We start from the raw sequence: 57671 nt of genomic DNA, 5'->3' as shown, positions 1-57671 counted from the left end.
AGCTAATCTAAATATAAAACTTCCTCTTTCATATTTTTTCCGTCTTTTCACCCCATCTTCATCCTTAAATAAAACAAATTCATCTTCTTTGTATTGCTCAATATCTGATCCAGGTACAAAATAGGACTGACCAGTTTCATCTGTACTACTGACATTTGCTGGCTTCACTTCATATAAAGTTTCTTGTGCAAAAAAACCTGAGTACGAAAGTAACCCTTCATAAACTGCTCCTAATTGGTTAATTCCTAACTGAGCATAACTAATTCTTCCTCTTTGTTTATTTCCTTCCTTGGATAAAGAAAGCAATTGAATGACTTCCTGTAATACAAAGTTACGAAATTTCACCGAAGAAAGTAAGGGTGTTTCCTTTGTGTTAAATAACGGACTTTGTAATCCATCAATATTAAAACCAAAATCTACATAATTCCCACTTTCATAATCCATTTCAAACTGATCATCATATCCGAATCCATCATTGACTATCTTAAATAGTGTTGTTAGACTTTCATGCAAAAAATAGCCTTCCCTAGAAGCTTCTGTAGTTAGTGGTACTTGCTCCAACTCTCTCAATGTTTCTAAGCTATACCCCAAGCGATATTCTTCACTTTTCATTGGGACAACATTCAATTCCTCACTACGGGACTCTGCGTAAAAAAGAAATAGTAATCGGTAAAGATAAGATAAACTTTCTTTGGTTAGCTTATCCGCTAGTTCTTCATCACCATAAACCTTTTGTTTCGAGATCTTTGAACGATAATAGATAAATTCATTACCAATTAACTCCACTGCACGTCGAATACCATACTTAAGATCTTCTGAAACAGAAAAAGCATGTTTATGAGAATTTTCATCTAGTTCGTCATGCAGAACATTTCCTTCTTCAGGTGCTAATGCATCCTTGGAAAGAAGAGCAGCAGTAGCTTTGAGTGTCTCAGCTTGTTTCCGTCCAAACAGTTCGTCTAAATCAAATAATAGATACTTACCCTGTCCCCATTTATTGCGGTCAATTAAATAGGCCTTTTGTGCCGCTAATAAAACCAGCCATCTTGGAGGTTCGTCCAAACGAAATATATCTTGAATTGCCATATCAATTGAATCATCAAACCAAGAAACCTCATCTTCATTATTTTCCAAGACTAAAGGTAGTTCGAACACAGATGTATCATCTGACCAAAATATTGTTTCTAGTACCCATAAATACTCGTTTCCGTCTCGCTTCTCACTTGTTATTACAGGTATTGCTTGACCTCCTTCAGAATACTTAATCACTTGATTAACCTCGTATCCTAAGGCTTCGAGGAATTTAATATGAAGTTTGCGAGTTATTTCAACACGATCTTCAGGTTTCTTTTCATTAAATGCATCTGTTTTTGCTTTAAAATATTTATTTGCTATACCTGATAATTTTTCATAAGGTGAACGATCATCGGTTTCTTTCCACTTTCTATATAAGCCTTTTAAATCCCCTTCTAACAAAGAATCTAAATAATGATGACTGTAAAATTCATTAACATTTGAAATCCCAGTTAAATCTATTGCCATATTCTCACTCCTTATTTACCAACAAATACAGCTGCTATTCGTAGGAACGGTCTTTCGTCGGTTGCCATAGTTTTATTAATCCACTCTCTCCGATTTTTATATAACTCTTCAACCGTTTTCCGTTCATGCTCTAGTTTTGCAGCAATGTGTTTAGGGATTGTTCCACGAGCAGATTTCTCTCTTTCTTCCTTTTCTATGATCTCTACCTTTTTATCTCTCCACTTTTTAAGCTTTCTTAAATCATCTGTTATATCTTGCATAAGGGATTTTCCACGTTGTTCCCGTAATTTGCTTAAATACTCTTTAGCAGTGTTTATAGCATTTATTTTTTCATCATGAAGCAAGGAAACGTCATATTCAAATTCACCAGGATTATATATTTCCGAACTGATACCAAGCTTCTCCTCGAGTTCATCAAAAGTATGTACCTTACTTTCTTCTTGAGACACTCCATTAACTTCAATGCCAAACCATTGAGAAATGACAGGTTGTGCTCGTTTATTAAACAAAACTCCTTGAATAAAGTAAATAACCTGATTACGTTTGATTGTTGGCAACTGAATAATTGGAGCCTCATTTTTATCGTATTTAACAATAACTCTTTCAATTAGATAAGCGAACAAAGGGTGTTGTTCCCATAGAAGTTGTTTATCAGGCCATTTCCCCTGGTTTTTACGAGCTTCTGAAATTGCCTTTTGAATACTATCTCTATTTGTAGTAAAGTGGAACTCTTTATTTTTGGGAACAGCTTCATTCGGCATATGTGTGAGTACATGTTTAACATCATCCGGTGCGAACCACACAATTGATTCATTATCCTCAAGAAATTCGATTTGATCTCTCTGATTTATGCCTTCATCAAGTACTACTTGTAAGCTTTGCTTCATAAATGCATAGTCATCCATCCATTGATAAGGTGTACTCTTTTTATATTCTTCACTTTTAGGAGTTTCTGCTTTGTTTAACATCTGGTCCATTTCACTAAGCATTTTATCCATATCCAAATCGTCTAAAGAAGGTAGAATTTCATCTGGAGACTTACCTTCTGCAAGTTCTTTTTCAATGTGCTCTTCCTCTTTCTCAGGATCAAACAAATTCATAATTGTTGCAGAGTCTCCAAGGTTTTTATGAGCCTCATTTTCCTTTTCAATTAACTTATCTAAGATTCTAAAATCGCCCTTTATTTCATCATCATCAGACTTTGTTAATAAATAATATATATGAGGTGTCTTATGTTGACCATATCGATCAATACGACCGTTACGTTGTTCGAGAGTTATAAGTGACCACGGAATATCAAAATGCACTAGATGATTACAGTAGTAGTGTAAGTTAACACCCTCAGATGCAACATCGGTAGCTAACAATAATCGAACTGGAGCATTTTCCTTACCAAAGCTTTCCACAACTTCTTGTTGTTCCACATCTGATAACCCTGCGTGAAACACACGAACAACATCCTCATCAACGTTAAACTCTTCTCTTATTTTCTCTGAAAGAAACTCTAATGTTTGAATCCTTTCAGAAAAGAGTATGATTCTAGGGGAGTTTTTCTTCCCATTCCACTTCAACTCTTTTAACAATGACTTGAATTTATCAAACTTACTAAAAGTTTCATCCGTGATTCTCAGGACTAAATCTTCAGCATGTTGTAGTTTATTTAAATCTTCACCTAGTACTTCTTCCGTTTGTGGTTCTTCTTCCATTCTCTTTTCTAGTTTATTAATACGTTGTTGAACAGTATGTAAACAGGCAGCTGGACTAGACAAGAAAGCCTTGAACAATGTATTTTTAAATAAAGTATCCTTTGTTCCCCTAATTCCTGTTAATCCGGGGATTGATAATTGTTTTGACTTTTTACCATCTAAAGTATTAAAGCGTAAACTGTGGATATATTTTAATAACCGCTCTTCTTCTCTAGTTGCTTTCATTGATTCGACATGTAGTTGGCGGTCACTGAATTGATCTCCCACTTCATGCTCGATGTCTTTCTTAAAACGACGAGTAAACAATCCTTCAATCTCTTCATGTGTATAATCCTCTTCATCTGCGATTGCTGTTGGTTCAATCATATTGATTAGCTGAGCAAATGACTGAGGTTTACCATTATGAGGCGTTGCACTTGTTAATATTAGTGAGTCACAGGTTCTAGCCAATAAACTCGCTAAACGATTTCTTTGTGTATTCGCATTCGCAACGTTATGACATTCATCAATAACAATAGCATCCCAGTGGGACTGTTCTAAAAACGTTCGATATTGACTATCATTTTTAAGTGTATCAACGGAAATAATTGCTTTATTATAAAAGTTAAAAGGATTTTTGTTACTTGGTATTTTTGAACGCACTTTCTGAAGTCCTACAGAATCTAGCCTTACCAATGGAATTGTAAAACGGGCCCACATCTCTTGTTGAAATTGACTTAACATAGATTTCATTGTAACAACAAGGATACGATCTCCACGCCCCCGTTTGATAAGTTCTGATAATAGTATCCCCACTTCAATTGTTTTACCAAGCCCAACAGCATCTGCTATTAATACTCTTGGACGAAGGTTTTCTAATGCCATGGAAGCTGGTTTTAACTGGAACTCTGAAAGGTCAAATGCTCCCCTATAACCTGTATATAGCTTGTTATCAATCGGTGGAGTTTTTCTAAGAAGTGCTTCTATATATAATCTACTTTTTCTATATTTTTCTGTATCATCAAATACAAATTCAGTATCTTCGGGTCTAATTTCAATTACTTCATCCAGGGTATCTAGAAATATTGCTTCATGGTTTCTCACTAATTCAGATACACCTATTACCTTGTAGCTATGCCCACCTTGTATGGCATTTACTTTTTTTACAATCCATTCTTCCCCACGGACTTCAACTCTTGCTCCTGGCGCAATTAATTTTTTGGAATCAATCTTTGTAACCATCTACTCACCCTCATTAAATATCAATTATTAAGCTCTCTTTACCAATCAATTTTAAACATTCATTTAAAATTTCTACATCATCATCAAATCCAAGTGGTGAAAAAAGATCCTCTTCTTCATCCTCTGAAGTAATAAAGTAATTGACTGTCGCATTAATATATCTTTTTTCCTCTGTAGAAACTGTATCAAATTTCTCAATTAAAATTAAACAAACATCTTTAATCTTTTTTGCAAGGTTTATATTTATAAACTCATTTTGTTTAGTCGCTTCCTGAACTTTATTATAGTGCTTTTCAACATTCTGCTTTAGTATTTTTTGATTTGTATAAACTTCACCATGTTCTTTAATTACTTTTAAAAATTTAGATGAAGGTTGATTACCAAAAAGAGATTCTTGATTCATAGTTACTCCCACCCAACATTTTCGGTTATTATAGGTAAAATTATACAGTAGTAAAAGTAAGTATAAAAGTGGAAAAACCTACAATTGTCCTATATTAGATGGTTAAAGTAAAAATATTTTAACTTTTTAAAAAATTACCTCTAAATTATCTCATTATTCCCCAACCCCCTACCCTAATTTGGCTACTTTTCTCTAATCTATTAATCTTTATTTAAGGGAAATATTTATTCCAAATCATTTGAAAAAGAAGGTAAAGATATGAAGCGAAGATTCACGAGTAAACAAGAACGGCAAATTATATCAAAATATTTAAGTGGAAATTCCCAATGGTTATTGCAAAGGAATTAGAGACAAGTGCCGTAACTATAAGGAATATTCTATCCAGACACAATGCTCCCAAAAGAAAAACTAGAAAACTTAGTCTAGAACAAGAAAAAGAAATCATTAGTTTATACCAACAAGGTAAGACATCAGTAGAGTTAGAAAGGTTGTACCCTTTGACTCAAAGGCAATTAGAAACCTTTTACATGATCATGGTGTAAATGTAAGGAATACCAAAAAATAATAAATAATACTCTTAAAATTGTTGATTATAATTATTTATGGTAGTTTAATAATCAAAACGGTACCTGGTACTTGTCGCGGACAGTTGTCCATAAAAAGCACCTGGTACCGTTTTCAATTACATTATCAGTATGAAATTCCTCGTTTAGTCTTAAAACTAGTTTGGGACTGATACATTACATAAATCTGAAATTACCAATAACCAGCTTTCAACTTCTTTTTCTGTATCTATAGAACATAATTGATCATAAGTCATTGCTTGTACTACCTGATTATTTAACTTCCTCTTTACTTTACCTTCTTTCTCCTTCTTCTTTTCATCTTTAACATCTTCCCATGGCTTCGGAGAATTATGTGCATGTATCATTCTTGCAATTAGATTTGGAACATCACATTCACTAGTTATTGATATATCTATTCCTAGCACTTCCTTAATTGCCTGAGGACTAATGTAATTTTCTAGTTCCCTTTTAACTGTGCTAAATGCTTTAGAACCATCTTCTTTGGCATTCACTATATCACAGTATTTCTGGTACTTAGGCGGGTTCATATTGTCACTATCATATATGTGTACTTCTGGAAGACCCAATGTCTTAAGATATTGTTGTTCAACCCATCCCTTTAATGTACTTCCGCCAGAAGGAATTATTGCAACTCTATCATCTTCACAAAAGTTAATTATACCATTGTTATTTTCACTTACTATTCTACTAAAAGTTTTAATAGTTGAAACATCGTGAATACCTTCAACAAATACTAGAACCTTTACCGTGTCATTGATTGATGGAAGAACACCTAACGTTTCAGCCACTTCTTGTACTATGTCCTTATTTATTTTTGCATTTATAATTTGCTTAACATCCATATACTCTTTAATAAACCTAAGTGATTCAACTGGCAATAAACCAGCAAATCCAGGTACATGAGTGGTCATAATAACCTGGGAACTACCTGTTTCAGATAGTGCTTTAAAAGCATTAGCTAATAAGATTTGATTACTTGGATGCTGTGCAGTTTCTGGTTCTTCTATTGCATAAATAATTCCCCTAGTGTTGTTTTCAGTTTGTTTTCTTTCGGCTTCTGCCCTAAAGAAGTTTAATAATATTAATCTTCTTACCCCACTACCTCTTTTGTTTATGGGGATACTATCATCACCATCTAAGGATAGCTTAAATATTTTGTCCCATTTAGGTTCTTCAATAAATTGAGGAGTTAACTGATTAGCCAGTGATTCATCCATTTCTTTAAGCTTTTCTAAAGTTCCTGCTGCTACTTTCATTGCACTCTCTTCTACACTTTTTTTGATGGAATCTAATTCTTTTTGAACACTCTCTAATGATTCTTTAATCGCTAATTTCATCGGGTCTTGTACTTCTGAATCACCGTCTAAACTAGGTCTATCAGATTGGAAAAGTGAATAGATAGGAATTTCCATTTTCAATTTATCCCATACTGACTTTGCATCCCCTTTTGCTAAAGGTACCTCCTTAATTCTTAATTCTAAGTTGTCCATATTATTATATATTCCTTGCCTAATACTTACATTTGACCGCATATCATCTACTTGACCTTCATCGATACCCAAGTCTTTAAGTTTTTTTGTTAGTTGGGGTCTAGTTAATTGTAGTAAATCGGAACAAGATTCATTTTCTGGATGGTTAGCAACTATAAAAACATTAGGTGTTAAAGTTTTCTTACTACAGTCATAAACCTTATGTATTTCTAGTTGATCATCTTTATTTAGGAGGAACTCTTCTTGTAGGGTAGTCTTTGCTGTGGAGTCAATCACTATCTCATTAGGTAAATCTGTAAATACACAACCAATTCTTACTAATGGGGAATCACTATGAACACATAAATCAGCCTGTTCAATCTTCACTAAACTATTATTAAAATAAATTTCGAGTGCTTCTAGTATAGTTGATTTTCCTATATCATTCTTACCAATAAAGGCTGTTAAATCATCAAATTCAATTGATACCCTATCCTTGTATGATCTGAAATTCTCTAATATAACTTTTTTTAATTTCAATATATATACCTCCCAAATTAGCTTGTTTTTAATCTACCATAATTTTCTAATTGATACTACACAATATTCTAAAAATTTACTTATTTCGCCAAAAGCTTGCAATAATGTATGGTAAAAATGGTACCTGTTACCCCACGTGAACTTGTCTATATGAAGTGCCGGGTACCATTACATTTTTGTGCTAAATTAAACTTACTAAACCAAGCTACCTTGCTCAACTAACTCGTCTTCGTTTATATACTTAAACGTTTCAAGGGTTTCTTTAAATGTAGATTCTAAAATCTCCGTTTTTGTGTTTGGTTCATAATTGTAAACGTTACTATATACAACAGGGAATTTACTGATGATACGTGGAGTGTCATGTGCAGTTAGACTAATTAATTGAATGTTATTCTTCTTAGCTGTTTCAAGAATCGGATCAACTACATGATCGTTGGATGCCTTACCGAAAGGATTGTCCACAATTATAGTGAATGGCTCCCGATCTCTTCCCGCTTCAGCTCGTCTAACATGCATAATATATACCATGAACATCGTCATATAAACGGTATATTGTTCTCCACCACTCCACTTAACAGCTATTTCCCAAGGCGCATACTCGATTCTTTTATTCTTGTCTCTCATTACTTGTTCTTTTTTTGGTTTATATATTTCAATTTGACACTGATGGAAAGGCGCGTAGCATTTCATTAACTCCCTAGTGTCTAACTGTGACTGAATATAACGTTGAATTTCTTCTTGACCGGCTCCTTCATTCAACCTTCTATTTATATCTCCCACCACATCTTCAATATGACGGGACATATGATTTTTAGCATCTTCATCTAACAGTCTATCCCACTTTAACCTAATGGCCTGTAATTCTCTACCGTATAAACTTAACCTTGAACTTTTTGGCATTTCTATAATACGATCATAGATAGCTCCAACCCTGTTTAAAGCCATTTCTATTAGTTCTTTCCTGTCTTTTTCTACTTCAACTTTAGTCTGTTCTAGCTGCTCCTTGTAAAGGTTGCTTGCTTCCAAAACTCTTGTGAACTTATCAATTACATAGTTAGAATCAAATAACCTTTCCTCTGCCAACAACAAGTCAAATTGCTTGGCTAATTGTTTAATTTTGCTGTTGTCTGTACCTTCTAGGAGAGCCTTGAAATTAATGAATTTACTCTTAACTAAGTCCTCAGCGCTTTTTAAACCAGTAAACAATTTCTTGAATTCAGATATTTGTTGATTCGTAAAGGAAATCAACTGTTCAACTTCACAATCAAAGGTATCAAGCGGTGCAACTATACCTGGAACTATTTCAGGAAGGTTACTTTTCAATACTTCATAACACTTATCGTATGCGATTTCTTTTGACTCTAAATTATCAATATCTTCAATCAAAACTCCTCGCTTATCTTCTAACTCACCTTGCAAGAAAACAAACTTATGGTATTCTCTGTCATCTGTATATCTATAAGCTTCTTTATCATACTTATCTTTTATAGACTTCAAATTGTTACCGAGAGCACCTTCTAATTTATTTAATTCCCCGTTAACATCGTTTTTTCGTTGTTCTAATGGTTCGATTTTGTCTTTGTAACTTCTTTCTAATTCTCTTGCTTTTACGATTTCATTATATGTGACATTGCGCTTATTAGATTCTAACCATGAGTCTTCAATTTCATTTTCTTTTATATCATCCTCTTCTCGTTCAATACCCTTTTTGCAATCTTCCAGAGAATCTTGAATCCCTTTCAACTCTTTATACTCTCTATTTAAATCTTCCCTACTAGATTCATACAACCCTTTAGCAAGTTGATAATCGATTGAAGGTCCATAAATTTGCTTACCCTTCCAGCCAAACTTTTTCTGATCCTCATTATGCTGCTGCCTTTCCATTACCAAACGATTCTCATTTTTATTAAGTTCGGTTATCTTGTCAGATATCTTTTGCATACGAACTTTTATTTCGCCTTGTTCCTTTTCTATCGCACCATCTCTTACTGCAATCTCTTTTAATTGACGAGAATGCATTGGTTCATCAGCGGATTTATCGACAAACTCTTTCACTTTCCTTTGTTTGTCCTCAGCATCTTTTAATTCGGATTCAACAACCTCCAACTCTTCTTTCCATTGTTCAATGTTGTCACTTAAAGTAACAAGAGAAACCTTCAAACTTTCAATACCTTCTTTTAATGCAAAACGTTTCTCTTTTAATTGATTTAGTACATTGACTGCAGACGATTCATACTCAAAGGAATAACTAGAAAAGAAATCCTCAGTTACCTCAATTACTTTTCGGCAATTTGAATGTTTTCCTTTAACTTCTTTAACTACATTTTGAGCACGAATCAACAGCTCTTCGTTCCGTTCAATAAGCTCTTCAATTTTATCTTTGCCGACAAACAAGTTCACATCAATACTTTGATATACCCATGTGTTTTCATGGGATGTTACTAAATTTAGGTTTTCTATATAATTACCTGTTTCTTGCGCTCTCAGTAATTCTTCTTTATCAATAAAGATGATAGGAGATAAGCTTTTCCATTCTACTCTGTTCATCTCTTTGGGAATATCTTTTATTTGTGAGCTTTCAACTAGTACTGAATACGGAAGAAGTGGTAGCTTATTTAGTATTTCCGTTTTCTCAGATTCACTTAAATCTTGATCGGAAAGCCATTCACTTCCAAGAACCACAAAGATATTCCTTTTATCGAGGTAACGCTTAACACCCTCTATTTGATTATTTGGTACAAAGTAGGGAGTGTCCTTTAAGCGTACTAGCTCTTCTTCTATTACTCTAACTTCATTACTGTATTTTTCCAACTCACTTTCTTTATCTGCTAATTCATTCCGCAGACTCATTAACACTTCATCTAATTCATTTTGATTAGAGGGTACTCGCGAACCGAAAGACGATAACCATGATGATAATTTATCTTTATGAACATAATAATCGCCTAACTTATTTTCCGCAGCTTCAATACTATTTTTTGTATCAATTTTCTGTATTTTTCTATCATTAAGCTCGTCCTTTAAGTTTCCAATTTTTTCATGACCATTGTTTATGTCGTTGGAGTAACTCTTTTTTCTTTCCAATAAAGCTTCTAGTTCCTCCTGCGATTTCTCTAGGCACTCTTGGGGATTTAATAATTCCCATTCATCAAACCAAGAAAGTAAGAGCTCTTTAGATTTTTGTAATTCTTCTACCCGATATTCAATCTTTACTCTCTTTTCAGATAGCTTTTTGGCTTCGTCACTAAGCTCGTCCTTTTTAGATTCTTGATTTTTTAATTCATCTGAAATTGATAACACTTCATTGTTGACCTTTTCTATCTTATGTTTTAACTCTTCCTCATGAATGATCCATGAGTAGGATGCTTCTTCATGCCTTTGTTCTAATAACCCCTTTAATTCAACATCCTTTTTTTCTAAGTTTTCAATACTAGACAACAAACTTTTATGTTTTATCAACAGCTCTGATTGACGATTATAAGCACGCATTGCTTTCAATTCCCGCATTGTTCTATTCGCTTCGTCCTTTGAAGTTTTAAGGAGTTCCAACTCTTCCTTCAAATCCACCAAACCTTTTTTTACATTAATTATTTCTGCTTTTTGTTTAAACGACTCAAAGCTTTCTATCTTCCAGTCAAGATCAGCAGATTCTTTGTTAAGTTCACTCAACTCCCGCTGTTTTAGCAAAATTGCTTCCTTAGCCGCTTGAATTGAGTGATTAAATGTTTCGGATAACTTTAATAGATAATCCTTCTTTTCATTCTTTTCTTTTTTTGCTGACTCGTATTTTTCTACAGATTGAATTACTTCCTCAATATTATCCTCAACAACTGCAAAGTCCTTAATGTTTTTTTGGATATCCGGTATCTTTAATAAGTTCTCTTGGAATTTGTAAAACGCATCTGTTAAAGTAGTTCCATTTTTATCTTCTGAAAACATAGCTTTTTCTAACGAAGGAATAAATAAACGGTCCAGTAATTTGGGAACTGTATCCGTTTTTTCAAAAAATGCATCTGCTGCACCTTCTGACACATTTATTTTTTTGATATTCTCCCATTCCTCAGGGATGACACCTTGCTCTCTCAATACTGCTTGATATTCTTTAACCTTTTTTGAGTTGTAAACTGTTGTAGGAACCTTAGTTATGTTCTTTACTTTATCTCTGAATATTTCATAAGAAGTGACATATTTTCTACCATTTTCTTCTGCGTAAACAGGAAGGTCATTTATTGAAAATTTACCCCTCGGATATTCAATTGTATAGGTGTAAAATCTTAGAGATGACTTTCCTGAGCCAGCCTCTTTTCTGTTTTCAAAAGAAAATCCTGTAATTAACCGCTGGTCCCCTTTATCATCTAGTTTCCATTCCACTATAATGAACCCATTTTTACCTTGTTCCAATGTTTCGTCTAGACTTCTCTTTCCGCTCGATGTATTCGGCAAAACCACTTGCAATAGCAGATGAATAAACGTTGTCTTCCCTCCACCGTTCTCTAAGATAAACAACGATTGTAAACCTTTAAAGCTGAAAGTATTATAAGGGATTAGTTTATCCCCTCCATCAATGTTGATATTGCATAACTTTACCGCATTAATCGTTGCCATAATTATCGTCCCTCTTCATTGAAAATATTGAGCTGTTTAAAAATTTAAATAACTGTTCTCGCCTTGAATCGTTGAAGTAGTACCGAATAATTAACGCATCCATTTTGGGAGTTAGCTTAATTTCATCTCCTATTTGCAGTAATAAATCTTCTTTTTCTAAATTTCTCAGAATTCGATTAATCAAACCAATTTTTCCGCTTGGCGCTTTATCTGGGCTTTTTGCCGTTTCAACCACCAGAGCTCGGTTATTCCAAACATCCAAAATACTTTTCAGATCAAGTTCAAGCTCTTCTGAATACTGTTCTACCGCTTTGTCACCTAATTCATTTAATTTGCTCATATAATGATTAATAGATTTTGAAAATTCACCTAAAGACACGGATGTTCTATCTGATAATCTCTGTGTAGATGAATTATAAAACATACTCAAAAGTATTAGCATTGAAAATTGACCGGCATACAATTCAGCATTGTCCTTTAAGCTCCACAATTCTCTAAGTTCTTTATTATTATATTGATGATACTCATTATCAAAAGATGGGATGATATAGATCGTCTGACTAGGATCTAGTTGAACAAACTTCACCTTTGTTTGCACTTCAATAACATCCTCCAGTACCTCTCTTACTTCTCCATCCTTATAAAGATTGAATAAATGTCGTTCGCTTGGCTCAACCTTACCCTTAATTTTGATGGACTCATAGAACTCTAAAGCTTTTGCAAAGATTCTTTTGTTCTCATTACTAATCATCATAATTTCTCCTAACAATAAAATTAGAAATTTCTTTTCCAAGTGGTTTAAGCACTATAAACTCATCCGTCTTCAAATTTATCGAAGCGCTTGAACAAACTTTATTTATTTCACTTTCGTTTATAAATTCCAATAAAGCCTGTGTAAATTCGTCTAAGTGAGGTTGTAACTCTGGTTTAATAGTTTTAAAGCTGATATATCGTCGTTGGTGCATCTGTATCAACGCTATATAAAACTCGTCTTGACTCTTAACTTCTTCTGGTATGGACTGTATATATCCTTTCATCTCATAGGACTCATTATTTAATAATGGATTGAACAACCATTCAAACACAATCTTTGCTTTAGCGATTTTCAACTGGGTCCTTTTCCTATCCTCTGCCTCTTTCAATCTCTTTTGCTCAGGAGTAAGCTCTGGAATAGCTTCCTTTGTCTTTTCATATTCTTTTTTCATTTTTTGCGGTTCGAAGAATATACCAGGATGAAATAGCCGAGACGGTTTTATAGGATTTAAAGGTTTTAATATTTTTCTCATTCCCTCTAAATCAATAAGGTTATCTATTGCAAGTGACAATACTTCTTTTTCAAAATTAATATTAGTGTGAAAGGAATTAAACATTAAGTTCTCAATGTTATCAGTAAAAGTCTTTTGTAAATCCTGCTTCAAAGAGAAAAGTACTTCATGAGCTTGCATCGCTTCACTCCATCTACGCTGAACCCTCCTAATTGCCTGGATAGCCTTCGCTTCTCTTTCTGTCCACTCACCATCACCTTTATAGTATTTATCTAGTGTATATTCAACCAATTGTTTTAGTTTAGCAAATGCCTCTTTTTCACTTCTTAAGGTTTCGTCGTATCGTTGTAATGTTTTTTCGAATTCTTTTTCTCTTGCAACCTGTAAAACGTCTTTTGATATTGTCTTTATTAGATTTTTCATTTCATTATGACGGTTCCTTAGTACGAATATAAGTTCTTCTACCGTTCTGATAGCTCCATCAAACACACCTCTATCAATCTGCTGCCTGAAATACATTTGCATAATTGTAACTTGCATTTCTTGGAACATTTCTTTAGTTTTAAAAAGTCCTTCAATCGCTTCCGGTGTTAAGACGAATGATTCACTTTGTTTAGATGCAGTGGATACGTCATAATTCTCTTCAAAATCTATTAAATGAAAACTTTTTTGATTAAATCTATTTTTCTCAAAATCATAATAATCGTACACAAATTGTTGGCCGTTATTTCTTAAATATTCTCTGACTATTAAAATAGTTTTTTCTTGAGCCTCAGAAAAGCTCATTTCATAATCCACTTTTTCTTTAATTAATCTTTGTAGAAACTTCGCTATATCCTTGTAGGTATTGTTCTTTTTGTAGTGAAGCATATTATCAATCATAAACAAAAGAATGCTCAGACCGATTGATGAAAGAGGGATATTCGCAACCCGTTCTTTTCGATCTAGTTCCAACAGCGGTTTGTATATCAAGATAGACTCTAACCTTGTACCAAAATCTTTAAAAATATCATTGTTATACATGATTTACTTCCTTTCAGCCATAGACCTTAAAACACTCTTATTCAAACCCTCTTGTGGCAAATAATATTCTTGGATGATCTCAAAAAAATCATCTCTTAAAGAATCGGATAGGTAAGAACCGAATTCTTCCGCAATATCGACTTTATACTTTTGTTTCTTTTTTCTTTTAAGCCGTGTGGTTTTATATATTAATAGCAGCTTTTCATAAAAAGCAGCCATAGGTTCTAAAGAAATCTCATTTTTTCTCATTAACGATAGACATATCTCTATTCCAATGGGATCTATATCACCAAAATAGTACCCTTGTATATCCTTTGTATCAGTTCCGACTATATCCCAAATCGATTCAATACTTCTTATGATTTTTTCGCCTTCTCCGTAAATTAAAAAATCAAATTTTACTCCAGCAAATGTCGTAATTCCCTCTTTAAATAATTCTTTAAAAGAACCGTAAGTATCCTTATTCTCAACAATCAAAACATTGCTTTGAGTTAGCTCTTTCCAAGAAGGTATCGCGAAGTAAAAAAAGGGTTCAAATATTTGTGAGCACCTTAGATCAGATAATGATAATCCCACCTTCTTCAACAAGGACATACCGTTTCCGGATAACCATTTTTCATCCTGAACTAACTGAAATGACCTCTCATTAACCGTTAACCAATCTTGTGAATCTGAATTCAAGAACTGATTTATTTTAATTAAGAAATGACGGTCTTCAGCGTATTGTTTAGGTTGCTGAATATAAAACGAAACTTTCATTTTCACATGATACATTGTTAATATTTCTTTTTTATATTCTTCTGAGACTACTTCTTGCACTTTTACCTTACGATATCTTTTATAAAGCTTGAGCTCTGGCCGATGGTGGTGACTCTTTCCACTAGACACAACAGGCTCAATAATATCCTCTTCAACTAACCTTTTTATTGAATCTGAAAATTTTGAATAAACAAAATCACAATGAAATTGCAATGAACTTTGGATATCCCAAGTATCTATATAAACCTTCCGATGATTATTAACAAATTCAAGCACTTCCCTATACATAAATACCTCCGTTTTCTCTAGTTCTCAAGTCAGGACTTACGGGAACCACCCAATCCCCTTTAATTAGCTCATTCATTTCTATATCTTAAACAAATAACTCATTCTATTATAGATAGAAATCTTTTAATCTAAATAAGACTTTTGGCTCCTCACAAGGCATAGTAAAATGTCTTACATTCAATAAATGACTGACTTCATAATCAGCCCTGTTGTTTGGTTTTAAAAAAAGGGACTACAATAATTTAAAAACAATTCTTTAAAACGAAACTATTAAATATAGGGGTCAGATCCCCTCCTTGTGAACATTTGTCCTACGTACGGAGGGTCTGTGACCCTTCATCTCAAAATAATAGGTTCCGGTAATTCTTCATAACAATCAAAACCTAACTACTTATAGAAATTTATTAATTATTTTCTTTTATAAATTGTAACAAATAGGATGTACCAAAAACGGCACACCCTACTCATTATACGCTTCTATCATCTTTTTAGTTTCTGCTTTTATATCATTAACAAGTGATACTGGTGATAAAACTTTCACTTGGCTTCCCCATCCCATTATCCAAGCTATTAATCCTTTACTAAGTTTTGCTTTTGCCTTTAAAAGAAAAGTTTCATTTTCTCCTTTTCTAATATCTGCATAGATTCCAAATTTATCTATCACTCCGTTAAGAACATCTTGTTTTAAACTAAATCGAAGTGTTATCCACTCGTCTTGTCCTCCAAACATATGAATTGAATTTTGTACGTAATTACTAATGTCTATTTGATTTCTAATAAAACTTTTATCCGTAATTAAAACATTTCTCATGCGGTCTAATCGATAATTTCTTGGGTTTTTTTCATCACCGTATTTTATATCTTCACCAATTAAGTAATAAAAGTTTGACTCCCAAATTAGAGCATAAGGCTTGATATGATAAAGTTCACTATCATGTCTGTACTTAAACTTTTTACTAATATCCACATCACCATATTGGAAAGTTATCATTCTTCTTTCATAAATAGCATGATGGATTTCATCAATGTGATGTTTAATCCTCTGGTAATCGTGATTAATGGATTGTTCATAATTAATCGGATCAGGAAGCGTTTTAGCTGTTTTCTCACTTGTTAGTTTTTTTACATTGTTTATAATAGTCTTTTTCTCTTCTGTTGTGATAAACCTGGCTGATAAGATAGGATCTACTAATAACCTCAATTGATAAGTCTCAAACAGACGTACCTGGTGGCTATAATACTTTTTACCATATTTGTCTTCGTTTTCTATAATATCGAACCCTGATTCTCTTAGTGTATTTATATATCTTTTAAGAGCTTTTTTATCTGCTGTACATCCTGGTATTGCAATTGCCAACTTATCAACCAGTTCTTTTATAGAAAGCTCACTATTTTCACCAGTATCCCTAAGGAAGATATCTCTTAAAGCTAGTAATCGTAGTCCCGCTTTTACCTCACTCACTTTAACACAACCTTTACGCTCTCTTTTACCAAGTAAAGTCTGACATACTAAAAATTATAAGGGTACCTGTAATCTCTATTAGAACAGATACCACTCTTACTACTACTCTAGCACCGGTAGTTTTAGGTCTTCCTTCGCGAAGTGAATCATTGCACCAACGATTGGCATATGAATCCACACTTCATATACTGGTTTTCCCGTTGCTTTGTAAATAGCTTCTGCATAAGTTTGCAATTGTGGCAGATGGCTTGTCGCGCGGGTTAGCCAGTCTGATTCTTTACCTGGAAAGGATTTATGATCGATAATGACCCAACCTTTTGGTGTCTGTATCAGCATGTCGATCCAGCCAGATGCCTTTTGGAGGCCTTTTCGTAAGTGAATCGGCCATTCGTCATGACGTTCGATTATATCAGGGTATTCTTGAGCCACGAACGCTTCCAAACAGTTCGCCGCTTGGACCATCGATTGTTCAGAAATGGCGTACGTATCATACCTCTCCCGTATCGCTCTTGCCATTGCCAGTCTTTCTTCCAATCCTTTTGTTGGATCATCCGCTGCTAAAAAGTCATGAATAACTTCTCCAAGTAATGCCATGTCAGGACTGCCAGCTAACGGAAGGCGCGTTCCAATTCGGTGAATTCTTCCGTAAGCCTTCTCCGTTTCCAGGTTTTCTCCGTCGCCTAAAAGCTCTTCGGCATGCCCACTTGGGCGGAACCTTGCAGATTCGAATTGCACTTGCTCTCCTCTTTTTCCAACATATACGAAGGAAGCCTCTGATTCGATTGTCTCTTCTTCTTCCAATTCCTCTATGGACAGGTTTCTCACTTTACATGGATGTGCCTCTCCATTCACAAAAATCGTTCCACCTAAGTTTTCTGGATCATCTGCTTCGTCTTCAACACCTAAGTTCCCCAGCACTGGCTGACCGCTCTCATCGGATAATTCATCTAACCAGCCAATCTTTGAAAAATCTCGTGTTGCAAAAACAAGGTAATCCCTAGCTCTAGTCATTCCAACGTACATTAATCGCTGGTTTTCCTCTAAGTCAAGCTGTTTTTTTCGATGTAGCTCAGGGGCTTTTTCCACATAGCCATCTAGGCTAACATGCGCTGTTTGTTTTCCGTATGGCCACGGCCAATAAAATAACTGTCGTCCTTCTAGTGGTGCTTCTACTTGAAAGGCTGTTGTACTTACGGCAGTAACTTGGTCAAATACCGGCGGCTTGCTTCGGCCTGATGACTTTTCCAAGGAATTTAAAATAACAAAAGGCCACTCCAATCCCTTTGCCTTGTGGTAAGTTAACACTCGAACCGCATTCTCATCAGCCGATTCCGCAACAAGATTTAAGTTCTTGTCTTGCTCAGCCCTATCTAGGAAAAATAAGAAGCCACTTGTCGTTGCCACTGTGCCATTGGTTGATGATATCTCTTCAAATTGTGTTGCTAATTTACGAAGGGCATCTACATTGGCTAACCGCTGCTCGCCATCTCCCCATCTAAGTGTTACTTCGTCTACATTTGCCGCAACAAGTGCCATATCCAATACTTCTGACGGGCTCATTTGATTGATCTTTCCACGTGCCGTGTCCAAACGCTGAATCGGTTCTTCTTCCTTTAAGATATCCATCCGCTTTTCCTCGTCTAACCATTCCGATAACCAGCGTCCCTCGCCCCACTTTTCAGATGAAAAATGAATGATTTCAGCTAATGCTAACGTATCATTCGAATCAATTAAATATCGAAAAGCAGCTACAGCAAAAACTACTTCACGCGTTGCCATTAAGCCATTTTCCCCTACGGTAGCCGGAATCCCGATCTGAGACAAGGCTCCTGCCACTTTCCAGCAATCCTCGTTAGCCCTACATAAGATAGCGATATCACCAGGCTTTAAGGTACGGAGATCACGTGTCATCTTATCAACAACGAGATAGTCGTCTCGATTGCGGAGCACTTTCTTCACCCCGAAAGCTAAATGCTGTGCATCAGCAGTTTGATTTTTCGAATCGGAATAAGACCACGTTTCAATTGCTAAAGCTTGCTCAGGTTTATCGTCACGCTTAGGATCTAAAGCAACCTTCTCTTTTGTCATTCCTTTTGTCTTAAAAATAGGTACAAATAAATCATTCACAAAAGTAACAAGGGATTTCCTAGATCGATAGGACTTATCCAATACCTCGATATCCAAATCAGGAATACTTTCCATTGCCGTATTCATCAATTCTGGATCCGTCCCTCGGAAGCCATAAATCGCTTGTTTTACGTCCCCAACCCATGTCGCTTTATCAGCAATTTCTCGCAACTGCATATTCAAAGCAATTTGTAACGGACTGGAATCCTGAAATTCATCAACGAAAACTTCTGTAATTCTATCCTTTAATCTTTCTTGGTACGTCTCATCCTGCAATAACTTTAATGCTAATGCTTCTTGATCTGTAAAATCAATTAAACCACGCTTCCCTTTTTCTTCTGCATATGTATCCATCGCCTCAGCTGCACAATGGAACAAAGCAAACATAGCGTGTTTCAAATCTTCATGAAGCCTAGGGTGCCGGTCCTGAATCGAGGCAGCAGCATGTATTGGCGATACTACCTCCCTGCTTTTCGCTCCCGGCTTTAGTTTCATCAATTTTGCCCAAAGCTGCCAAGACAACGTACCATACCGTTCCCACATGTGGAGGGCTGCTTTGATGTCATTCATGGCATTTGTGGTCGCTTTCGTATTATCCTCGATTGGGAACTGTCCAATCGCCACAGTCAATGCGTCGCGAAGTGCTTGATCCAATTCCTTTGCATTGTCCAAAGGATCCGGAAGCCATACATTCATGCGTGTCCAAGAATAGTCAGCACATCTCTTTACATCCGTTGAATCCATCCCATTTTCCCTAGCAAGCCTTAATATGTTGAGCACCGTTTTCGGAAAATCCTCTAAGCCAAGACGGAAAAAAACGAGGCGGTAGTCTCTATCAAATTTATCAATACTATCTGTTGCAACACTCTCAAACAAAGTATTAGCTTCTGAGTCTTCCAATACTTTTTGAACAGGAGATAACCCCATCTCTAAGGCAAACTCCTTTAATAGGCGACCAAACACGCTATTCATCGTGCCCATGTAACCATCTAGAATTCGAGCAGCAGCGGTTGCATCCCCTTCTGCTAGCAGCTTGATACGTACACGTTCCATCAGCTCATCTGCGGCCTTTTTTGTAAAGGTTGTTGCTACAATGTTCTCTGGCGGCACATCGTGTTGTATCGATTGCAAAATTTCACTTGTTAACCGCGTTGTCTTCCCCGCTCCTGCACCAGCACTCAGCATTTTTAATTTACCTGTCATTTTTTAACGCTCCTTACACCACAGAGATTTTTGTAATCACAAAAAATACATGGGGGATCAATGATGGATGTAAATATTTTGTCATCATCATCCGGATTTTCCGCAGCAACCCCTGTCGCAATCGCTGTCCCCTCCGCCAAATGTGTCCACACTTCCTGAACGGATTCTTTTACAGTTTGATAGGATTCTATAAGAGACGGACTTTCGACGTGGTGCTCCTGTGGTACTTCTTCATGTGATCGTGCAAAAAACTCACCAGTACTTAACATAAAATAAGCGACAGGCAACTCATCAGAAGAATTGTCGGATAACAGCCAGTGATACAACGCCAATTGAACAGAAAGGTTTTCGATACGCTTCTTATAGTTCTGTGTTCTTTTGGACCATTTTGCATCAATTAACATCTTGTTCCCGGACGGGGTTTCCCCAACGAGATCCAATATTCCTTTAAATTCAACATTGTGATTCCAAGGCTTTTGCAGCTCATGTTCCGTATAATGAATGTTTATTCCCGCCTCATTCAGCACAAGGAAAAATTTCTTCAATGACTCTTGGAGGTGGAATCTCGTTTGGTTTAGTAACCTGGTCTTTTCAGGCTTTAATAGGGGTGCAGCTAACTTCGGAACCCACTCATCAAACAATTCTCCTCCCCGAAATCTTACCTCGTCCGTGTCCCAATTCGTTTTCTCTTCTATTAATATCTCTAAAATTTTATGACCGAGGTTTCCAAGCATAATCGACTCATTCGGTAGAGACAAGATACTACCCTGCCTAATTTTCGCGCCATACTGGAACGTCCACCGAACGGGACACCCAACTAAACTTTCCATACTTGTTGCCGATTCGACCTTTTGCGGTTGTACAACATCTCTCGGCAGACGCCAAGATCTTATTGGCTGTGGAAGCGCACGGGATTCTAATGGCACACGCTCAACCGCTTTTTCTTCTAAGGTACAGTTCAACTCTTTTCGCAATGCTCCGGCATCCACGGTCAGTTTATCTACGGTTGTATCTTCTCTTGCTACGGCATAACGAATCTCATCCCAAAACGGATGCATCGTCCGTTCTTCCCCTTTTACTTTTGTCGGAGCAATCAAGATCAACCGCCTGTTCGCTAATTGGGCAGCACGTTGCCATGAAGCTGCTTCTCTACGACGTTTTACATCCTCCCCTAATAGGAAGATCCCTTGTTCCTCAAGCCATAAGCGCTCTTTTGTTGAACACGTTCGGATATTCGGTCCTGACATGTCTTTATGAAATCCCCACCACAGGATTGTTTCTCCGTGATTCCAAATGTCGCCTGGTTGCTTCACTATTTCCCATTTGGAAGCTTCTTGCTCATTATTTGGCAACGGAGCACCTTCTCCAATCACCGACTCAATCACCCGGACCACTTGTAATCGGGTAACGTTTTCTACACCTAGGGTTTTCACTCCTGTCACGATTTCAGTTGCATGCTGCATCACTTGTGAATAGGTGATGTCACCTGTAACCTGGAATCTCGCTGTTGCCCATTGCCCTACTTTTTGACAAATATGTGATAGCTTTTCCACAGGCATACCAACATATGGATCAAAGTAATCGTGTTGAATCCAAAGGGCAAGTTTATCTTCTAGATTCTTTCTCTTTTTCTTCAGATCTGATTGACTAAATTCTTCTTCTTCCCACGCTTCTTCATATGCCTTCATTCCCTCTTCAATTGCTTTCTCCCACTCCGGTCCACCTATTCCAGGAGCATTTGCTAATACTTTTGCAAGCTTAAAGCGAATTTTCCCAGGGACAGGAGAAGACGGAATTGTTAATAATTCAAGCAGTTGATCGACTCTTTGTGGTTGCCAATAGGTTTCAATCGTTAATGGTAATACTTGTAGAATCGCACGCCATTTCGATGGCACAGATGTTCCAACAGCAGGAACTCCACGCCGATGAAGCATCTCATCAAGAAACAGCGAACCTTCTCCTTTTATCAGAATCGTGTCGTCTGAACCTTTTTCCTGTAACCAGCTAATCAGGAAGTCCGCTGCATCCCATTCCTGTCCTGCTTTTACAAGCAGCAAGCTCCCGTCCCCAGTCGCTTCCTTTGGCTCTGTTTCACCTGCAAAAACAGATTGTAGAAGTGATAGGTCATTCAATGGACGTGAGTTATTCTCTTCTATGGAAGGTAATTGCTTGGTCACCTGCACGCCGAGGTCTTTCAGGCAATTGATTAATTGAATAGCCCACACATCCCAAAGCTGTTCGTCTTCATCTACAATCCTAATTTGATCGATATCTAGCTTGCGGTCTGTTTGTTTGAGCGTGTACAGTAATGCCTGTACTCTATCTGGGAAACCAAGCAACTTGTCTTCGTTAGCAAGCTCAAGCTCTGCCAAGGTTTGGATCCAATCACTTCCACCAACGTGCTCTTCCGGGTCCCAACCCGCTAACACTAATTCATCACGCCGGCGCAGCAACTCTTTTGCGGTATTCCATGAATCCGTCTGATACGATTTCGCATAGGGCTTGTCCTCTGAAGCGTGACTACCGAGCAGCTCCTGCCAGCTTGCAATTCGTAGGTTCTCTGATACCTCCGGGGAGTTAAGCCCTAACTGTGTTTCTAAGATTCCAATAAAACCTTTAAAGCCAGTAACAACTGTCCCAACAGATGCTTCCTCTTGCCCTAGTGCATCTGGATAGGTGGTAGAATCTAACCAATAACCTAGTATTATTTTCAAAATAGTGACCTCCTTTTTTTAAAAGTAAATTCTCATTTCTATTGTCTATCTCTTCTCTATTACAAAACTCAGATTGTGATGTCACTTCGACATCTGGTCTTTAAAAGTGTCTTTTTACCTATATGTTTTCTATTATAAAAATGTAAAATCCTTCTAATTGATACACTTAACGTTTATTTATTATATTGTACTCAAAAAGGTACACCAAATTTGGTGTACCTTTTTGATAACGTATGTGCAAATGAAGGTGGATAGATTTCGGAATAGTAAACGAATTCCTCTCCGATGGAATATCCGAATTTTCCAATGTCCATCTTAATGTATTGTATATGCCTTTTAGTTTGTTACGCACTAACCTTTTAGCATCTCTAAATTTTAACTGTGGCATCAAACTATTCCAACTGTTTCCTGAATTTCGTGCGATTACCCTCTCAAGAATATCCTTATCTGCCTTTAAAAATTATTCCTATGTCGTTAGGGAATTACGTGTTGAAGTTGAAAGAGAGACTGTTAATAATTTTGAGGACATGATTGGGGGAATTTGAATAGGACAGGATTGAAGTATCCTGTCCTTCATTAATCAGCTACTTAGACTTCTTTCTCAGTCAATTAGCCTAGATATAACTGGTTGAAATTTAATAAAGCAGTACTCAAGAACATTACAAATGATTTAACATTTTATTTTGCTCCATACATATCATTTGGTAAGGGGGAGTAATCATGTCTGAATTCTTAATGCTTGGAAGCTTTTCACCGATTCTCAAAAAACTAAGAAGGGAAAAAGAAATTTATGGGTGGAGAGAAGCAAGCCTATATCATGGACACTACGCTTGTATTATTAGTGGACTCACATACGATTTAACTGTTCATCACCTGAAAAGTTTTAGCAGTATATTAGAAGAAACAGTAGATGAATTAACGCAAAGTAAAATTATCGATAGCGATTGGTATCTTGCTCCATGTATAACTAATGAAATTAGATCTCTTTTCTTAAAAAAGCATAGAGTATATGGTTTAGGCGTTGTCCTTCACAAAAAGATTCATCGTGAATTCCATCGCTTATATGGAAATAAAAACACACATGAACAATTTAAAGATTTTAAAAACTCTATCACAAGAAATAGGTTAGATGAACTTCTGAAAACTCCTGAGGACGGTGATACTATTTGTACAAAGTGCAATAAAGTAGTTGAAATATTATTTAATGACAGCTGTCTAAATTGCTTAGATTCATAGCTGTATGTTTCTCTGCAAATCTTACAAAATTCAGTTTAGGGTATCCAACCTATTATTCAGTGAGTTCAATTTTCTTTGACGTTTATAATCTTCATCCTCTGTATAAACCACCTTAAAAAATTTACGTACCTCCTTCTTAGAAGCAATACCGTATTGAACACAAAAAACGCAAAAATCTTCAATTGTGTCTTGTACAATCAATTCTGGCACTTCTTCTTCACTGACTGCTACACTGAATTCCTCGTCTTCAATAACTTCTCTTATTTCGTAATCGTTACTACATATAATATTAGCCGATAAAAGAATTGCTGCAGCTAACGAATCAATTTCTCCAATATTACTCGTATTTTTGATTTCTCGGCCCTGTTTTTTCTTTTTTTCATTTAATCGACGAAATCCATCTCTTACATTTTGTATGTAATGTTCATAAATTGTAAATTGTTCATTAGATAAGCAATTTTCATCATCTGGATCAAAAAGTATCCAATTGCCATTTTCTATTTGTTCTTCTGCATAACTTTTATTAGTAATAAGTTCATTCATAACAGAAATATGTATGTAAATCTTATCGTAGAGGTTGTTTATCCAACCCAAGACATCTTCCCTTTTGTAAACGACAGCTAAGTTAATGATATTAGCATCTATAAATACTTTACCTGATCTCCCCATTATTGCTGATCCTCTTCTTGTGCAGCATTTAACTTTTTAATTGCTTCTTGTTGATATTCCTTAGCTATGTCAGGGGACACTTGAGCCAATTTACTTGCAGCTTCCATATTACTTAGCTTTCCTTTTTGAATAGAGTTTTCAAGCTCTTTTTCATATTTCTTAAACTGGGAAAAAGGAAAGGCTTTGTCAAGTGGACTTTCTGTCAGACGGAGTACTTTACGTTGGTTAATCCATTCACTCTCTGAATATTTCTTTATAGATGATGGTATATTTAGTTTTAATTCCTTAATTCGCCTGACTACTGCTTCATACGGAGCAGAAGCCATATCGGCTATCATTATTACTGCCTTTTCATTTCCAAAGTCTTTTCTGAGACGTTCCCATAACAGACGTATAAGTGAAGCTGGCATCATAAGAGCTGCTGCAAATCTGTCAGCTGCTCTTTCATGATTTATTTCTTCCACAATCATTTCACTGAACTCAAGTAAGTGCCATAGTTCGTGAGCAGCCGTAAAATAACGAATACGCAATGGTTGTTGTGTGTTAATACCAACAAAAGTTTCGCCCGTTTTATATCTAACTGTTGCTCCATAGTACTCACTATCTGGGACATCTTGAAAAATTACATTCGCAAGTTCTTGAAGTTTTAATTCAAGTCCTGGACCAATAAATATCTCTGCACCAAAATATTCAAACAATGCTTGATATGCAAAAGCTTCTCCTACTTGTTCAGACTTATATTGAATTTTATCCATTTTACTTAATCCTTTGCTGAATTCATTTCTTCAATTCTTAGACTATCTTCAATAGCAAATAGCATGTTATTCAGGTGACGTTTTGCAGCTCTGGAATCTGCTTTCCCTCTTAAAGATAAGGTATACGCTTTTTCTTCTTCACTTTCTTTTGAAAGCAATTCCTCAACTGAAATACCCATAACTTTAGCAACTTGCGACATTCTTTCAGGTAAAAACTGTCGCTCTCCCGTCAGGATGTGCCCCATTAGGGATTTACTTATTCCTATCTCTTTAGCTAACCATTGTATCGATTTATTTTCTTCGTCCAACCAATGTCTAATTTTATCTATAGCTATTTGGTTCACTCTATTCATACATTCCACACCCTTACCAATGTATTTTTTATTTATCCTATAGTTGTATTATATCCAAAAACTCTATATTTGTGTAGACGTCTACAAATTATTTACTTGAAGCGGCTTCTTATCATCCCGAAAGCTATAATTCAAGAATATCTATAGAAAGATTAAGATAATAGAGCTCAAAAACAGTACCTGGTACTATCAATGGACAGGTGTCCACGTGTAGTACCAGGTATCCGACCTCGCCTTGTAAGTATTTGGAAAGTTATCGATAAACCATCGGCTTCATATTTCATTAACCTTCACTCTTCAATACTAGCCCTTCAAAATCCTAAACATTTCTTCTTTATGTTTGTTCGCTTTTTCCTCAGTCCATTTTGGATCATCAAGAGTGACTAATTCTTTCATGATCTTAAGTTTCAAACTTTGCTCGATAATGCTTGGGTAAGAGCTGATTTTCCCCTCTGGTGGTAAATTAGAAAACTTCGAGTTTCCTGACACTGTAATCAGTGCAAGGTTTCCAAAACCATTAAGGTCATCTGACTCCCAATTTACATCTTCAAATGGATTCTGTGGTTGGAAATGTTCAATGGAACTTCTAAACTGAAATTGCCAGTCATCACGCATTGGCGGAATAATCCTCCTACCCAAGTAAGAGTACCCATCCTTGTATAAAAGATAATCAAGGTAAGTGAATACGATTCTTTCAAAACCAAATCCACTTGTATTCTCAAAGCCTGATTGGATAACTTTTGACTTGCAATAATCTTCAAGGATTTTAATGATGTCACATGATTCATTCTCTAATAAGTTTGTTAAGACTAGTGAAATCCAATGCATAGTTTTAGGTGCTGTGTAGGTTATGCGCAAGCAGGATTGCAGCGTTCTTAATTGTTTATTATTCTTACTATCGTCATCACCAAAAGTACCTACATACTTTGGTTTATCGCTTTTCGCATCTCTATATTTCTCTAATCGTTGTAACGACCATTTACCAGTTTCTTTATAATCTCTAGCATATTCACGTTTCAAAATATATTTATCAAATAACACACGACATTTTAGTATATGATATAAAAAGTTCTTAGCTTTATCTGCATCACGCCAAGCCCATGATAAATTATTCAAGAAGTGTTTATCATCAAGTGTTGAATCCTCCTCTCCTAACTTATCAATAACTGCATTTACCTGAAGTAAAAAATTTGTGAATGAAATAGTCGATTCAAAACGTTCATTCTCAATCTCATCTTTACTTACTCTATTATTAAGAAGTTTCTTTTCTTTTAGAATTTCAATTAAAGGAACTGAATTTTTGTCATCTTCACCATTCGGAACACATTCCCTAATTGAATCAAAATCCCGGATACTTTCCTTAATGCTAGTCCAATCATTTGTAAAAAGATCTTTTCTAACTTTGGAATCAAAATTCATTTGGATATATGAGTCCATATCAGAGCATTTGTCCCAAATCAATGCAGCAGTTTTTTTATCATGTTCTGTATCCAAAACTTCTAAAAACTTTGCTTTTGCTATTTCATGAAGTTCAAGTTGCTCCCCACGAGTATTCATAATCTCAAAATAATGATTTAAATCAATATCTTGTGGGACTTGTGTACGAATAAGAAAAACCTTCTCTAGTTTACTAATTAATTCATTTTCGACTATATCATTAGTTTTAAAATAGTTTTCAATGATTTGATAACCCTCTAAAATTTCACCAGATACTAATTCCTCCAGCAATTCAGCATTGTTGTCATTTATCATTTTAAGTGTACGGTTGGATTTTTCTCGTGCTTCAAATCTCAACGCATCTTTCGCAATTTTCATACCAAGATAATTTGCTAATAGAAATAGTGTTGTCAAACGTTGTTGGCCATCTATCACTTCATAAACATTATTATCCGTTTGGTTAACAATAAGATTTCCAAGAAAATAGTTTTTATTTGGATCGTTTATTGAACTATCAATATCTTCTATCAGTTGTTCAATTTGCACTTCTCCCCATGCATAGTTTCTTTGATAAATCGGAATCACATAACTAATATTAGTAAAAATGCTTGATACCGGTATAATTTTCAGATTATTATCCATCGCCTACCACCTATTCCATTTACAAAGTAAATCATACACCGCTTTGTATTTCTCTTTATTTTTATTTTCAACAGCAGGTTGTTCCAAAACAATAAGTTTTAATTCTTCTGGATGGTTCATTTCACTAATTCTTGAAAACAGATCCAAATCCTTGTTTACACGTTCATGTCTTCCTCGTGCGTACTTATTGATTGTCTTAAGGTACACAGCATCCATGGTCAGTCGCAAAGAATAGCTCCATGAATATAGCTGCTGCCTCACACCTTTAGATAGGTTTTCAATACCAAAGCGATCAGCAAAAAACAATAACGCACATTCATATAACTTCTTAATGTAAATATCTCCAGAACGTCTACTTGGAATTTGTTCCTCTGTGTGATTCTTATTTATTAATTTTCGTATTTGCTCAAGTTGTTTTCCGTAGTGAAGAGCATAATTAAAAAATCGTTTTCCTGCCATTAGCGGCTGTGTTAATTGAAATTGATTTAATGCTCTAGATGCAAGTAGTTCATTACTTCCATTTGTATTAAACTGTTCCACGAAAATGTTACTTGCTTTATGATAGATGGCATAATTAAATGCATTCGTTGTTTTAATTCCTTTGAACACATCAATTTCACTTGAAGAATAGCCCAAACCACTCTTTCCCTTATACCATTGCGTCAAAGGGTAAAGATAACTATTAAATAAGTCATTCAAATCATCCTGGTTCACATTTTCCCATTGGTTGATAACTCTTACTTTCTGATGTTCGTCTTCATCATCCATCTCTCGTAAATGATATGACTTCAATAAATCGTGAGGTGATAACTCTTTGCCCCGGGAGTTTTGTGAATCGAAAAATTGAAAAGCCTCTTGCTCGTTGTCTGTGACAATTTGAACGGCACTACAATGTTTAAGTAAATATTCTTTGTATGGACTTTGCTCATCATCTGAAAGTTCACTTATCCTCTTAGATAAAATTTCAAAATTAGTCACTAATACATCATTAGATAGTTGATTGTATTTTTCTAGTAATAGCCCTTGAGTCTCATCACCTAAACAATATAAAAGAATCGAAAGGGTTGTCAGTCGCTGCTGGCCATCCACAACGTTGTATTTTTCATTTTCTTTATGTAAAATTACAGAACCAATTCTGTATTCTTGTGTATCTTCTTGATATGCATTATATGTATCAAGAAAAAGCGTATTTGTAGCCTTCACACTCCAACTATACGGACGTTGATACGATGGTAAGGCTAATTTCATTCCAAGTAATTCTTGAATCGTTGTTATTTTTAGTTCCTCTTGAAGTAGAGCCATCCTTAAATCCCCCAGACAATACTTAACGTTTTTTCTATAATACCACCCGCAACTCTTTTTCCCTAGCATGTACTTGGGTGAATTTATGTTTTTACAATAAGCTAGTATTTATTAATCATATTAATCCTTATAAACAATTTCTCCCCATGCCAATACAACAATATCACTATAATTTATAGCGTACTTTATATACCCCCAAGCTTCATCATCAATAAAAAAATGAGCTCTTCTAGTTCCAGAACTCTTAGTTTCCATTGTTGTAATTTACATATACATCCAATTCATTAAATTTAATGGAATCATATATTTCAGATACTAAAACAGATAGCACCCCTACTTGGTGCTGGTGCTTTTCCACATTCAATGCTTTCTTTACTACTCTTAATTGTTTAAGTTCATCTTTCAGATTTTTCATTTGTTCCATATCCCCTTTTCAGTTCTGATAATAAATCTATTTCTTCTTGTCCGATTCCTTTTGAAGCGAGTAACTGAAAAACTTTACTTTTCCAGCGTTCATTAATCGGTACAGTTCCAGTTTCCCACCTTGTTGTAACACTAGAAGGATGTACACCCAAAGCTTCAGCAAATTCTTTACGTGTTTTAAATCCGGAAATTATTCTGCAATACATTAATAAATCATTATCCAATGAGTTCACCACCTTCAGTAATTACTACAATAAAATTGCTTATTAGATAAAATAAAAGATGCTGGAAAACCAGCATCCACACTTTCAATCCTTCTCTAAAAGAATAATCACACATGATATTTTAATTTTAAAAAGCTTGGAACTATTGTTTTAAAACAAGATTCATCTGCTTATATCATTTCATCAGCTTATTAACCTGTTCATATAATAGGTGTTTCATTTTGGCATAAAGTAAGACATGCTATAATAAAAAGAAAAAATTATACTGAACATGTGGAAGATGGACTGAATGGAAAAAACATTGAAAGCAATTATGGAAAAGTTAGAAATTATGAAACAAGGATGGAGAGTTTAGAACAAGAACAACAAGGAATTAAACTAGATGTAAAACAAATTAATAACAAACTGGATTTACTAACTAAGCAAACAAGTAATTCAATTGATACTGATAATAATGATACTCAAAACCATATAGATTTCCTTGAACATTAGGTTTTGGAATTAGAAAAAGTGTTGTTCTATATGAAAAATAACTTAGACTAGAATCTTTTCTAAGGTTAAGAAATATTCAGTCATAATATAACTATAGGGTGGGTGCTTATATGAAGGAAAAACAAGGGTTTACTTATCATGTGGAAGCTAATTCAGATGAAACCAAGCTTGCAGAAAGTATTTTACTATTAACCAAGTCAAGAACCAGTGAATACGGTATTATTGATTTTAGGTTAGTTAAGGATAGAATTTCAAAAAACACAATCCTTATTGATACAGATAAAGAAATTGATTCATTTATTGAAAAACATATTGGTAAAATAACTGATAAAGGTGAACCGACTATTTTTACTATAAATGAAAAAGATTTATCTGAAGAAGCTTATGAAAGAATTGATAAATCATTTGATGATGATAAAGGTTATATTGTCCAGCTTGATAAATATGGTTTACTTACATAAAGATGGATATTGTTCCAGCATCTTTAAAATTTCAGTAACCAAAATTATGGTGCGTAACCGCAAACCCTGAACAGAACAATCCCCCGGTAAAGTGTTACGTTTTCTTAAATTGTAATTTAGCTATATAGACGTTATATGCATTTGCACATCTTTAAGAAGAACTATGCGGCGTACATATACTATCACTTTACCGTACTAACGGACAAACGCCGTTGTCCCTATGTGTTTTCGATTGAATAAAAATACGCCTGTCACACCCCGCATAAAGCTTGTGTACCCTTGTGCAGTATGGGAAGGAAGAAAACTTTGAACAAGCAAGGGAAAATGGAGATATAAGAAAAATGTATCCATATCACATTCTTGACCAAGATTTAGATAAAGGAATTAAGGGAGAAGGCATATAATTAATGATAAAAATAGGTAGTACCCCTTTAGAAAAGTGGTACTACCTATCAAAAAATTGTTTCTTATATATTTTATAGAAATGCAGTTAGATAGTTTGATATTTCTCATTGAATCTTTCCGTTTTCAAGACTAATATCCATTATTTTGTTTTCAAATTCATCCTGGACAGAAATATTTACGTTTTTTGCGTATCCTATCCATGACTCCCTAAGGATAGATTCTCTTGAGAAACTTCTTCCATCAAAATGTTTGTTCCAGGTTTTATCTACAGGATTCCAATGATATTTATTTTCATTTAAATAAGATTTTATATTGTAAGTATCTTCAAACGAGTACTTGTTAGTTACTCTTACTACGTAATGAGTCCCTTTCCTCTCAGGTACGTTTAATATATTCAAATCAATCGGATTAATAACAGACTTTCGAATCACATTCATAAGAAAAGGGGAAACATTTCCACCTTCCGTCAGAAATACAATGGATTTCATAGCACGACTTAATGCAACATAAAATAACCTTTTTTCCTCAGAGATTACCCGTTCAATAGTATTACCTAGTACTTCAAAAAAAATATTTCTTGGATGTATAAGTGGAAAACTACGATTAACTGCATCAACCACAATCACTGCGTGTTCTTCTTTTCCTTTATAGGAATGTACAGTATCCATTGCTACTACCATCGGTCTATACTCTTCTGGTAGAGAATTTCTTATTGTTTCGAGAAATTCAACATGGAACTTCCGCTTTATTGAATTATATGGTGTATACCAAGGTAAACCACTACCCCTTCTACACAATAAAGCTACCTTATATCCATTTTGTATAAAATTGTAAACTAATCTTATTAGTGCAGGAGTAACAATATCTCCTTTATAGAGACTCCTTTCTAGATCATTAGGTGTAAACTTTCGGGATTGGTCGATTCTTCGAAGTTGAAATCCAATGACGAAATAACCGTGAATTGGTTATGCAAATAGATTCGGTCAATCGGTGCGTCCTTTTCGAATCCAAACGAAACAAGGTCTTCGGACGTCGCCCCGTTCATGATTTTCTTGTGAACGTCAATCGATTTCAAAAGTAAACGGTCTTTTAAATATTGCGTCATTACGTTTCCCCTTCCGTTCAATGTTACGTCCATTATATCGGAATTGACAACAATATAAAAGGACGACCATTCGAAGGAAGACGCATAGAAAGAAATTTATTGAATTAGTTTTTTACGTTGTTTAATCTTTAAATAGAAACCTTTAAAGGATTCAACAAGTATTAATCGAGCCGTACGAACAATCATAAATATGACGAAAACTTCAAGAAAGAATTCAATTGTAACCCACCACCACGGTCTAAAGAATCCGCCTAAGTGTTGTAGTTGTTCTTCGGTAAGGAAATTATTTTTGAATGCGAACGATATAAACCAAGCCATAAACACCGTAAATGCGGCATTAAATATGGTTCGTTCAATACGTAATAATTTCTCCATTGTAAAACCCCGCCTTTCATATCTTTATACGACTTTCTTAATTAACGGTTTTATATAGACAACATATATTCCTTTCCCTAAATAGTAAAACGTGGATAATACAAGTGTAATTTTAAATGTATCCATTAAAGAATAAACTAAATATTTAATAGTATGAAATCCAATGCCAAAAGTATCATTACTTTCAAACACCGAAAAGTTTTTCGTAAACGCTACTAAAAAACCAAACGTCAAAATCACGAAAATTGAAGGTAGTTTTCTAAACGCTTTTTTCACAAAATCACCCGCCTTTCATTTTGTTATCTTTACTAAGGGAAATACTTTTGAATCGTTTTATTTTATTGTATTTATTGTACGTAATTCATTTATAAGTTTTATCGTTGAATATAAGACTATCACCCCGACAATCCAAGGAAACGAATATATAAACGTTACAAATATAAACGTAAGGGTTTCAAACCAAAGCGGGTCTATATATCCACCAACTTCTTCACCACGAAATACAGTATTAAAAGGAGTTACCGAACTATGTACAATTATGATAGACAACATAATGAAAAGCATTGGAAACTTCGTAATTAAATTTCGTATTTTCTTCACAATGAATCACGTTCCTTTCATTCAATAATTTTTCCGAATTATAACACAACTATTCCACACGAAAAAGGTTCGAATGAACCGAAGTCCCAATTTACAATTGTTTATAAACAAGACTTTGAAAGGTTTTTATTTTTGCTATAATAGTAAACAAGATTACAACGGCAAAGGGGTTATTATCCTATGATTAAACGTACAGTTGAACGTATAAATTTCAAAATGATTTTACGAATATTTGCGGGTATTACTATGACAATCGGTGCGGTGGTAACACTTTTCGGTTTTGCATTTATCGCATGGGCGATTTCCGAATCGAATAGTGAAGTGGAAATGGTCGGTTCCCAAGATTTTGTTCCATTAAATGAAAACATTAAGGAATATCAGTTCTTGGACAATATTCATTTAATGACGCACCAAAAAGTGTATGCGGATGAAAAATGGGGTTCGGCAGAAATTACGAAAGAACGAATTGTAAAAATGCGTGAAATCATATACGAAAAGGATTTTGCGAATGAACAATTCTTATCTTCCGCATTGTCGCAATGGGAACAAGGAAACTTCGAAAATGCGGTTGACGTTCACAACTATATTTGGGAACAACGGAACGGTACGGCTGGAAAAGCAACAAGGTTATTGACCGACGAAGAAGAACAAGAATATATCGAAGAACACTTTGAGTAAGGCGGACATAAAATCCGTCTTATTTTTTTTTGAAATTTTTATAACACCCAATTTTATTTATAAAAAGACGACCTTTCGTCATTGGTCGCCTTTCTCCCAATTAAATATAAAATTATCTTGATATAATCCTAACTAACGGCAAATTTAAGTCTTCTTTCATTTCCCAAACTTTTAAAGTAGTTCTTCCCGTGTATTCGGACGTACTTTCTACGACATTAATTTCGTATGGTTTTGCACCCGTATAAATATCAATTTTGTCTTCTAATGAATTGCCGTCCAAATCCGTTACGTGCATTAAACCATCACGGATAATTAATTTCCCTTGATATTCGAACAATAATTCAATATTGCCGCCTTGGTAGATAGTTCGTTCCGTACCATTCAACAAACCATAAGAAACAATTTTCTTACCGTCGGAATAAAACATTTTTGAACCCGAATACGTTATTAAATCAACTGAATCAGTTGGAAGGTTTTTGACGGTCTTTTCTTCGTCCCCTTCACGTACATATAACGCATTGTTTTTTACAGTATATTCTTTACCGTCAAAGTCGTATTCATTTTTATTCAAATCAACTTCGAAATGAACATCACTTGCCAACAGTTCAAGTCCTTGTCGTTCCCCGTCCATTGCACGATAAAGGAAAACGGAAAATTGTGCCCTTGACGTCGGTTCGGAAGGTGCAAATGTGCCATCACCTTTTCCGCCCGTGATTCCGCTATCCGCCAACGCCGCTATTTCGGTATAATTCCAATAGTCGGGTTGAATATCCGTAAAATAAAAATCTTCATTTCTATTAAAATCGAATGCACGTGTCAACACCGTTGCCATTTGTGCCCGTGTTAATGATTCGTTTGGTCGGAAGTTTCCGTTTGAACCCCGTATCAATCCCGCTTCATACATAGTAGCCGCTAGTTTGTAACGTGGGGAATCCGTTGCGATATCATTAAATTGTACGGGTGTTCCTTCCACCAACGACAAGTCCAAGACCTTTTTCAACATTGCCGCCGCTTGGTAACGTGTGACCGCTTGATTCGGTTTGAAGGTTCCGTCGGGATAACCGTTTATGATTCCTTGTTCTTCTAAGTAGTTGATTTCGGTTTTCGCCCAATAGTCGTTTGATACGTCTGAAAAATCGTTTTCTATTTCCACCGCTTGTGTTGAACAACCAATCAATGAAGTTGTCAATCCAACAACACCAATTGCTTGAAGTAGTTTCTTTCTTACAAATTCCATGAATATGTCCCCTTTCTCCTTCCGATTATAGGTTATAAGAAATGGTAAAACAATTCCAATTTTTGTTCTTAGGTATGTTTTATAATATAAATAATTTCAAAATTAATAGTCACAAATCGGGTAGTTTTCCCCACATATTATAGTGAAAGCAATTTTTTAAACAACAATTTTCTAATAAAAGTCAAGGCATATTTGAAAGTATGGTCGGATAGATTTCGAATCCTACAATCACGAATAAATAGATTGTAAAGATATTCAAATGAATCAATTTCGGATTTTGACGTTTGAAGGACTTTCGGGGAAAGTTTATTCTTATGTCTTACCATTCGAATTACCCCTTTCGGATTGATATTTCGAACAATAGGACGTCTTTGACTTCGCATTATTGGTTCGCACGACTAAATCGTGCCTAAAAACGCAAAAAAGCGACTTCCAAAACGTCTGGAAATCGCTACATATCGCTATTTATAAGTACCGGTGGACCGTTCTCCACTTCATACACACAAACACTAAAAATAAAAAGAACTACGCTATAACTTGAATAATTCACTGAGTTATATATTTTTTCATTATTTTAAATCTTTATCTTTTAAACTCACATTAGAGAATGCTTAATGTATAAAAGGAATGAAAAGACAAATATAATAAGCAGGAACATATGTTATATAACTCATGGTGAAAAAGGGTTAGGCACTAAAAGGACGATTGTCTATTTGCAGTGTCTGACCATAAATTTATTCAGGTATTACTGGTAATATCACATGGGACGGATAGTCTGTTTGATGATACACCTTTTGGTTGGTCCTTATCAAATCAATTGTATCCATTGTGCTTTTACCTGTATTTGGGTTCACATCATAGCGTGGAAAATCACTAGATGCAATTTGAATTCTAATCGAATGACCTGGTAAAAATACATTGCTTGTAGGACATAACTCAATTTCAATGCGAACAATCTCACCATTTACACTTACTTGGTCCACATTGCCGTCTTGATACTTAGTACGGACAATACCGTCTGCTAGATTATAGGCTGTACCATCAGGAAAAACATCGACTAATTTTGCTGTAAAATCGGTGTCAGTGGCTTCCGTTGACGCCCATAGAACAACTTTTGCTGAGCCTGTCACTTCCAATGGTTCTTCTACTGGTTGAGATGTGTAAGTAACAACATCATCTCTTTGTCCTATTAATCTTTGATCCCGGGGTCCTGCATTTCTACCATTATAAAATAACGTTCCACCACCATGGGTTGGTACTGGATTTACCGGGTCATGAATAAACTGGTCAGGTTGTTCATTCGCTGGAGTTGTCGTGTTTAGATACCCTGATTCAACATGAGTATTTGCTTGGCCATCACTATGAAAATGGTATTTTCTGTATTCGGTGCGTGTTAACGGCCATTCCTTTTCAGACCGCCATTCATTTATCCCCATTACAAAGAGTTTAACAGCATCATCGTTAGTAACTAAAGGTTCGTCTTCTTCTTTTAGCCAATGGTTAAACCATTGAATATGAAGCGATGTGAGGTCATTTTTACCATCAATGGAGTGAGTAGAACTATGGACACCAAAAGTTCGTTCCCCTAGTTCTGAGCCTACCATTCCATGCCCCCAAGGACCAATGATTAATTTCTGGTGGTGATTGTATTTAGACATCTGCTCATAGTTTAGTAGTGTCTGACTCAAGAAATTATCATACCAACCAGCGAGATGATAAGCAGGAATATTCATTACTGCGGAATAGTTTTTAGTCATGGCATTCTCACTTGCTTTGTTAGTGAACTCTTGATTAATATACCTAGAATATATCTCTCGAAGCGCAGGGTGCTTCATGACTGCTGGCAAATCTTTAATCGGTTTATAGTTATGCCATTTTTCAATCTGATTAAGATCCTCTATGAGTTCTTGCATTGCTGCCTGATAGTCATCAGCTTTTAGCTTCCTTTTTAAGTAGTCAGGAGCTAATGAATCCAGCATCCACGTTTCTGCTGAAGCTAATGCTAGTACACCATTTTCACTAAACGGTTCATTAAAAATATTTCCTGTCATAGCAGGAAATATAGCTTTTAGAGCTGGTGGTTGTTCTAGTAGTGCATATAATTGCGTAAAAGCATAATAGGATAGGCCGAACATTCCTACTTTCCCATTAGAATATGATAGATTCGCGGCCCATTCGACGGTATCATAACCATCTTTTGCTTCTTGGACAAAAGGTTCAAATTCACCTTCTGATGCATAGCGACCTCGAACATCCTGAATAATTACGACATAACCTTGTAATGCTGTACGAATAGGGTCAATCCATCTGTGAGAAAACGCTGGAAGGTTCTTATTATAGGGTAACCGAGTTAGTAGTACAGGATATTTATCTGCTGCTTGAGGTCGATAGATGTTTGCATATAAAGTTGTCCCATCTCTTAAGTTACATGGAACATCTCGCTCAACCGTTACTTGCTTTAATTCCTTCATTTTTTGATTTCCTTTCCTAAATAATCATTCATAAATTATTTGAATATATTTGAAAAAACTCGGCATTCACCTCATCCTCATCCAATAGCGAGTGTCGGAGTTTTACTTATACTGTCTACTATAAAATTTTTGAGAGTATAAACAAGGTCTGTGTTGAATCTCAACACAGACCGCATTGTTTTTTCTTTATTCTATTCCTAACATAGCATTTACTTTATCTTGATTGTTATCAATCCACTCTTGTGCTACTTCGTTCGACGGGATTTCTTCTTCTTCAATTTTAACAATCATTTCTTCCACATCACCAAGTGGGATACTCCAGTTGCTTAAGAATTCATATGCATCCGGTGCAGTTTCTTGTAGTTCTTTGTTAGTAATTACTTTAATGGTTGCTGGTTCAAAGAAGCCTTTTGTATCTTCAAGTACTTTCAAATCAAATTTGTTAAACATTGTGTGTGGACGCCAGCCATAGAATACAACTGGTTCTTCCGCTTGCATTTTACGCATCGCTTGAGCAAGCATACCACCTTCAGAAGAATTGACCTGTTCCATGTCTAAACCATATCCTGCAATAAGTTCGTCAATTACTCCGGTAGCACTTGCACCTTCTTCAATGCCGTATAGCTCATTATTAAATTCACCTTCCATACCTACTAAGTCTTGAACAGTGTTTACATCTTCCATATAAGCTGGAACAACTAAACCAGAATCTGCACCAGAATAACTCACTGCTGTTTCTTCAATAGAATCACTATACTTTTCGATATATACATCATGTACTGGGAACCAGCCGTCCATAAATACATCAATATCACCACGAGAAAGGCCGATATACGTACTACCTGCATCTGCTTGTGTTTGCTCTACGTTATAACCCATGTCTTCTAAGATAATTTGTGCAACTTCCGTTGGAGGTACAGTACTTGTCCATGGTGTAACGCCTAATGTGATGGTTTGCTTCTCATCTGTACCTTCTGGGTTACTACTAGTATCTTCTTCTTGTTGGGAACAACCAACGATAACCATTACGAATAATACACTGATAATACTTAATACTACTTTTTTCATGTGACCTCTCCTTTGTTTTTTCCTTTATATAATCATAAAAAATGATATTTGTTCTTTGTTTGGACTTTTCACTTATATCTATTTATAATTTTTGACCAATCCCTTGTGTAATTCGGTCAAGTATAATAGCAATTACAACAATAGCTAAACCACCCGTTAATCCTAGACCAACGTTAACCGTTGAAATCCCTGACAATACAATTGAACCAAGTCCTGGGGCACCGATCATTGATGCCACAACAGCCATAGATAGTGCCAACATAATCGTTTGGTTTACACCAGCCATAATGGTCGGCACAGCAAGTGGTAGTTGAACTTTAAATAGCAGTTGTTTCGACGTTGCACCAAATGCCTTTGATGCTTCCACTACCTCTTCGGGAACTTGGATAATTCCTAATCGTGTCATACGGACAGCAGGTGGAGCAGCGAATACAAATGTTGCTATAACCGCTGGTACACCACCAAGTCCAAATAGTAGAATCGAAGGAATTAAGTAGACAAAAATAGGTAATGTCTGCATAAAGTCTAATATTGGTCGAACAATTTGGTCGATTAGTTTACTTTTAGCACTTAAAATACCAACAGGAACTCCAAATATGACAGAAATAATTGTTGAGACAATAACAATTGCAACAGTTTGCATTGTTTCTGCCCATAAATCGACGGATCCAATATAAAGACAACCGATTAGCGTGAATAATGCGATACCTTTACTAGCAAGTTTCCAGGCTGAGAGTATAAGCAGAATAGCAATTACCTCAGGAGGAATAGCTAGGATAAGGTTCGTTACACCGTCAATAAATGAGCGAAGTGTGATACTAATGCTATTAAAAAATCCACTCATGACCGGAAGTAACCAACCGTTAACAAAGCTATTGGTCCAATCTTCTAATGGGAAAGTAAAATAATTCATACTGTACCCACCTCATCTTTCTCCTTTCCGAGCACTAATCCTGAAAGAATCGAAACTCGTGATACGATTCCTAGGAGTTTTCCTTCTTCAACGATGGCAATTGGATACTTCACATCTGCAGCGACACCAATCAAGTCATTTAAAGGTGTATCTGGAGAAGTAGTATAAATGTCATCTGAGATAAGCACTTCTTCCATTGAGATATTGTTTTGATAAGCTTTAACAGCATCATCAATGGTTAATAATCCTTTTAGGTTTTTATCTTTGTCAGTAACAAAGATACTAGAAATACCTGCTTCCTCCATTTTTCTTACTGCAACGCGAGGGCCATCTTTGTAGGACAATACAACTTTAGGTTTTTTCGTGACATGGGATGCTTCTAGAACTTTCGAACGATCTACATCTTTAACAAAGTTGGAGACATAGTCATTGGCAGGATTTTCCAATATCTCCTCTGATGTTCCGATTTGAACAATTTTCCCATCTTTCATAATCGCAATACGATCGCCAAGCTTCAATGCTTCATCTAGGTCGTGGGTAATAAATAATACCGTTTTATCTAATTTGTCTTGTATTTTTAGCAATTCATCCTGCATCTCACTTCGTATAATAGGATCTAATGCGCTGAACGCTTCATCCATTAACAGGATATCTGTATCATTGGCAAGTGCACGTGCAATTCCAACTCGTTGTTGCATTCCGCCACTCAATTGGCTAGGATAACTATTCTCGTAACCCTTAAGACCAACATCTTCAATTGTTTCAAGCGCTTTTTTCTCTCGTTCTTCTTTACTCACATCTTGGATCTCTAACCCATAAGCAACGTTATCTAAAATGGTTTTATGAGGTAGTAAACCAAATTTTTGGAAAACCATTCCTAATTTCTTACGTCTTGTATTAATGAGAGATTTTTTGTCCATTTTGGTAATGTCTTCCCCATCAATTAATACTTCTCCGTCTGTAGGTTCAATCAACCGATTTACTAAGCGAATCAATGTTGATTTACCACTGCCGGATAAGCCCATGATGACAAAGATTTCTCCAGGTTTTACGGCAAATGAGGCTTGATTGACACCGACGGTCATTCCGGTTTTTTCAAGGATTTCACTTTTTTGTTCTCCTTTTTTTAACCGTTCGAGACCTTGTTGTGGATGAGAGCCGAAGATTTTTGTTAAGTGATTTACTTCAATCTTATTCATCAACATTCTCCTATTCTTATAAAGGTGTTTTTTAGAAAAAGCACCTGTCTTAACTTTTTCTTTTAATACCAATGGTCCTACCCACTTGTTTTGAGATTTCCAACTGTTTATGCTCATTCCAAATTTCTTCTATAAAATTTGTAATAGCTTCCGGGAAAGGTCCTGGTTTTCCTTGATACGTATCCATTCCCATTAACATTTGTTCACTAGTTGCAATTGCTTCGTTGTTGGCATTATTCATTATAAAAATAACGTGTAATCGCTTCGCATCAACATCTAACAGTTGTACTGTTACTGTCAGTTGTTCATCTTCATGTGCTTCTTTTAAATAACATAAATGTGTTTCTAACGTGAAGATAGTGTATTGATATTCCACACGCGAATTCTCATCTAGTCCAATTGCATCCATAAACGCATCCACAGCTAAACTAAATACTTTAGCATAGGCTGCGTCGTTCATGTGGCCGTTATAATCGACCCAATCGTGACGTACAAAGTCTTGATATTGAAAGGCTGGCTTTGTCATTGTAAAAATCCCCCACACTGTTATGAAATTTTCGAATTCGGCCAATAATCTTCTACTAAATCTAGTAACCTAACTAAGAATTCATTTCGTTTATCTTCTAATTCGGAAATAGGAACATCACCTGCATGAATTTCACAGCCTTCAATGACTTTTTCTTTTAACTCATCAGTAAGTTCAGGTGCTTCTAACTTTGTCCAAGGCTTCTTAAGTGCTGGACCAAATTGCTCTAACATGTGGCGCATTCCTTGTTCTCCTCCAGCTAAGTGGAAGGTTAAGAATGGACCCATTTGCGCCCAACGAAGACCTGCACCATAAATAATTGCAGCGTCCACTTCTTCTGTTGTTACAATGCCGTCATTAACTAGATGTAAAGCTTCACGCCATAATGCTTCCATTAAACGGTCAGCAACATGACCTTCAATTTCTTTATTAATCACTAATGGTTTCATTTCAATAGATTGATAGAACTTTTTTGCTTTTTCCATGGTTGTACCATCAGTGGCTTCTCCTCCAACAAGCTCAACAAGAGGTAAAATGTAAACTGGATTAAAAGGATGAGCGACAATTACTCGCCCTGGATGCTGGAGGTCTTGTTGTAATGTTGTTGCCGTAATTCCAGAAGTACTAGATCCAATAATGGCCTCTGGCTTGGCATATTGATCGATACTAGTTAAAACAGTTTTTTTAATATCTTCACGTTCTGGAACATTTTCTTGAATAAAATCAGAAGATTGTACAGCTTCTTTAAGCGTTGAAACAAAGGTTAAGCGATCTTGTGAAGCATCTTCCGCCATTCCTAGTCCTTCCAATGATGGCCAAATTTGCTTGATTACTTTTCGTGTATGCTTTTCTGCACCTTCTGCAGGGTCAAAAGCAATAACATCTAGCCCTTGAGCCAGAAATCTTCCAATCCAACCATTTCCAATTACACCTGTACCAATAACTGCTACTGTTTTTGAATGACTCATGTCTTTTCTCCTCCGTAAGGATTTCTTAATCCGAATTGTGCTCTAGCCTCTTCTGGTGTCATCACTTTGATGTCGTGGCTGTTTATGATCGTAACTGCTTTGTCAACAAGTTGATCATTGCGAGCAAGTACACCTTTGGATAGATATAAATTGTCTTCTAGACCGACACGAACATTTCCACCTAGCTGTACTGCTTGAGCAAGAATAGGAAACTGCATACGTCCAATACCAAATGCAGACCAATGCGCGTTCTCAGGAAGACGATTTTTCATATAAAGCATAGTTTCCGCGTCTACATCCATTCCCCAAGGAATACCCATGCAAAATTGAAACATCGGATCATCATCAATTAATCCTTCTGCGATTAACTGCTTAGCAAAACGTAGGTGTCCTGAATCAAAGCATTCTAATTCTGGTTTAACACCGCTCTGTTGAATTAATTTTGCTTGGTCTCTCAACCAATCAGTTGGGCTCATGTATATCATATTTCCAAAGTTTACCGAGCCACAATCTAATGTACACATCTCAGGAAGTAGTTCTCCAACTGGTTGATGACGTTCTTCCGGTATTTGTATATCCGTTCCATCTCCACCAGCTGCTGGCGTATTTAAGCTAGGAATGAAATCACCACCACCTCCAGAAGTGATATTGATGATCACATCTGTTTCAGATTCACGAATACGATCGACAATCTCACGGTAATGTTCCACGTTATGACTGATTCCTCCGGTCTTCGGATCACGAGCATGCACATGCGCAATAGTTGCCCCAGCTTTCGCAGATTCGATTGCTGCTTGAGCGATCTCTTTTGGTGTTACCGGAACATGAGGACTTTTCGCTGTTGTATCCCCAGCGCCTGTTACTGCAGCTGTAAGCAATATTTTGTTTTTCATTAGAAAGCCTCCCTATTTTTTATGGTTTCATTTATCAATTAGTTATGTTTATTATTACTTTACCATCCAGACGGTTTTTTATTTCACAGTTACTTACTATACCATCTGGACGGTTCTGTTTCAACTAAGAGCTTCTAACAAAACCGTTTTCATTCCTTATTTAACAAAAAATTAATTAGGCTTACTGCAGTCATAACAAGCTTTTTAACATTTTCCCAAAAAAAATTAAAAACACCTCCTGCACAAGAAGGTGTTTAGCATATAATTATTTATTCATTAGCCCAGTCTTTGAGCTTTTTAAAGATAGCTTTTTTCTTATCTTCTCCAATGTGATAAATATCAAACAACTCCGATAGCCAAATTCCATCTGTAGCTAATCGAATAATGCTAGCTTTTACCGGGTCAATTCCATCATGCTCAATTTCACGCTGCCATTCGGAATATAATTCACGAATAGGGTCAAGAGAATTTGTACTAACTGCTTTTGCTGCAAGCAATCCATAATGCATATTCTTGTTTTGATAAGTTTGATTAAAAGTTACATCGACGTATGCGCGAATCCATTTCCCTTTATCTATAGGATCATTTTCTGCATTATTTGAGATTTTCTCTCTATAATTATTGGCTAGGTGTTCCACCATACCATGTACAAGTGCTTCTTTAGAAGGATAATGGTAAAGCAAACCACCTTTACTAATACCAGCTTCCTTCGCTACAGCTTCGAGTGTTAGATTAAATATGCCTTGGTCACTAACGACTTTGGATGCCGCATGAAGTATTTCTATTTTTCTAGAATTTCTGCCCATTCAAAATCTCCTCTATTTTTTTAGGTTATATTAACTATACTATCCGGACGGTACACTTTCAATCTTTTTTGAAATGTCTTCACTCATGAACCTTTTCCGATTATTGTATATCATTATAACTGAATTACTTGTTGAATTCACGTTACTATCAGGGATATTATCCTCCCCTAGTCGGTGGAGGCCGGTTTTGCTGCGCAAACGGGTCAGGGCCCTTAGGTACAACGGTATCCAGTACTCCGCGCTTTCTCTGTAATCCTACGAATAAGCCAACATTCAAGAATTATTAAACTACTTTTAATCACTTTAAAGTCATACTTGGTTTACGATTAGAATTAAGCTGCTATAGGTGCTAATGGTTGTACTTTCTGAGAACAATATGGTTCATGACTTTTAGCTATTGATACCAATATTCTTGCTAGTTTTCCTACGAGTTTCATTATAGATTTCATTTTTTTCATCTTTTTGACGTTAACATTATTAAAATGAATCTGCTTGAAATCAGAGTTATTGCTCACAAGACTTAATGTCGTCAAAAATAAAAAGCGCCTTAGTCGAGATCTCCCACGTTTTGAAACAACAATTTGTCCTTTCCATTTACCTGAGCTTGCTTCTACCAGGTGCAAACCCGCATGCCGTAATAGAGAATTACCATGCGCGAAGTCACTTAAATCACCAGCTTCTCCTAAAATACCCGCCAATGAAATTTCACTAATTCCTTCAATGGCAATTACTTTTTTAGCGAAAGTAATTTGGTCAAGTACGGAAGTGACTTCTTTTTCTACTCTTTCGAGTTGGATTTTTGCTAAATCGAATTCTTCAAGTAAATGTTCCAAGTGAAGCTTATAGGCTTCATGAGCTTGTTTACTACCAACAGAATTTTTGGCTAAGTCAATTAGCGATTGTGCTTTTTTAAGTCCTGCGTGACGTTTCATCACTTTTTTCCAACCTTCCACAATATCCTCTGCTTTCATGGAACATAGTTCTGAAGGTGTTGGAAATAACCGAAGTGTTGCGATTGCCCCTTTACCTTTTACATCTTTAAATACTTCTCGAAGTTCAGGGAAGACAATATCTACCCAACGATTTATTTGATTAATAGAACTGGTGAGGCGTTTGACGATGACATCCCGGTTAGCCATTAGTACTCGAAGCTTTTCAAAAGCTTCAGAAGTGGGCCGGATAAAGGAGTAATACCCATTCTTGATCATATCTGCAATCACAAGGGCATCCTTTTTATCGCTTTTAGATTGGGTATTATCACGATTTTCTTTATTTCTTTTCACATGATGAGGATTAACTGTTACTACATCAATATCTTGATCATATAGCCATTTAGATAGGCTCAACCAGTAATGTCCGGTAGGTTCCATCCCAACTATTTCAGTATTCAATCCTTTTGAAATTTTTAAATGATTAATCCATTCTATTAATCTAGCGAAACCTTTCTCGTTATTTTCAAAAGATAGAGGATCACCGACCACAATACCACGATAATTTACAACTCGTGCCACATGCGTTTGTTGGGCAATATCCACACCGACAACGAGATGTTTATCGGAAATTCTTTCAATTAGTTGATTTTGTTTGTCTTGCATTTTAAACTTCATATAAGAGCTCCTCCTTAGATTTGAGTTTTAGAGTGGTGTCTATACTCTTATCTTACTGAGGGGCTCTATTTTTTTCAAAGTCGAAATTAACGCACTACAGGAATGCTGCGCAGCAAGGGCTTTGCTTTGTTAGTTGTTCTTCTCAAAGTAAGCCCCCGTTTAGTTCAACCAAGATAACTTAAATTGAATGGTAATTATAAGTTCTTTGTTTGTATTGCATGGTTGCTCTTCTATTTCTTTATGGGATTTTTACTATTTTAGTTAAACCCAAAGATTTGCAATTTTTATCGTTTACTGCTATGATGAATAAGAATTATTTTTGTTCGGTGTAAAGGATAGTATGAATATGGACGTTTCGTCTTGATGATACTTTTGGGCAAGAATAGTAATACAATGTGTGGCAACGCACTAGGAGGCAACAAAAATGGAAAAAGGTTTAGTAAAATGGTTTAACGCAGACAAAGGTTTTGGATTTATCGAAGTAGAAGGACAAGACGATGTATTCGTACACTTCTCTGCTATCCAAGGCGAAGGCTTTAAAACACTTGAAGAAGGTCAAAGCGTTTCTTTCGATATCGAAGAAGGTAACCGTGGACCACAAGCTGCTAACGTTCAAAAAGGTGCTTAATCTTAAATCGTTTATACAAACAGGCTCTTTATATTGGGGCCTGTTTTTTTGTTGTCTGTATAAAACTCTATAAAAAACCCTACTCAACGTTCGAGTAGGGAGATGGTACAAGTAATAAAAAAAGTTTAAAGCTTCAAAGGTTGTTTACAGTATAACATACTGGATTGACAATATGGGAAATGTATATAAGTTATTTATTATTCTTTCCTAACACAACTACATTTTATTATTTCTTTTTACACTATCTATTAAAATACAACAAAACCTTCCAATTACAATTAAAGGGAAGTTATTTGGCATGTTCATTTTTGGTATCATGAGAAAATTATTGACAACTATTAGCCGGTTTACTTGAATAAGAAATAAGCATCTATAAAATTTATTTTCCCTTCAAGTAGAACAAGCATGACCCAAGTTAGATTTCCCCAAAAAGCCCTACTGGTGTTCACAATATAACCTAAATGCTGATAAAAAATAGGGAGACCGCTCTTCAAGTAACCTTCGTTAGCTTAAGTACATTCTTTTACAAAGGCATTTAAAAGTGAAGACTCTTGTTGCACAGTATCAGTCTAATGACAATCACTTTTATTGAATTAGATATCTTTTATGCTGCTCACGTTTTCTTTCATGAGTTATTTTTGCATACCTTAGTGTGGTATCCGGCGAATTGTGACCTAACAATTCTTGAATTGCTACGAGTTCAGCTCCATTATTTAATGTTAATGTTGCAAAAGTATGTCTTAAAACATGGGGACTAACCTTGTCATGCAAACCTGCTATTTTCGCGATTATTCCTATTTCTCTTTGTATTCCTCGTTTAGATAATCTTCTATAAGGTTGTCTCTCTGTAATCATCAAGGATTCACAATCATCTTTTCGTTCTTTTAAATATTTACCTAAATGATACATTGCTCTAATTGAAAAATAGACTTCCCTTTGCTTATCACCTTTACCTATAACTAAAGTGCTCATATTCTGTTGATTGATATCAGCTTTATTTAATCCATGAACTTCAGATAAACGACAGCCAGTTGCATACAATACTTCAAGAAAAGCACGTTGTCTATCTGTTTCACAGGCTTCTCTTAACATTTCCAGTTCTTCAATTGATAAGGATTTAGGAAGTCTGTATTCGTCTTTTGGAGCTTTCAATTTAGTAGTTGGATCATGTTTAATATATTCCTCTGAAACTAACCAACTAAAAAAACTCTTTAAAATAGATAGTTTCTTTCTAATTGTGCTCATTTTTAACGTCCCCTCTTTACTTAGGTACATTCGAATGTCTGCTATAGCTATGTCCTCAGCCTTCTTTTTTACGATGTCAGCAAACATACTTAATTCTAGGAGATAGTTATCAAGAGTAATAGAACTTAATCCTTCAAGTCTTTTTGCCGAAATGAACAATTGTATTTTATCCTCAAGATCAGGATGAACCTCACCTAACCCAACTCTTTGAATATAATACTCAGATAAAACAGTAGACAATTTATTCTTGGTATTTTCCACTTCGATGTTAGGGTACAAATCTTTTAAAGCTACCACTAAATCTGATAATATTTGCTCTGCTAGGTTCATAAAGATCAACTCTCCTTAGTTTTAATTAGTAAACTAAGGATTACCCATTCAAACACCAAAAATACCAACTAAGTATGCGTAGATTATTTATTTTCTTAGAAATTATGTTTATAGCACATGAAAAGTGAACCACATGACAACTTAAAATTGAGCCACTTCAAGTTTGTGAATTTTACTTACCGTAAAATCAATTGGATTTATATGGAGAGGCGGGCATGATATCCTGGTTGTGGAGTGCGAAATTCTTTCCCCTGCACGCTTTCGCAAAGAAGTCATGCCCGTAGAGGCTCCATGTCAATCCTACGCAGTAATAAAAATATCTCCCCAAAGTTTGTGAATTCCTCAAATTTTAGGTGGTTCAAAATTAGTTGCGAAATGGTTCAATTTTCAATTGCGAAATACAAAATTAGCCTAATTTGGATTCACAACGTTCTTTAAATCTTTTAGCCTCTGATTAAATCTTCTGTGCAGATTTGGTATTAATTCCGTACCTTGAGCATCTTTTAACAAGACGTCTATTGATAGTCCTATAATATGTAAAGTTTCTTTATGAACAACTTGTATACTCATAAAATCCTCCTTCCCCTTTATTCAATTACACTAAAACGGTTATTGTCAGGATCATAAAGTGCAAAACCTTTCATTCCATAAAATTCATGAATATCTCCTACATTTGCACCCTTTTCTAGTAACTTTTGGTGGAGCGCTTGAATGTTACCCGTGTGGAAATTCATATAATGGTCTACATTATAATCATTTTTAGGAAATTCTGGCTGATTAAAATCATAAGACTTAACAAGACAAAATGTCACAACACCATCCCAAATTTTTAGGGAATTGGCTTTAGGTGTGTCATCAATAAACACTTCGAAACCTAGCATTTCACAGTACCAATTTGTTGACGTTTCTAAGTCAGAGACAGGTATAAAAATTCCAATTCCACTCAATAAATCTTTTTGCACTATTTCACTTCCTTTCATAATATTTTTTTCTTCAATTAAATAACGTGTTTCACAATGAAAAAGATACGGAAAAAATTAAATTTTTTCTCTAATCTCAAAAACATTTCCATCTGGATCAGAAATTGTGAAAACAAAATACTTTTCTTTTTGTGTAACTGATACACCTCGCGTAACAAGATTATGATATGTTTTAACAATTATTTTGTGGTCATTTTGTTTCAACCCGAATAATAGACGATCAATTAAATTCTCAACTGGTTCTCGGTTTTTCAATGATGAATCTTGCATCTCTATTAATGTTGTTCTTCCTCTATGCAATGCCGCTTTCACACCACCTATAGTCATATCTAGCATCTTGGCCACTTCCTTTGCAGAAAAACCAAAATACTCTGTAAGCAAAATTGAGGAGGCTTGTTTAATTGGTAACAGAGAAATTAACATTCCAATAGAATCCAAAAAACTAATATCATATGTAGCTTTTTCAATTTCTATTTCCACTTCCTCATGTTTTCTTTTTCTCAATGTGTCCCGCCATTGATTTGTAGCTGCTGTGAACAAATAACCTTTCGGGTTTGGATGTCTGTTAAGATTTGATGCTCTTTGCATAATGTTCATTAGCATGTCCTGAAACAAATCATCCCCATCCCATTTACTTCCTGATAATGAGTAACAGTAATTTTTTAGATCAGATAATAAGGATCAAATAAAGGATTCATCTGCATAATGGTCTCCTTTGAAAATAGTTCTAAAATAATGGTCAGTGTTATCCATTTGTAAAAATTGCATTGTAGTTTTTCATTCATTGTTCAACAAAAAGGAGCACTTTTCCTTCTCGAAAAAATGCCCCTCACTTTCACATACATTTTCCTGATATTAATCGAAGGTGCCTGTCACTTGTCTAATATATTGTAGAAAAAACTAAACAAAATAGCATATAAAATAGTTAGAACTCTTAACTATGCCTGTGGTAAGTGAAGACGGCTTGTTGCACAGTAATTGTCTACTACGTAATACAAGAGTTACTCCTCAGAGGTGGTATATTTCAATGGCTGCAATCATAGATTATAGTCTAAAACAAAATTTAATTAAACCCGCTCCTCATTTCAAAACTAAAGAGCAGGTTTTTCATTTTTATTCTGTAGTTAGTGTTCTGATAGAGCTTGAATGTAAAAGTAGGTTAATTTGTTTCGTTTTCAAAGAACTCCTCTGGTTGCCTTCATCTACCGTAACAAAAGAAATATGAATGATTTAATCTCCCTTTCATTTTTTGCGTTAGTAAACTGTAGGACTTATCATTAACTTAAGCAGAAGCTATTCTGCACTCTCTCCTTTTAAAATAAAGTATAGAAATGCAAAATCCCGCTCCTGACCGGAAACAGGAGCGGGTATCATTGTCTATTGCATATTATCGTTGAACTACGCAGTTATTTGTTGCGATTCAAAATAAATATCTTTTAGGAATTAATAGTTGAAATAACCTTGGCAAGGTACTGTATGACTTTAACAGCGTGTCTTGTACTAATTCATCCCCATCCCAAGATAAATGGTGATCATGTTACAGTACTTCCATAAGGTAGCCCTATTAGGCTTAATCAGTTGATCAAATTCTATTTTAGGTCACGCATTTCATCAGATACATAATCAAGTTTTTTCAGTTACAACACTTCCTCCTTAAATACTAATTATTATATAAACACAGTAAATTTCAATACTATAGCAATTAATAATCACTAATATTCCTTGACAGGAATATTCCTATTATGGAATAATAAAATTAGCAACGAGGTACGACATATTCAAAATGTTAAAAATTAGAAGGTGGTAATCTCTAAATAGTTTTAGAAAACACACAAGTGGGAGAGGATTCAACATGAACGTGCAAACCTTCAGTGCCCTGGCTGAACCCAATCGACTTGATATCGTCGAACTTCTTCTAAATGGATCGCTTCCAGTAGGAGAGATTGCGAAGCAGCTAGAGTTAAACCAGCCCCAAACCTCGAAACATCTTCGCGTATTAAGCGAAGCTGGTATAGTCGAAGTTCAGCAAGTAGCTAACCGTCGTATTTATAGACTAAGACCAGAACCGCTTCAAGAGTTAGATAAGTGGCTCGAGTCCTACCGTCGATTGTGGGAGTCCCGGATGGATCAGTTGAACGATTATCTAAACGTATTGCAGGGGAAAAAACCACTCAATTGATGTGTTGGTTTGTTATCGTAACAAAATCAAATATTAGTAAAGTCATGTTACAAATCGCTAATAACAAAAAGTTATTTAATTGAATGGAGGAGTTTAGATGTCAATCAACGAAATAAGCTCAATAGTAGAGAACGATCGCGTATTAATATTGGAACGCATATTTGATGCACCACGCGATCTCGTATTCAACATGTTTAAAGAACCAGAACACCTCAAGCATTGGTGGGGACCTAATGGTTGGGAACTTCCGGTTTGCCACATTGATTTCCGACCGGGTGGTATATGGCACTTTTGTATGAAGTGCATGGACAAAAATCAAGGTGAATTTTATGGTATGGAATCTTGGGGCAAAGTCGTTTACAAGGACATAATCGAGCCAGAAACGATCGTTTACACCGATTATTTCTCGGATGCTGAAGGCAATATCAACCAGGATATGCCTTCAACCGAGGTCACGTTGGAATTCATTGATACAGATGGGAAAACGAAGCTTGTTAACCGCGCTGAATATGTGTCTGCAGAAGCTCTCAAATCAGTCATGGACATGGGAATGTTACAAGGCATTACCGAAACTTGGAACCGTCTGGAAGACCGTCTGAACGAGATCAAATAAAGGAATTTTCTTCTGAAAGCCGTCTTTTCAAAAATAGAAGAAATCATCATCCATAATTAAGAGGGAAGGAATATCAATGATAAATCAAAAAATAGTCCCCCATCTGTGGTTCAATCAGGAAGCAAAAGAAGCTGCTCAATTTTATACATCCATTTTTCCTAATTCTAAAGTCACCAATATCACAACATTTCGCAACACACCATCTGGGGATAGCGATGTCGTATCATTTAATATCGATGGATATTCATTCATGGCCATAAATGGTGGCCCACATTTTCAGTTCAATCCTTCGATTTCTTTTTTTGTCAATTATGATCCTTCAAGAGATAAGAACGCAAGGGAAAATTTAGATCAGCTGTGGGAACGTCTGTCTCAAGGCGGAACACCACTTATGCCACTTCAAGAATATCCGTTCAGTAAACGCTACGGATGGATACAGGATAAGTATGGACTGACATGGCAACTAATCCTCACGAACCCTGAAGGTAAGGAACGCCCATTTATCTTACCTTCAATGATTTATGTTCAAGATGTGTGCGGTAAGGCAGAAGAAGCAAGTGACTTTTATCTTTCTGTTTTCAATGATTCAAAACGAGGGGAAATCACTCGCTATCCTGCTGGCATGGAACCAGACCAGGAAGGGACTTTGATGTTTACAGATTTTATGATTGAGAATCAATGGTTTGCCGCAATGGACAGCGCTCATACACACGCCTTCCATTTTAATGAAGCCATTTCACTTTTGGTTCGGTGTGAAAATCAAGAAGAGATAGATTACTATTGGGAAAAGCTTTCCTCAGATCCAAATGCTGAGCAATGTGGTTGGTTGAAAGATAAGTACGGTGTCTCTTGGCAAGTCTGGCCAGAGATTATGGGAGAAATGATGGCAAACGGATCGAACGAACAAATGGATCGATTAACAAAAGCATTTCTTCAAATGAAAAAGTTTGACATAGAAAAATTAACAGAAGCATATCAAGATAATTAACCACTGTGTACTGTGTTGGTTCGGATTAAAAAGTAATTGATATTAAAGCTGGTAAATGCCAGCTTTTTTATTGCGCAGTATGTGTCTACCGCGCAGTAGTTATATAATGTATATCCCCTATTTTACAGCCCATTTCCCTTTACAATCAGGATATTTCCATTTCACAATTCGGTCTCTCTCATTATCTGAAATTCCAACTTTTCAAGTAAAGTGTGTAGCGTTATATGAATCTTGATGTTCTTTCGGTATAGATTCTCCTTGTAAATCAGCATTGCAAAGCGGACAATTTTCTTTATTATTCTTCATTAATTTATACCCTTTCAGTTACTTCACTTTTTTCTGCAACTTAGAGTTACTCCACAATCTGGTCCTGTAACGTGGAAAACTAAGATATTGCAATTGTTTATTGATCTCTCAATTGCCTTTAAATGAAAAGCTGCTTGGAATGAATAAAAAAGGTTTTAAAATTTTTATCACTTACAATATCCATCCCATTTTGTTCATGTTAATCTGTATTTAGCAATTCACTTTATAACCAGTTTTACGCAAAAACTACTTGGGATGATTAAAAAGTTTTTAAAAATTTTATTGCTTATAATATCCATTCCAAAAATTCCGTGCTAATCTAGCATTAACACTTAGTTAAGAACCCTCTATTCATTAGATCTACTAGGTGTAAATAATTTAAAAGGGAACTTGCTTTTTAAAATTTTCTGTGATGAAAATTACACAGAAATTACATTAAGTATAATCAAAAAAAGAATAATTTGCGAGCGGAAGCACCGCCAGATTTTTTCCATTAGGATTCTTATTCTTATGGATATTCTGGGGTGCTTTTTATTTTCCCTAACTTTTAAACAAACTTCTTAGGATTAGGAGGCAGTAACAATGCAACAGCTATCAGTAAACTTAACTATTCCAGTTCCTGAAGACTTTGTACTCATCTCCAAAGTAGAGTTACAGGAGTTGAAGCAGCAACAACTAACAGGTACCTGGTGGACAATGCATGACCTTGAAAAGAGAATGAACCGCAAACATGAGTGGATCAAAGATAAAGTTCTGTATCCTTCTAAATTTAGAAAAGTTCTTGATGTAAAAAAGGGAGGATTTGTACGTTATCCAGAATCACAAGGGGAAAAGTGGTTATTTCAAGCATCCAAGATGGCAAAGTTTTTAGATGATCACTTTCAACAAATTTTTTCTAAATAAGTGTTAAGAGAAACTAGCTAACTATTAAAAAATGCTATTCAAAATTTTACCTAGAATCTTTTAAAAGGTAAGATTTGAAAATAAATAAACCATAGAGGTGAATTAGAAAATGGCGAGCATTCGAAAAAGAGGACAAACTTGGGGATATGCCGTTAGCCACACAGTTAACGGCAAAACAAAACAATATGCAAAGAGTGGGTTTATAACGAGAAAAGAAGCCCAATTAGCAGCTGCTGAATTGAAAGCAAATTAAAGCGAGGAAAAGTTCCTTACTTTATAAATAGAACGACAAATGAGAAACTATTGAACCTTGTCAATAGTGAATTAGTAGTAAGAGAAGTTAAGAATAGAATCAAAAATGAGTCAGACTACTACTTATTCCTTTTAGGCTTAACTACAGGAATGCGTCATGGAGAGTAAGTTGATCGACTCTTACTTGATCTTGACTTAGAAGTAGATAAGTCTGAATAACAAGACCCCTTGAAATAAAACCAAGAACTATGAATTGCCTGTTAGTTAGAGTGGCTATCAGGCCACCCATCACTTTATTCATAAGATCATATATATACTTAAAATGGGATAGAAAGAGGAGATGAAAGAATGGCAAGCATCAAAAAACGGGGAAAGACATGGCAGTATGCTGTAAGTCACACAGTTAATGGAGAATCAAAGCTTATCAGAAAAGGTGGATTTAGTACTCAAGCTGAAGCAAAAGCAGCAGCTATTGAACTGGAAGCAAAGTTAAACAAAGGAATAGTCCCTCATTTGAAGCCTGCACCAATTGATGAATACTTTGATAACTGGGTAGAGCTATACAAAAAGGGCTTAAGTGAAGCAACACTAAAGCATTATAAATACACATCTGATCGTATCAAAGAACATTTAGGTAGTAAGCCTTTGCAAGAAATCACAACCCAAGATTATCAAGAATTTCTTAATAAGGTTGGTGAAAACAAGTCAAAGGAAACCGTAAGTAAACTTCACGGTCACATTCGTGCTTGTGTTCAAGATGCTAGGGATGAACAAATTATCCACAGTGATTTCACCAGAAAAGCTATATTATACTACACTGTTTCAGCTAAAAAGGAAAAAGAAAAACACGTAAATTATCACGATTTTGTACTACTTATTAAAACACTACTAAGTAAAGTTGAAGATGATTTAGGCTATTACTTATTGTTATTAGCTTTAGCAACTGGTATGCGTTTCGCTGAGCTTGTTGGGTTAACTTTTGATGACTTTGACTTTGATAACAACCAGATTGATATTAATAAGACATGGAGCTACAACAACAAGAAGAAGAAGATTGGATTTGGTCCTACCAAAGGTAATGATGAGAAAAACTGCGATAGAGTTATTGATGTGAATAAAACGGTAATGAACGCATTTAAAGAATTATTTGCAACAATGCCAGACAACGACAATCATTTAGTGTTTTATAATGCTAAATCTAAATATAAAGTCATAACCAACAGCCACGCAAATGATCTTCTAAAGGAAACATTACTAGATCTTAAAATACGGCCTCTAATTAGTTTTCACGGTGCAAGACACTCGCACGGGAGTGTCCTATTGTATGAAGGTAATAAATTGGAGTATGTGAGTGAGCGTTTAGGTCATCTTGATATAGAAACTACTTACAGAAAGTATATTCACCTTTTAAATGAAGGAAGAGAATCAGAAATAAATTTAGCAATGAAGACATTTGAAGATATGTTCGAGGATTAATATTGACAATAAAATATTTATGAAAATAGAACTAGTCAAAGCTTATCAAGATGGGAACCAACTTGATAAGCTTTTTTATAAGTATAATTCAGTTGGTTTTTAAAGGGTATGTTGTAAAATTTAGCTTGTGTAAAATAATGTGCAAAATACTAAGTCCATTGTGCAAAATTGTGTAAAGAAGAAACGAAACCTATCTTATCTAACCGCAACTCCCAAAAACAAAAAAACTCAAAAACATTGATATATCAACATTCTTGAGCATTTATCCTTACCTATAAAAAACGCTAATTTCTTGGAAAATACCGGTGGTCGGGGTCGAACCGACACTCCAGAAGGAACACGATTTTGAGTCGTGCGCGTCTGCCAATTCCGCCACACCGGCATAATAATGGAGGCGGCAACCGGATTTGAACCGGTGATAGAGGTTTTGCAGACCTCGGCCTTACCACTTGGCTATGCCGCCTTAATTATAATGGAGCGGAAGACGGGATTCGAACCCGCGACCCCCACCTTGGCAAGGTGGTGTTCTACCACTGAACTACTTCCGCATATATTGGCTGGGCTAGCTGGATTCGAACCAGCGCATGACGGTACCAAAAACCGTTGCCTTACCGCTTGGCTATAGCCCAACGTATGTTATTAATGGGGCGATCGATGGGAATCGAACCCACGAATGCCGGAGCCACAATCCGGTGCGTTAACCCCTTCGCCACGACCGCCATAGTAAAAAAAGCAGGGGTAGTAGGAATCGAACCCACACTGGAGGTTTTGGAGACCTCTGTTCTACCGTTAAACTATACCCCTATGACATACAATATTAACTTAAGGTGAATAATATGGTGGAGGGAGTAGGACTCGAACCTACGAACCCGATGGGAGCGGATTTACAGTCCGCCGCGTTTGGCCAACTTCGCTATCCCTCCAGTTAATGTGTTTAGTTAATTAGTGGTGGCTCGGGACGGAATCGAACCGCCGACACACGGATTTTCAGTCCGTTGCTCTACCGACTGAGCTACCGAGCCATGTTAGTTTGTGAGATTATATAAATGGCGGTCCGGACGGGACTCGAACCCGCGACCTCCTGCGTGACAGGCAGGCATTCTAACCAACTGAACTACCGGACCAATAATTTTTCGCATAGCAAAAATATCTTTCCTTATTTCACAAAAATAATTTGGTTGCGGGGGCAAGATTTGAACTTGCGACCTTCGGGTTATGAGCCCGACGAGCTACCAGACTGCTCCACCCCGCGATAATAAAAAACATATATATAAAGATAATGGTGGAGGATGCAGGGCTCGAACCTGCGACCCCTTGCTTGTAAGGCAAGTGCTCTCCCAGCTGAGCTAATCCTCCAAAGTGGTGACCCGTACGGGATTCGAACCCGTGTTACCGCCGTGAAAGGGCGGTGTCTTAACCACTTGACCAACGGGCCAAAGTATAATTAAGAAGTGGCGGAGAGCGAGGGATTCGAACCCTCGGTACGGCGTTGACCGCACACACGATTTCCAATCGTGCTCCTTCGACCACTCGGACAGCTCTCCATAATGGCTCCACAGGTAGGATTCGAACCTACGACCGATCGGTTAACAGCCGATTGCTCTACCACTGAGCTACTGTGGAATGGATATAAAGCCTGGCGACGTCCTACTCTCGCAGGGGCAAAGCCCCAACTACCATTGGCGCTGGAGAGCTTAACTACTGTGTTCGGCATGGGAACAGGTGTGACCTCTCCGCTATTGCCACCAGACCATTTGAGCTTAATCGAAGAAATGGATTGTTTTTTTGTGACAAGAAATATTATACTTGTTTTTTCAAAAAAATCAATAGATTAAATAGAAAATATCTATTTTAATTAAAAGGTAATTTATACCTTCAAAACTAGATAAGAAAGGGTACAAGAATCGAAACATATTTATTTAGTTAAGTCCTCGATCGATTAGTATCCGTCAGCTGCACGTGTCACCACGCTTCCACCTCGGACCTATCAACCTCATCGTCTCTGAGGGATC

General features: G+C 35.9%; 48 protein-coding genes, 14 tRNA genes, 2 rRNA genes and 1 pseudogene (1 of these 65 running past the window's edge). 13 read left to right on the top strand and 52 right to left on the bottom strand.

Annotated features, from left to right (window positions below; all coding sequences use genetic code 11):
* The 11 genes from JOC48_RS17000 to JOC48_RS16950 all read right to left on the bottom strand — a co-directional run.
* On the bottom strand, nt 1-1542 hold the 5' portion of the coding sequence (locus JOC48_RS17000) for an Eco57I restriction-modification methylase domain-containing protein (RefSeq protein WP_204501615.1). It extends 2934 nt beyond the left edge of the window; the window shows 1542 of its 4476 coding nt (coding positions 1-1542); it begins with the start codon at nt 1540-1542; the stop codon falls past the left edge of the window.
* A gap of 11 nt (nt 1543-1553) precedes the next feature.
* Nucleotides 1554-4469 carry a helicase-related protein gene (locus JOC48_RS16995; protein WP_204501614.1) on the bottom strand — a complete coding sequence of 972 codons (2916 nt, stop codon included), beginning with the start codon at nt 4467-4469 and terminating at the stop codon, nt 1554-1556.
* 13 nt (nt 4470-4482) lie between these two features.
* The gene (locus tag JOC48_RS16990) at nt 4483-4872 is read right to left on the bottom strand and encodes a hypothetical protein (RefSeq protein ID WP_204501613.1); all 390 of its coding nucleotides are present in this window, start codon (nt 4870-4872) and stop codon (nt 4483-4485) included.
* A gap of 721 nt (nt 4873-5593) precedes the next feature.
* On the bottom strand, nt 5594-7468 hold the full coding sequence (locus tag JOC48_RS16985) for an ATP-binding protein (RefSeq protein WP_204501612.1): 1875 nt from the start codon (nt 7466-7468) through the stop codon (nt 5594-5596).
* Between the two features lie 195 nt (nt 7469-7663).
* Entirely contained in the window at nt 7664-12073 is a 4410-nt protein-coding gene (locus JOC48_RS16980) for a coiled-coil domain-containing protein (protein WP_204501611.1), read from the bottom strand.
* Nucleotides 12060-12824 carry a DUF6063 family protein gene (locus tag JOC48_RS16975; RefSeq protein WP_204501610.1) on the bottom strand — a complete coding sequence of 255 codons (765 nt, stop codon included), beginning with the start codon at nt 12822-12824 and terminating at the stop codon, nt 12060-12062. Before JOC48_RS16975 ends, JOC48_RS16980 begins: the two co-directional genes overlap by 14 nt.
* Entirely contained in the window at nt 12817-14361 is a 1545-nt protein-coding gene (locus JOC48_RS16970) for a BAR domain-containing protein (RefSeq protein WP_204501609.1), read from the bottom strand. Before JOC48_RS16970 ends, JOC48_RS16975 begins: the two co-directional genes overlap by 8 nt.
* A 3-nt stretch (nt 14362-14364) precedes the next feature.
* The gene (locus JOC48_RS16965; protein ID WP_204501608.1) at nt 14365-15408 is read right to left on the bottom strand and encodes a Wadjet anti-phage system protein JetD domain-containing protein; all 1044 of its coding nucleotides are present in this window, start codon (nt 15406-15408) and stop codon (nt 14365-14367) included.
* Between the two features lie 460 nt (nt 15409-15868).
* Nucleotides 15869-16870, bottom strand: a complete 1002-nt coding sequence (locus JOC48_RS21345) for a WYL domain-containing protein (protein ID WP_204501607.1) — start codon at nt 16868-16870, stop codon at nt 15869-15871.
* Nucleotides 16871-16972: 102 nt separating this feature from the next.
* Nucleotides 16973-20200: a UvrD-helicase domain-containing protein gene (locus JOC48_RS16955; protein ID WP_204501606.1), complete on the bottom strand. Its 3228-nt coding sequence runs from the start codon at nt 20198-20200 to the stop codon at nt 16973-16975.
* Nucleotides 20197-22914, bottom strand: coding sequence for a PD-(D/E)XK nuclease family protein (locus JOC48_RS16950; RefSeq protein WP_204501605.1), 2718 nt, complete (start codon nt 22912-22914; stop codon nt 20197-20199). Before JOC48_RS16950 ends, JOC48_RS16955 begins: the two co-directional genes overlap by 4 nt.
* 720 nt (nt 22915-23634) lie before the next feature.
* On the opposite strand from JOC48_RS16950, the gene JOC48_RS16945 reads away from it, so the two are divergent.
* A complete protein-coding gene (locus tag JOC48_RS16945) occupies nt 23635-24150 on the top strand; it encodes a hypothetical protein (RefSeq protein ID WP_204501604.1) in 516 nt (171 codons plus the stop codon).
* Between the two features lie 30 nt (nt 24151-24180).
* On the opposite strand, the gene JOC48_RS16940 is transcribed toward JOC48_RS16945, so the two are convergent.
* From JOC48_RS16940 to JOC48_RS16910, 7 genes are all read right to left on the bottom strand, one after another.
* Nucleotides 24181-24819 carry a hypothetical protein gene (locus JOC48_RS16940; protein WP_204501603.1) on the bottom strand — a complete coding sequence of 213 codons (639 nt, stop codon included), beginning with the start codon at nt 24817-24819 and terminating at the stop codon, nt 24181-24183.
* The gene (locus JOC48_RS16935; RefSeq protein WP_204501602.1) at nt 24819-25574 is read right to left on the bottom strand and encodes an ImmA/IrrE family metallo-endopeptidase; all 756 of its coding nucleotides are present in this window, start codon (nt 25572-25574) and stop codon (nt 24819-24821) included. The genes JOC48_RS16940 and JOC48_RS16935 overlap by 1 nt, the downstream gene beginning before the upstream one ends.
* Before the next feature lie 5 nt (nt 25575-25579).
* Nucleotides 25580-25927 (bottom strand): helix-turn-helix domain-containing protein, encoded by a 348-nt coding sequence (locus JOC48_RS16930; protein ID WP_204501601.1) that lies wholly within the window; start codon nt 25925-25927, stop codon nt 25580-25582.
* Nucleotides 25928-26230: 303 nt separating this feature from the next.
* Nucleotides 26231-28006, bottom strand: coding sequence for a DUF262 domain-containing protein (locus JOC48_RS16925; RefSeq protein ID WP_204501600.1), 1776 nt, complete (start codon nt 28004-28006; stop codon nt 26231-26233).
* Between the two features lie 3 nt (nt 28007-28009).
* Nucleotides 28010-29308, bottom strand: coding sequence for a DUF262 domain-containing protein (locus tag JOC48_RS16920; RefSeq protein ID WP_204501599.1), 1299 nt, complete (start codon nt 29306-29308; stop codon nt 28010-28012).
* Between the two features lie 244 nt (nt 29309-29552).
* Nucleotides 29553-29723 (bottom strand): hypothetical protein, encoded by a 171-nt coding sequence (locus JOC48_RS16915; protein WP_204501598.1) that lies wholly within the window; start codon nt 29721-29723, stop codon nt 29553-29555.
* Nucleotides 29704-29955: a helix-turn-helix domain-containing protein gene (locus JOC48_RS16910; protein ID WP_204501597.1), complete on the bottom strand. Its 252-nt coding sequence runs from the start codon at nt 29953-29955 to the stop codon at nt 29704-29706. Before JOC48_RS16910 ends, JOC48_RS16915 begins: the two co-directional genes overlap by 20 nt.
* 273 nt (nt 29956-30228) lie before the next feature.
* Between JOC48_RS16910 and JOC48_RS16905 the strand changes: the two genes are divergently transcribed.
* From JOC48_RS16905 to JOC48_RS21580, 3 genes are all read left to right on the top strand, one after another.
* Complete coding sequence (locus tag JOC48_RS16905) at nt 30229-30447, top strand: hypothetical protein (RefSeq protein ID WP_204501596.1); 219 nt, start codon at nt 30229-30231, stop codon at nt 30445-30447.
* Nucleotides 30448-30557: 110 nt separating this feature from the next.
* On the top strand, nt 30558-30908 hold the full coding sequence (locus JOC48_RS16900; protein WP_204501595.1) for a hypothetical protein: 351 nt from the start codon (nt 30558-30560) through the stop codon (nt 30906-30908).
* A gap of 281 nt (nt 30909-31189) precedes the next feature.
* On the top strand, nt 31190-31312 hold the full coding sequence (locus JOC48_RS21580) for a hypothetical protein (protein WP_275580768.1): 123 nt from the start codon (nt 31190-31192) through the stop codon (nt 31310-31312).
* A 105-nt stretch (nt 31313-31417) separates the two neighbouring features.
* Here JOC48_RS21580 and JOC48_RS16895 read toward each other — a convergent pair whose 3' ends face one another.
* The 4 genes from JOC48_RS16895 to JOC48_RS16880 form a co-directional block, all read right to left on the bottom strand.
* Nucleotides 31418-31993, bottom strand: coding sequence for a 3'-5' exonuclease (locus tag JOC48_RS16895; RefSeq protein WP_204501594.1), 576 nt, complete (start codon nt 31991-31993; stop codon nt 31418-31420).
* 206 nt (nt 31994-32199) lie between these two features.
* On the bottom strand, nt 32200-32418 hold the full coding sequence (locus JOC48_RS16890; protein WP_204501593.1) for a hypothetical protein: 219 nt from the start codon (nt 32416-32418) through the stop codon (nt 32200-32202).
* A 96-nt stretch (nt 32419-32514) separates the two neighbouring features.
* On the bottom strand, nt 32515-32793 hold the full coding sequence (locus JOC48_RS16885; RefSeq protein WP_204501592.1) for a hypothetical protein: 279 nt from the start codon (nt 32791-32793) through the stop codon (nt 32515-32517).
* A gap of 24 nt (nt 32794-32817) precedes the next feature.
* Nucleotides 32818-33069 (bottom strand): hypothetical protein, encoded by a 252-nt coding sequence (locus tag JOC48_RS16880; RefSeq protein WP_204501591.1) that lies wholly within the window; start codon nt 33067-33069, stop codon nt 32818-32820.
* 504 nt (nt 33070-33573) lie between these two features.
* Here JOC48_RS16880 and JOC48_RS16875 point away from each other — a divergent pair.
* A complete protein-coding gene (locus JOC48_RS16875) occupies nt 33574-34071 on the top strand; it encodes a DUF6241 domain-containing protein (RefSeq protein WP_204501590.1) in 498 nt (165 codons plus the stop codon).
* Nucleotides 34072-34183: 112 nt separating this feature from the next.
* Here the strand turns inward: JOC48_RS16875 and JOC48_RS16870 are convergent, their stop codons facing one another.
* From JOC48_RS16870 to JOC48_RS16825, 10 genes are all read right to left on the bottom strand, one after another.
* Nucleotides 34184-35308 (bottom strand): S-layer homology domain-containing protein, encoded by a 1125-nt coding sequence (locus JOC48_RS16870; protein ID WP_204501589.1) that lies wholly within the window; start codon nt 35306-35308, stop codon nt 34184-34186.
* 734 nt (nt 35309-36042) lie between these two features.
* Complete coding sequence (locus JOC48_RS16865; RefSeq protein WP_204501588.1) at nt 36043-37779, bottom strand: CocE/NonD family hydrolase; 1737 nt, start codon at nt 37777-37779, stop codon at nt 36043-36045.
* 186 nt (nt 37780-37965) lie between these two features.
* Nucleotides 37966-38847 (bottom strand): glycine betaine ABC transporter substrate-binding protein, encoded by an 882-nt coding sequence (locus JOC48_RS16860; RefSeq protein WP_204501587.1) that lies wholly within the window; start codon nt 38845-38847, stop codon nt 37966-37968.
* Nucleotides 38848-38929: 82 nt separating this feature from the next.
* The gene (locus tag JOC48_RS16855; RefSeq protein WP_204501586.1) at nt 38930-39760 is read right to left on the bottom strand and encodes an ABC transporter permease; all 831 of its coding nucleotides are present in this window, start codon (nt 39758-39760) and stop codon (nt 38930-38932) included.
* Nucleotides 39757-40959 carry a quaternary amine ABC transporter ATP-binding protein gene (locus JOC48_RS16850; protein ID WP_204501585.1) on the bottom strand — a complete coding sequence of 401 codons (1203 nt, stop codon included), beginning with the start codon at nt 40957-40959 and terminating at the stop codon, nt 39757-39759. The genes JOC48_RS16855 and JOC48_RS16850 overlap by 4 nt, the downstream gene beginning before the upstream one ends.
* Nucleotides 40960-41008: 49 nt before the next feature.
* Nucleotides 41009-41485 carry a thioesterase family protein gene (locus JOC48_RS16845; protein ID WP_204501584.1) on the bottom strand — a complete coding sequence of 159 codons (477 nt, stop codon included), beginning with the start codon at nt 41483-41485 and terminating at the stop codon, nt 41009-41011.
* Between the two features lie 20 nt (nt 41486-41505).
* A complete protein-coding gene (locus JOC48_RS16840; protein WP_204501583.1) occupies nt 41506-42453 on the bottom strand; it encodes a 3-hydroxyacyl-CoA dehydrogenase NAD-binding domain-containing protein in 948 nt (315 codons plus the stop codon).
* On the bottom strand, nt 42450-43346 hold the full coding sequence (locus tag JOC48_RS16835) for a beta-keto acid cleavage family enzyme (RefSeq protein ID WP_204501582.1): 897 nt from the start codon (nt 43344-43346) through the stop codon (nt 42450-42452). The genes JOC48_RS16840 and JOC48_RS16835 overlap by 4 nt, the downstream gene beginning before the upstream one ends.
* Before the next feature lie 269 nt (nt 43347-43615).
* Nucleotides 43616-44152 carry a TetR/AcrR family transcriptional regulator gene (locus JOC48_RS16830; RefSeq protein ID WP_204501581.1) on the bottom strand — a complete coding sequence of 179 codons (537 nt, stop codon included), beginning with the start codon at nt 44150-44152 and terminating at the stop codon, nt 43616-43618.
* Nucleotides 44153-44484: 332 nt separating this feature from the next.
* A complete protein-coding gene (locus tag JOC48_RS16825; RefSeq protein WP_204501578.1) occupies nt 44485-45759 on the bottom strand; it encodes an IS110 family RNA-guided transposase in 1275 nt (424 codons plus the stop codon).
* 424 nt (nt 45760-46183) lie between these two features.
* Between JOC48_RS16825 and JOC48_RS16820 the strand changes: the two genes are divergently transcribed.
* Nucleotides 46184-46387, top strand: coding sequence for a cold-shock protein (locus JOC48_RS16820; protein ID WP_204501574.1), 204 nt, complete (start codon nt 46184-46186; stop codon nt 46385-46387).
* Nucleotides 46388-46972: 585 nt separating this feature from the next.
* Here JOC48_RS16820 and JOC48_RS16815 read toward each other — a convergent pair.
* The 4 genes and pseudogenes from JOC48_RS16815 to JOC48_RS16800 form a co-directional block, all read right to left on the bottom strand.
* A complete protein-coding gene (locus JOC48_RS16815) occupies nt 46973-47962 on the bottom strand; it encodes a tyrosine-type recombinase/integrase (RefSeq protein ID WP_204501572.1) in 990 nt (329 codons plus the stop codon).
* Nucleotides 47963-48373: 411 nt separating this feature from the next.
* Complete coding sequence (locus JOC48_RS16810) at nt 48374-48532, bottom strand: hypothetical protein (RefSeq protein ID WP_204501567.1); 159 nt, start codon at nt 48530-48532, stop codon at nt 48374-48376.
* A 17-nt stretch (nt 48533-48549) separates the two neighbouring features.
* Nucleotides 48550-48924: a VOC family protein gene (locus JOC48_RS16805; protein WP_204501566.1), complete on the bottom strand. Its 375-nt coding sequence runs from the start codon at nt 48922-48924 to the stop codon at nt 48550-48552.
* 75 nt (nt 48925-48999) lie between these two features.
* Nucleotides 49000-49605 (bottom strand): annotated as a pseudogene (locus JOC48_RS16800) (RNA polymerase sigma factor); the annotation flags it as partial.
* Between the two features lie 364 nt (nt 49606-49969).
* On the opposite strand from JOC48_RS16800, the gene JOC48_RS16795 reads away from it, so the two are divergent.
* The 7 genes from JOC48_RS16795 (at nt 49970) to JOC48_RS16765 (ending at nt 55659) form a co-directional block, all read left to right on the top strand.
* Complete coding sequence (locus tag JOC48_RS16795; RefSeq protein WP_204501565.1) at nt 49970-50167, top strand: hypothetical protein; 198 nt, start codon at nt 49970-49972, stop codon at nt 50165-50167.
* Nucleotides 50168-50794: 627 nt separating this feature from the next.
* Complete coding sequence (locus JOC48_RS16790) at nt 50795-51121, top strand: ArsR/SmtB family transcription factor (protein ID WP_153726694.1); 327 nt, start codon at nt 50795-50797, stop codon at nt 51119-51121.
* Nucleotides 51122-51218: 97 nt separating this feature from the next.
* The gene (locus JOC48_RS16785; RefSeq protein WP_204501563.1) at nt 51219-51734 is read left to right on the top strand and encodes an SRPBCC domain-containing protein; all 516 of its coding nucleotides are present in this window, start codon (nt 51219-51221) and stop codon (nt 51732-51734) included.
* A gap of 76 nt (nt 51735-51810) precedes the next feature.
* Nucleotides 51811-52722: a VOC family protein gene (locus JOC48_RS16780; protein ID WP_204501562.1), complete on the top strand. Its 912-nt coding sequence runs from the start codon at nt 51811-51813 to the stop codon at nt 52720-52722.
* An 888-nt stretch (nt 52723-53610) separates the two neighbouring features.
* Nucleotides 53611-53931 (top strand): DUF771 domain-containing protein, encoded by a 321-nt coding sequence (locus tag JOC48_RS16775; protein WP_204501561.1) that lies wholly within the window; start codon nt 53611-53613, stop codon nt 53929-53931.
* A 109-nt stretch (nt 53932-54040) separates the two neighbouring features.
* Complete coding sequence (locus JOC48_RS16770; protein WP_204501560.1) at nt 54041-54184, top strand: Arm DNA-binding domain-containing protein; 144 nt, start codon at nt 54041-54043, stop codon at nt 54182-54184.
* Between the two features lie 347 nt (nt 54185-54531).
* On the top strand, nt 54532-55659 hold the full coding sequence (locus tag JOC48_RS16765) for a site-specific integrase (RefSeq protein WP_204501559.1): 1128 nt from the start codon (nt 54532-54534) through the stop codon (nt 55657-55659).
* A 300-nt stretch (nt 55660-55959) separates the two neighbouring features.
* Here the strand turns inward: JOC48_RS16765 and JOC48_RS16760 are convergent.
* From JOC48_RS16760 to JOC48_RS16685, 16 genes are all read right to left on the bottom strand, one after another.
* Nucleotides 55960-56041 (bottom strand) — tRNA-Leu (locus JOC48_RS16760).
* A gap of 7 nt (nt 56042-56048) precedes the next feature.
* Nucleotides 56049-56122: transfer RNA gene (locus tag JOC48_RS16755), tRNA-Cys, on the bottom strand.
* Nucleotides 56123-56132: 10 nt separating this feature from the next.
* Nucleotides 56133-56207: transfer RNA gene (locus JOC48_RS16750), tRNA-Gly, on the bottom strand.
* A 6-nt stretch (nt 56208-56213) separates the two neighbouring features.
* Nucleotides 56214-56288: transfer RNA gene (locus JOC48_RS16745), tRNA-Gln, on the bottom strand.
* Nucleotides 56289-56302: 14 nt separating this feature from the next.
* Nucleotides 56303-56378, bottom strand: a tRNA-His gene (locus tag JOC48_RS16740).
* A gap of 14 nt (nt 56379-56392) precedes the next feature.
* Nucleotides 56393-56463 (bottom strand) — tRNA-Trp (locus tag JOC48_RS16735).
* A 33-nt stretch (nt 56464-56496) separates the two neighbouring features.
* A tRNA-Tyr gene (locus JOC48_RS16730) sits at nt 56497-56582 on the bottom strand.
* Nucleotides 56583-56605: 23 nt separating this feature from the next.
* Nucleotides 56606-56681 (bottom strand) — tRNA-Phe (locus JOC48_RS16725).
* A 25-nt stretch (nt 56682-56706) separates the two neighbouring features.
* A tRNA-Asp gene (locus tag JOC48_RS16720) sits at nt 56707-56783 on the bottom strand.
* A gap of 51 nt (nt 56784-56834) precedes the next feature.
* A tRNA-Met gene (locus tag JOC48_RS16715) sits at nt 56835-56911 on the bottom strand.
* A gap of 28 nt (nt 56912-56939) precedes the next feature.
* Nucleotides 56940-57015 (bottom strand) — tRNA-Val (locus JOC48_RS16710).
* Between the two features lie 4 nt (nt 57016-57019).
* Nucleotides 57020-57094: transfer RNA gene (locus JOC48_RS16705), tRNA-Glu, on the bottom strand.
* 17 nt (nt 57095-57111) lie between these two features.
* A tRNA-Ser gene (locus JOC48_RS16700) sits at nt 57112-57203 on the bottom strand.
* A gap of 4 nt (nt 57204-57207) precedes the next feature.
* Nucleotides 57208-57282: transfer RNA gene (locus tag JOC48_RS16695), tRNA-Asn, on the bottom strand.
* An 11-nt stretch (nt 57283-57293) separates the two neighbouring features.
* Nucleotides 57294-57409 (bottom strand): 5S ribosomal RNA (gene rrf, locus JOC48_RS16690).
* 169 nt (nt 57410-57578) lie between these two features.
* Nucleotides 57579-57671 (bottom strand): 23S ribosomal RNA (locus tag JOC48_RS16685); the annotation flags it as partial.

Origin of the sequence: Aquibacillus albus, assembly GCF_016908325.1 — a bacterium.
GTDB lineage: Bacteria > Bacillota > Bacilli > Bacillales > Amphibacillaceae > Aquibacillus_A > Aquibacillus_A albus.
Note: the sequence above shows the minus strand (reverse complement) of the source record. Positions and strands in the feature narration are given on the sequence as shown.

Coding starts and splice junctions, on each gene's coding strand:
- JOC48_RS16995 (WP_204501614.1), bottom strand. CDS start 4,469: ATGGTTACAAAGATTGATTCCAAAAAATTAATTGCGCCAGGAGCAAGA.
- JOC48_RS16990 (WP_204501613.1), bottom strand. CDS start 4,872: ATGAATCAAGAATCTCTTTTTGGTAATCAACCTTCATCTAAATTTTTA.
- JOC48_RS16980 (WP_204501611.1), bottom strand. CDS start 12,073: ATGGCAACGATTAATGCGGTAAAGTTATGCAATATCAACATTGATGGA.
- JOC48_RS16975 (WP_204501610.1), bottom strand. CDS start 12,824: ATGATTAGTAATGAGAACAAAAGAATCTTTGCAAAAGCTTTAGAGTTC.
- JOC48_RS16970 (WP_204501609.1), bottom strand. CDS start 14,361: ATGTATAACAATGATATTTTTAAAGATTTTGGTACAAGGTTAGAGTCT.
- JOC48_RS16965 (WP_204501608.1), bottom strand. CDS start 15,408: ATGTATAGGGAAGTGCTTGAATTTGTTAATAATCATCGGAAGGTTTAT.
- JOC48_RS16955 (WP_204501606.1), bottom strand. CDS start 20,200: ATGACAGGTAAATTAAAAATGCTGAGTGCTGGTGCAGGAGCGGGGAAG.
- JOC48_RS16945 (WP_204501604.1), top strand. CDS start 23,635: ATGTCTGAATTCTTAATGCTTGGAAGCTTTTCACCGATTCTCAAAAAA.
- JOC48_RS16940 (WP_204501603.1), bottom strand. CDS start 24,819: ATGGGGAGATCAGGTAAAGTATTTATAGATGCTAATATCATTAACTTA.
- JOC48_RS16935 (WP_204501602.1), bottom strand. CDS start 25,574: ATGGATAAAATTCAATATAAGTCTGAACAAGTAGGAGAAGCTTTTGCA.
- JOC48_RS16930 (WP_204501601.1), bottom strand. CDS start 25,927: ATGAATAGAGTGAACCAAATAGCTATAGATAAAATTAGACATTGGTTG.
- JOC48_RS16925 (WP_204501600.1), bottom strand. CDS start 28,006: ATGGATAATAATCTGAAAATTATACCGGTATCAAGCATTTTTACTAAT.
- JOC48_RS16920 (WP_204501599.1), bottom strand. CDS start 29,308: ATGGCTCTACTTCAAGAGGAACTAAAAATAACAACGATTCAAGAATTA.
- JOC48_RS16915 (WP_204501598.1), bottom strand. CDS start 29,723: ATGAAAAATCTGAAAGATGAACTTAAACAATTAAGAGTAGTAAAGAAA.
- JOC48_RS16900 (WP_204501595.1), top strand. CDS start 30,558: ATGAAGGAAAAACAAGGGTTTACTTATCATGTGGAAGCTAATTCAGAT.
- JOC48_RS16895 (WP_204501594.1), bottom strand. CDS start 31,993: ATGGTAGTAGCAATGGATACTGTACATTCCTATAAAGGAAAAGAAGAA.
- JOC48_RS16890 (WP_204501593.1), bottom strand. CDS start 32,418: ATGACGCAATATTTAAAAGACCGTTTACTTTTGAAATCGATTGACGTT.
- JOC48_RS16885 (WP_204501592.1), bottom strand. CDS start 32,793: ATGGAGAAATTATTACGTATTGAACGAACCATATTTAATGCCGCATTT.
- JOC48_RS16875 (WP_204501590.1), top strand. CDS start 33,574: ATGATTAAACGTACAGTTGAACGTATAAATTTCAAAATGATTTTACGA.
- JOC48_RS16870 (WP_204501589.1), bottom strand. CDS start 35,308: ATGGAATTTGTAAGAAAGAAACTACTTCAAGCAATTGGTGTTGTTGGA.
- JOC48_RS16865 (WP_204501588.1), bottom strand. CDS start 37,779: ATGAAGGAATTAAAGCAAGTAACGGTTGAGCGAGATGTTCCATGTAAC.
- JOC48_RS16860 (WP_204501587.1), bottom strand. CDS start 38,847: ATGAAAAAAGTAGTATTAAGTATTATCAGTGTATTATTCGTAATGGTT.
- JOC48_RS16855 (WP_204501586.1), bottom strand. CDS start 39,760: ATGAATTATTTTACTTTCCCATTAGAAGATTGGACCAATAGCTTTGTT.
- JOC48_RS16850 (WP_204501585.1), bottom strand. CDS start 40,959: ATGAATAAGATTGAAGTAAATCACTTAACAAAAATCTTCGGCTCTCAT.
- JOC48_RS16845 (WP_204501584.1), bottom strand. CDS start 41,485: ATGACAAAGCCAGCCTTTCAATATCAAGACTTTGTACGTCACGATTGG.
- JOC48_RS16840 (WP_204501583.1), bottom strand. CDS start 42,453: ATGAGTCATTCAAAAACAGTAGCAGTTATTGGTACAGGTGTAATTGGA.
- JOC48_RS16835 (WP_204501582.1), bottom strand. CDS start 43,346: ATGAAAAACAAAATATTGCTTACAGCTGCAGTAACAGGCGCTGGGGAT.
- JOC48_RS16830 (WP_204501581.1), bottom strand. CDS start 44,152: ATGGGCAGAAATTCTAGAAAAATAGAAATACTTCATGCGGCATCCAAA.
- JOC48_RS16825 (WP_204501578.1), bottom strand. CDS start 45,759: ATGAAGTTTAAAATGCAAGACAAACAAAATCAACTAATTGAAAGAATT.
- JOC48_RS16820 (WP_204501574.1), top strand. CDS start 46,184: ATGGAAAAAGGTTTAGTAAAATGGTTTAACGCAGACAAAGGTTTTGGA.
- JOC48_RS16815 (WP_204501572.1), bottom strand. CDS start 47,962: ATGAACCTAGCAGAGCAAATATTATCAGATTTAGTGGTAGCTTTAAAA.
- JOC48_RS16810 (WP_204501567.1), bottom strand. CDS start 48,532: ATGAGTATACAAGTTGTTCATAAAGAAACTTTACATATTATAGGACTA.
- JOC48_RS16795 (WP_204501565.1), top strand. CDS start 49,970: ATGGCTGCAATCATAGATTATAGTCTAAAACAAAATTTAATTAAACCC.
- JOC48_RS16790 (WP_153726694.1), top strand. CDS start 50,795: ATGAACGTGCAAACCTTCAGTGCCCTGGCTGAACCCAATCGACTTGAT.
- JOC48_RS16785 (WP_204501563.1), top strand. CDS start 51,219: ATGTCAATCAACGAAATAAGCTCAATAGTAGAGAACGATCGCGTATTA.
- JOC48_RS16780 (WP_204501562.1), top strand. CDS start 51,811: ATGATAAATCAAAAAATAGTCCCCCATCTGTGGTTCAATCAGGAAGCA.
- JOC48_RS16775 (WP_204501561.1), top strand. CDS start 53,611: ATGCAACAGCTATCAGTAAACTTAACTATTCCAGTTCCTGAAGACTTT.
- JOC48_RS16770 (WP_204501560.1), top strand. CDS start 54,041: ATGGCGAGCATTCGAAAAAGAGGACAAACTTGGGGATATGCCGTTAGC.
- JOC48_RS16765 (WP_204501559.1), top strand. CDS start 54,532: ATGGCAAGCATCAAAAAACGGGGAAAGACATGGCAGTATGCTGTAAGT.